The 56,189-nt window shown below is 44.4% G+C and carries 58 protein-coding genes and 1 pseudogene (2 of these 59 running past the window's edge); 24 read left to right on the forward strand and 35 right to left on the reverse strand.

The features are described from left to right. The 3 genes from AC0IYG_RS19610 to aat all read right to left on the reverse strand — a co-directional run. On the reverse strand, window positions 1-1,077 hold the 5' portion of the coding sequence (locus AC0IYG_RS19610) for a glutamate-5-semialdehyde dehydrogenase (RefSeq protein WP_471712777.1). 174 nt of this gene lie to the left of the window's left edge; 1,077 of the gene's 1,251 nt are visible here — the first part of the coding sequence; its start codon is at window positions 1,075-1,077; its stop codon lies off the left edge, out of view. After that, window positions 1,077-2,108 carry a glutamate 5-kinase gene (gene proB / locus AC0IYG_RS19615; protein ID WP_471712778.1) on the reverse strand — a complete coding sequence of 344 codons (1,032 nt, stop codon included), beginning with the start codon at window positions 2,106-2,108 and terminating at the stop codon, window positions 1,077-1,079. Before proB ends, AC0IYG_RS19610 begins: the two co-directional genes overlap by 1 nt. A gap of 113 nt (window positions 2,109-2,221) precedes the next feature. After that, entirely contained in the window at window positions 2,222-2,833 is a 612-nt protein-coding gene (aat, locus tag AC0IYG_RS19620) for a leucyl/phenylalanyl-tRNA--protein transferase (RefSeq protein ID WP_471712779.1), read from the reverse strand. A gap of 369 nt (window positions 2,834-3,202) precedes the next feature. On the opposite strand from aat, the gene AC0IYG_RS19625 reads away from it, so the two are divergent. The 10 genes from AC0IYG_RS19625 to hemH all read left to right on the forward strand — a co-directional run bounded on the left by AC0IYG_RS19625 (window position 3,203) and on the right by hemH (window position 10,740). Then, complete coding sequence (locus AC0IYG_RS19625; RefSeq protein WP_471712780.1) at window positions 3,203-3,931, forward strand: GNAT family N-acetyltransferase; 729 nt, start codon at window positions 3,203-3,205, stop codon at window positions 3,929-3,931. Window positions 3,932-4,068: 137 nt separating this feature from the next. Then, window positions 4,069-5,271 carry an argininosuccinate synthase gene (locus AC0IYG_RS19630; RefSeq protein WP_471712781.1) on the forward strand — a complete coding sequence of 401 codons (1,203 nt, stop codon included), beginning with the start codon at window positions 4,069-4,071 and terminating at the stop codon, window positions 5,269-5,271. Between the two features lie 25 nt (window positions 5,272-5,296). After that, window positions 5,297-5,533 (forward strand): DUF2281 domain-containing protein, encoded by a 237-nt coding sequence (locus AC0IYG_RS19635; protein ID WP_471712782.1) that lies wholly within the window; start codon window positions 5,297-5,299, stop codon window positions 5,531-5,533. After that, the gene (gene vapC / locus AC0IYG_RS19640; RefSeq protein WP_471712783.1) at window positions 5,530-5,934 is read left to right on the forward strand and encodes a type II toxin-antitoxin system tRNA(fMet)-specific endonuclease VapC; all 405 of its coding nucleotides are present in this window, start codon (window positions 5,530-5,532) and stop codon (window positions 5,932-5,934) included. The genes AC0IYG_RS19635 and vapC overlap by 4 nt, the downstream gene beginning before the upstream one ends. After that, window positions 5,931-6,914, forward strand: a complete 984-nt coding sequence (gene argC / locus AC0IYG_RS19645; protein WP_471712784.1) for an N-acetyl-gamma-glutamyl-phosphate reductase — start codon at window positions 5,931-5,933, stop codon at window positions 6,912-6,914. The genes vapC and argC overlap by 4 nt, the downstream gene beginning before the upstream one ends. A gap of 33 nt (window positions 6,915-6,947) precedes the next feature. Beyond that, a complete protein-coding gene (locus AC0IYG_RS19650) occupies window positions 6,948-7,175 on the forward strand; it encodes a hypothetical protein (RefSeq protein ID WP_471712785.1) in 228 nt (75 codons plus the stop codon). Then, a complete protein-coding gene (locus tag AC0IYG_RS19655) occupies window positions 7,169-7,540 on the forward strand; it encodes a type II toxin-antitoxin system VapC family toxin (protein ID WP_233795197.1) in 372 nt (123 codons plus the stop codon). Before AC0IYG_RS19650 ends, AC0IYG_RS19655 begins: the two co-directional genes overlap by 7 nt. A 15-nt stretch (window positions 7,541-7,555) precedes the next feature. Then, the gene (locus AC0IYG_RS19660; protein ID WP_471712786.1) at window positions 7,556-8,689 is read left to right on the forward strand and encodes an aspartate aminotransferase family protein; all 1,134 of its coding nucleotides are present in this window, start codon (window positions 7,556-7,558) and stop codon (window positions 8,687-8,689) included. A gap of 27 nt (window positions 8,690-8,716) precedes the next feature. Then, entirely contained in the window at window positions 8,717-9,664 is a 948-nt protein-coding gene (locus AC0IYG_RS19665) for an N-acetylornithine carbamoyltransferase (protein WP_471712787.1), read from the forward strand. Window positions 9,665-9,678: 14 nt separating this feature from the next. After that, on the forward strand, window positions 9,679-10,740 hold the full coding sequence (gene hemH, locus AC0IYG_RS19670; protein ID WP_471712886.1) for a ferrochelatase: 1,062 nt from the start codon (window positions 9,679-9,681) through the stop codon (window positions 10,738-10,740). Between the two features lie 16 nt (window positions 10,741-10,756). Here the strand turns inward: hemH and AC0IYG_RS19675 are convergent, their stop codons facing one another. The 4 genes from AC0IYG_RS19675 to AC0IYG_RS19690 all read right to left on the reverse strand — a co-directional run bounded on the left by AC0IYG_RS19675 (window position 10,757) and on the right by AC0IYG_RS19690 (window position 15,327). Further along, window positions 10,757-11,905: a cysteine desulfurase family protein gene (locus AC0IYG_RS19675; RefSeq protein ID WP_471712788.1), complete on the reverse strand. Its 1,149-nt coding sequence runs from the start codon at window positions 11,903-11,905 to the stop codon at window positions 10,757-10,759. Further along, complete coding sequence (glmM, locus tag AC0IYG_RS19680) at window positions 11,902-13,314, reverse strand: phosphoglucosamine mutase (RefSeq protein ID WP_471712789.1); 1,413 nt, start codon at window positions 13,312-13,314, stop codon at window positions 11,902-11,904. Before glmM ends, AC0IYG_RS19675 begins: the two co-directional genes overlap by 4 nt. Window positions 13,315-13,416: 102 nt before the next feature. Further along, window positions 13,417-14,265 carry a transglutaminase family protein gene (locus tag AC0IYG_RS19685; protein ID WP_471712790.1) on the reverse strand — a complete coding sequence of 283 codons (849 nt, stop codon included), beginning with the start codon at window positions 14,263-14,265 and terminating at the stop codon, window positions 13,417-13,419. Window positions 14,266-14,286: 21 nt separating this feature from the next. After that, window positions 14,287-15,327 (reverse strand): alpha-E domain-containing protein, encoded by a 1,041-nt coding sequence (locus AC0IYG_RS19690; RefSeq protein WP_471712791.1) that lies wholly within the window; start codon window positions 15,325-15,327, stop codon window positions 14,287-14,289. A gap of 220 nt (window positions 15,328-15,547) precedes the next feature. On the opposite strand from AC0IYG_RS19690, the gene AC0IYG_RS19695 reads away from it, so the two are divergent. Beyond that, the gene (locus AC0IYG_RS19695) at window positions 15,548-17,107 is read left to right on the forward strand and encodes a helicase HerA-like domain-containing protein (RefSeq protein ID WP_471712792.1); all 1,560 of its coding nucleotides are present in this window, start codon (window positions 15,548-15,550) and stop codon (window positions 17,105-17,107) included. Here the strand turns inward: AC0IYG_RS19695 and AC0IYG_RS19700 are convergent. The 5 genes from AC0IYG_RS19700 to AC0IYG_RS19720 form a co-directional block, all read right to left on the reverse strand. Further along, window positions 17,104-17,517: a DUF2141 domain-containing protein gene (locus AC0IYG_RS19700; RefSeq protein WP_471712793.1), complete on the reverse strand. Its 414-nt coding sequence runs from the start codon at window positions 17,515-17,517 to the stop codon at window positions 17,104-17,106. The two genes, AC0IYG_RS19695 and AC0IYG_RS19700, sit on opposite strands and share 4 nt — an antisense overlap. Window positions 17,518-17,522: 5 nt before the next feature. Then, on the reverse strand, window positions 17,523-18,080 hold the full coding sequence (locus tag AC0IYG_RS19705) for an acyl-CoA thioesterase (RefSeq protein ID WP_471712794.1): 558 nt from the start codon (window positions 18,078-18,080) through the stop codon (window positions 17,523-17,525). Between the two features lie 19 nt (window positions 18,081-18,099). Then, a complete protein-coding gene (locus AC0IYG_RS19710; protein WP_471712795.1) occupies window positions 18,100-19,137 on the reverse strand; it encodes a Gfo/Idh/MocA family protein in 1,038 nt (345 codons plus the stop codon). Between the two features lie 60 nt (window positions 19,138-19,197). Beyond that, window positions 19,198-20,550 (reverse strand): neutral/alkaline non-lysosomal ceramidase N-terminal domain-containing protein, encoded by a 1,353-nt coding sequence (locus AC0IYG_RS19715; protein ID WP_471712796.1) that lies wholly within the window; start codon window positions 20,548-20,550, stop codon window positions 19,198-19,200. 141 nt (window positions 20,551-20,691) lie between these two features. Next, window positions 20,692-21,225 (reverse strand): YceI family protein, encoded by a 534-nt coding sequence (locus tag AC0IYG_RS19720; RefSeq protein ID WP_471712797.1) that lies wholly within the window; start codon window positions 21,223-21,225, stop codon window positions 20,692-20,694. 196 nt (window positions 21,226-21,421) lie between these two features. Here AC0IYG_RS19720 and AC0IYG_RS19725 point away from each other — a divergent pair, with 196 nt between their 5' ends. Beyond that, on the forward strand, window positions 21,422-22,222 hold the full coding sequence (locus AC0IYG_RS19725) for a transglutaminase-like domain-containing protein (RefSeq protein ID WP_471712798.1): 801 nt from the start codon (window positions 21,422-21,424) through the stop codon (window positions 22,220-22,222). A 64-nt stretch (window positions 22,223-22,286) separates the two neighbouring features. Here AC0IYG_RS19725 and kbl read toward each other — a convergent pair whose 3' ends face one another. Together kbl and AC0IYG_RS19735 are read right to left on the reverse strand one after the other, a co-directional pair. Next, window positions 22,287-23,471, reverse strand: a complete 1,185-nt coding sequence (gene kbl / locus AC0IYG_RS19730; RefSeq protein WP_471712799.1) for a glycine C-acetyltransferase — start codon at window positions 23,469-23,471, stop codon at window positions 22,287-22,289. Between the two features lie 38 nt (window positions 23,472-23,509). Next, the gene (locus AC0IYG_RS19735) at window positions 23,510-24,463 is read right to left on the reverse strand and encodes an NAD-dependent epimerase/dehydratase family protein (protein WP_471712800.1); all 954 of its coding nucleotides are present in this window, start codon (window positions 24,461-24,463) and stop codon (window positions 23,510-23,512) included. Between the two features lie 171 nt (window positions 24,464-24,634). Here AC0IYG_RS19735 and AC0IYG_RS19740 point away from each other — a divergent pair, with 171 nt between their 5' ends. Then, the gene (locus AC0IYG_RS19740) at window positions 24,635-25,096 is read left to right on the forward strand and encodes an Lrp/AsnC family transcriptional regulator (RefSeq protein WP_471712801.1); all 462 of its coding nucleotides are present in this window, start codon (window positions 24,635-24,637) and stop codon (window positions 25,094-25,096) included. On the opposite strand, the gene AC0IYG_RS19745 is transcribed toward AC0IYG_RS19740, so the two are convergent. Genes AC0IYG_RS19745 through AC0IYG_RS19760 form a run of 4 tightly spaced genes read right to left on the reverse strand, consistent with a single transcriptional unit; the run spans window position 25,097 to window position 32,076 of the window. Beyond that, on the reverse strand, window positions 25,097-27,463 hold the full coding sequence (locus AC0IYG_RS19745) for a hypothetical protein (RefSeq protein ID WP_471712802.1): 2,367 nt from the start codon (window positions 27,461-27,463) through the stop codon (window positions 25,097-25,099). 57 nt (window positions 27,464-27,520) lie between these two features. Next, a complete protein-coding gene (locus tag AC0IYG_RS19750; RefSeq protein ID WP_471712803.1) occupies window positions 27,521-28,639 on the reverse strand; it encodes a DUF4249 domain-containing protein in 1,119 nt (372 codons plus the stop codon). Window positions 28,640-28,651: 12 nt separating this feature from the next. Continuing rightward, window positions 28,652-31,420 carry a TonB-dependent receptor domain-containing protein gene (locus AC0IYG_RS19755; protein ID WP_471712804.1) on the reverse strand — a complete coding sequence of 923 codons (2,769 nt, stop codon included), beginning with the start codon at window positions 31,418-31,420 and terminating at the stop codon, window positions 28,652-28,654. Then, complete coding sequence (locus AC0IYG_RS19760; protein WP_471712805.1) at window positions 31,417-32,076, reverse strand: hypothetical protein; 660 nt, start codon at window positions 32,074-32,076, stop codon at window positions 31,417-31,419. Before AC0IYG_RS19760 ends, AC0IYG_RS19755 begins: the two co-directional genes overlap by 4 nt. A gap of 315 nt (window positions 32,077-32,391) precedes the next feature. Here AC0IYG_RS19760 and AC0IYG_RS19765 point away from each other — a divergent pair, with 315 nt between their 5' ends. The 3 genes from AC0IYG_RS19765 to AC0IYG_RS19775 all read left to right on the forward strand — a co-directional run bounded on the left by AC0IYG_RS19765 (window position 32,392) and on the right by AC0IYG_RS19775 (window position 34,377). Further along, window positions 32,392-32,832 carry an NAD-dependent epimerase/dehydratase family protein gene (locus AC0IYG_RS19765; protein WP_471712806.1) on the forward strand — a complete coding sequence of 147 codons (441 nt, stop codon included), beginning with the start codon at window positions 32,392-32,394 and terminating at the stop codon, window positions 32,830-32,832. Continuing rightward, complete coding sequence (locus AC0IYG_RS19770; protein WP_471712807.1) at window positions 32,798-33,454, forward strand: GDP-mannose 4,6-dehydratase; 657 nt, start codon at window positions 32,798-32,800, stop codon at window positions 33,452-33,454. The genes AC0IYG_RS19765 and AC0IYG_RS19770 overlap by 35 nt, the downstream gene beginning before the upstream one ends. A 101-nt stretch (window positions 33,455-33,555) precedes the next feature. Then, on the forward strand, window positions 33,556-34,377 hold the full coding sequence (locus tag AC0IYG_RS19775) for a hydroxymethylglutaryl-CoA lyase (RefSeq protein WP_471712808.1): 822 nt from the start codon (window positions 33,556-33,558) through the stop codon (window positions 34,375-34,377). A 28-nt stretch (window positions 34,378-34,405) separates the two neighbouring features. On the opposite strand, the gene AC0IYG_RS19780 is transcribed toward AC0IYG_RS19775, so the two are convergent. Then, complete coding sequence (locus AC0IYG_RS19780; protein ID WP_471712809.1) at window positions 34,406-35,518, reverse strand: hypothetical protein; 1,113 nt, start codon at window positions 35,516-35,518, stop codon at window positions 34,406-34,408. 103 nt (window positions 35,519-35,621) lie between these two features. Here AC0IYG_RS19780 and AC0IYG_RS19785 point away from each other — a divergent pair, with 103 nt between their 5' ends. Then, window positions 35,622-36,209, forward strand: a complete 588-nt coding sequence (locus AC0IYG_RS19785) for a thymidine kinase (RefSeq protein WP_471712810.1) — start codon at window positions 35,622-35,624, stop codon at window positions 36,207-36,209. After that, window positions 36,206-36,847 (forward strand): SGNH/GDSL hydrolase family protein, encoded by a 642-nt coding sequence (locus tag AC0IYG_RS19790; RefSeq protein ID WP_471712811.1) that lies wholly within the window; start codon window positions 36,206-36,208, stop codon window positions 36,845-36,847. Before AC0IYG_RS19785 ends, AC0IYG_RS19790 begins: the two co-directional genes overlap by 4 nt. A gap of 69 nt (window positions 36,848-36,916) precedes the next feature. Here the strand turns inward: AC0IYG_RS19790 and AC0IYG_RS19795 are convergent, their stop codons facing one another. Next, a complete protein-coding gene (locus AC0IYG_RS19795) occupies window positions 36,917-38,011 on the reverse strand; it encodes a chorismate mutase (protein ID WP_471712812.1) in 1,095 nt (364 codons plus the stop codon). Between the two features lie 185 nt (window positions 38,012-38,196). Between AC0IYG_RS19795 and AC0IYG_RS19800 the strand changes: the two are divergent. Together AC0IYG_RS19800 and AC0IYG_RS19805 are read left to right on the forward strand one after the other, a co-directional pair. Beyond that, window positions 38,197-39,402, forward strand: a pseudogene (locus AC0IYG_RS19800) (proline dehydrogenase family protein). A gap of 51 nt (window positions 39,403-39,453) precedes the next feature. After that, window positions 39,454-40,245 (forward strand): lipoprotein signal peptidase, encoded by a 792-nt coding sequence (locus tag AC0IYG_RS19805; RefSeq protein WP_471712813.1) that lies wholly within the window; start codon window positions 39,454-39,456, stop codon window positions 40,243-40,245. Window positions 40,246-40,277: 32 nt separating this feature from the next. On the opposite strand, the gene AC0IYG_RS19810 is transcribed toward AC0IYG_RS19805, so the two are convergent. The 14 genes from AC0IYG_RS19810 to AC0IYG_RS19875 all read right to left on the reverse strand — a co-directional run bounded on the left by AC0IYG_RS19810 (window position 40,278) and on the right by AC0IYG_RS19875 (window position 52,995). Beyond that, window positions 40,278-41,876: a hypothetical protein gene (locus tag AC0IYG_RS19810; RefSeq protein WP_471712814.1), complete on the reverse strand. Its 1,599-nt coding sequence runs from the start codon at window positions 41,874-41,876 to the stop codon at window positions 40,278-40,280. Between the two features lie 255 nt (window positions 41,877-42,131). Beyond that, window positions 42,132-42,800, reverse strand: coding sequence for an OmpH/Skp family outer membrane protein (locus AC0IYG_RS19815; RefSeq protein ID WP_471712815.1), 669 nt, complete (start codon window positions 42,798-42,800; stop codon window positions 42,132-42,134). An 11-nt stretch (window positions 42,801-42,811) separates the two neighbouring features. Next, the gene (locus AC0IYG_RS19820; protein WP_471712816.1) at window positions 42,812-43,426 is read right to left on the reverse strand and encodes an OmpH/Skp family outer membrane protein; all 615 of its coding nucleotides are present in this window, start codon (window positions 43,424-43,426) and stop codon (window positions 42,812-42,814) included. 52 nt (window positions 43,427-43,478) lie between these two features. Beyond that, entirely contained in the window at window positions 43,479-44,315 is an 837-nt protein-coding gene (locus AC0IYG_RS19825) for a BamA/TamA family outer membrane protein (RefSeq protein WP_471712817.1), read from the reverse strand. After that, entirely contained in the window at window positions 44,300-45,523 is a 1,224-nt protein-coding gene (locus tag AC0IYG_RS19830) for a BamA/OMP85 family outer membrane protein (protein ID WP_471712818.1), read from the reverse strand. Before AC0IYG_RS19830 ends, AC0IYG_RS19825 begins: the two co-directional genes overlap by 16 nt. A 31-nt stretch (window positions 45,524-45,554) precedes the next feature. Continuing rightward, window positions 45,555-46,058, reverse strand: a complete 504-nt coding sequence (locus AC0IYG_RS19835; RefSeq protein WP_471712819.1) for a hypothetical protein — start codon at window positions 46,056-46,058, stop codon at window positions 45,555-45,557. A 15-nt stretch (window positions 46,059-46,073) separates the two neighbouring features. Further along, window positions 46,074-46,826, reverse strand: a complete 753-nt coding sequence (locus AC0IYG_RS19840) for an isoprenyl transferase (RefSeq protein ID WP_471712820.1) — start codon at window positions 46,824-46,826, stop codon at window positions 46,074-46,076. 320 nt (window positions 46,827-47,146) lie between these two features. Further along, on the reverse strand, window positions 47,147-47,929 hold the full coding sequence (locus AC0IYG_RS19845; RefSeq protein ID WP_471712821.1) for a LytR/AlgR family response regulator transcription factor: 783 nt from the start codon (window positions 47,927-47,929) through the stop codon (window positions 47,147-47,149). Next, on the reverse strand, window positions 47,913-48,761 hold the full coding sequence (locus AC0IYG_RS19850; RefSeq protein WP_471712822.1) for a sensor histidine kinase: 849 nt from the start codon (window positions 48,759-48,761) through the stop codon (window positions 47,913-47,915). The genes AC0IYG_RS19845 and AC0IYG_RS19850 overlap by 17 nt, the downstream gene beginning before the upstream one ends. Before the next feature lie 11 nt (window positions 48,762-48,772). Beyond that, window positions 48,773-49,378 carry a pentapeptide repeat-containing protein gene (locus AC0IYG_RS19855; protein ID WP_471712823.1) on the reverse strand — a complete coding sequence of 202 codons (606 nt, stop codon included), beginning with the start codon at window positions 49,376-49,378 and terminating at the stop codon, window positions 48,773-48,775. Window positions 49,379-49,380: 2 nt separating this feature from the next. Beyond that, the gene (locus AC0IYG_RS19860) at window positions 49,381-50,040 is read right to left on the reverse strand and encodes a hypothetical protein (protein ID WP_471712824.1); all 660 of its coding nucleotides are present in this window, start codon (window positions 50,038-50,040) and stop codon (window positions 49,381-49,383) included. A 31-nt stretch (window positions 50,041-50,071) separates the two neighbouring features. Next, on the reverse strand, window positions 50,072-51,985 hold the full coding sequence (locus AC0IYG_RS19865; protein ID WP_471712825.1) for a TonB-dependent receptor plug domain-containing protein: 1,914 nt from the start codon (window positions 51,983-51,985) through the stop codon (window positions 50,072-50,074). 58 nt (window positions 51,986-52,043) lie between these two features. Continuing rightward, complete coding sequence (locus AC0IYG_RS19870; protein ID WP_471712826.1) at window positions 52,044-52,232, reverse strand: carboxypeptidase-like regulatory domain-containing protein; 189 nt, start codon at window positions 52,230-52,232, stop codon at window positions 52,044-52,046. A gap of 127 nt (window positions 52,233-52,359) precedes the next feature. Further along, window positions 52,360-52,995: a 3-keto-disaccharide hydrolase gene (locus tag AC0IYG_RS19875; RefSeq protein WP_471712827.1), complete on the reverse strand. Its 636-nt coding sequence runs from the start codon at window positions 52,993-52,995 to the stop codon at window positions 52,360-52,362. Between the two features lie 95 nt (window positions 52,996-53,090). Between AC0IYG_RS19875 and AC0IYG_RS19880 the strand changes: the two genes are divergently transcribed. Next, on the forward strand, window positions 53,091-53,600 hold the full coding sequence (locus tag AC0IYG_RS19880) for a fasciclin domain-containing protein (protein WP_471712828.1): 510 nt from the start codon (window positions 53,091-53,093) through the stop codon (window positions 53,598-53,600). A gap of 68 nt (window positions 53,601-53,668) precedes the next feature. On the opposite strand, the gene AC0IYG_RS19885 is transcribed toward AC0IYG_RS19880, so the two are convergent. After that, complete coding sequence (locus tag AC0IYG_RS19885; protein WP_471712829.1) at window positions 53,669-54,088, reverse strand: nucleoside-diphosphate kinase; 420 nt, start codon at window positions 54,086-54,088, stop codon at window positions 53,669-53,671. 267 nt (window positions 54,089-54,355) lie between these two features. Here AC0IYG_RS19885 and AC0IYG_RS19890 point away from each other — a divergent pair, with 267 nt between their 5' ends. The 3 genes in view from AC0IYG_RS19890 to AC0IYG_RS19900 are tightly spaced (at most 55 nt apart) and all read left to right on the forward strand, a layout consistent with a single transcriptional unit that may run on beyond the window. Beyond that, window positions 54,356-55,327: a DHH family phosphoesterase gene (locus AC0IYG_RS19890; protein WP_471712830.1), complete on the forward strand. Its 972-nt coding sequence runs from the start codon at window positions 54,356-54,358 to the stop codon at window positions 55,325-55,327. Between the two features lie 55 nt (window positions 55,328-55,382). After that, window positions 55,383-56,120, forward strand: coding sequence for an FKBP-type peptidyl-prolyl cis-trans isomerase (locus AC0IYG_RS19895; protein ID WP_471712831.1), 738 nt, complete (start codon window positions 55,383-55,385; stop codon window positions 56,118-56,120). Continuing rightward, window positions 56,114-56,189: the 5' portion of an FKBP-type peptidyl-prolyl cis-trans isomerase gene (locus AC0IYG_RS19900; RefSeq protein WP_471712832.1), read on the forward strand. The gene runs 95 nt beyond the window's last position; only the first 76 of its 171 coding nucleotides appear in the window; it begins with the start codon at window positions 56,114-56,116; its stop codon lies beyond the right edge, outside the window. The genes AC0IYG_RS19895 and AC0IYG_RS19900 overlap by 7 nt, the downstream gene beginning before the upstream one ends.

Raw genomic sequence — 56,189 nt, forward strand, 5'->3', positions numbered from 1 at the left:
ATCCACTTCTCGCAAAAACCGCTCGATTTTGACTTCGTCTTTTGAAATGATTGCCTCGGAATGTCGTGAAGAATGTGCCCGAATGTGTTCCAAAGCTTCGTCCAAACCATCAACGACTTTTACCGAACATTTATAATCTAAAAATTCTCTGCCAAAATCTTCTTGCTGAGCATGTTGCAGCATGGGATAACCGTCTTGTTCAAAGATTGCATGAGACGTTTCATCCGCAAAGACCTCAACATTCCATTTGATAAAATCTGCTTTTAGTTTTGGTAAAAGCTCGGCGGCAACTTCCTTATCCACCAGAATCGTATCCAAAGAGTTGCAAACCGACGGCCGGGAAACCTTGGCATTTACCACAATGGCCGCTGCTTTTTCGAGATCTCCTGTTTGTTCAACATAAGTATGGCAAACGCCAGCGCCAGTTTCAATCGTTGGCACCAACGAATTTTCACGCACAAATTTGATCAGACTTTCGGATCCTCTCGGAATAATAATGTCGACAAATCGCGTTGCAGTGAGCAATTCGCTTACAAACTTCCGGTCTGTGGGCAACAACATTACTGCTTCGGAATTAATGTCAAATTCGGCCAGTGTTTTGTGGATCAATCCAACCAAAAACAAATTGGAAAAATGAGCTTCCTTGCCGCCTTTCAAAACACAAGCATTTCCTGAACGCAGACAGAGTGATGCCACATCCAATGTAACATTCGGCCTGGATTCGTAGATAACGCCTACAACACCGAGCGGAACCGCAATTTTGCGCAATGACAAACCCTGTTCAATGGTGCGTTCCAAGATCACCTGACCGCTCGGATCGGGCAATGCGGCAACATCGCGGAGACTTTGTGCCAAACCCTGAATCCTTTGTTCATTGAGCAACAAACGATCCTTTTTAGGATCGGCGTCATCCATTACATCAAGGTCTTTCTTGTTCTCGGTGATAATGTTGGCAACATTGGCCAAAACCTTATCTGCAAGGCTCAGCAAAAGGTCTGAACGCTGCTGACCGGACAAATTCCGGACAGCGGCGGCCGCCTTCTGCGTTTGTTCTAAAAGAGGTAAAATGGATTCCATTATAATAGTACGATGTCGTTGGCATGTGCCACTTCAAAATTCACTGTTTTCATATTTGCACGGATCGTAGCCGAAGTTTCCCTCGCACGTGCCACCGCGATCATTTCCTCGGAAGGAGAATATATTTCTATGATCTCACCAGCCTCAAAATCGCCGGTAACTTCCACCACGCCCACTGCCAGCAGGCTTTTTCTTTTCAACAATGCTTTGGATGCGCCTTCATCAATCTGCAAACTTCCCGAAACCAATCCGCCGCTCCCTAACCACCTGTTTCGGGCTGAAAGTGTGCTTTTTCCGGGATTAATGAGGGTTCCTGCGTTTCCTGCTAATGCTTCGAGCAACTCGTTTTCCTGCTTCATGCCAAAAATAACGACCTTAATCGCCATTCTTGCAGCCAATTTTGCAAATGTCAGCTTGGAAGCCATTCCGCCTAAACCGAGGAATGATTTATCTGTCCTTACGAATTTAAAAACCTCGTTCACATTCGATATGTTCCTCAGAATGTTGCCCTGCTCGTCCAGCAAGCCCCCAACCGAGGTGCCGAACATTAATGATTCGGCGCCAAACCCAACCGCGAGCAATGTTGCCAGCTCATCATTATCCGAAAATTTCAATTCACGGTCACTCACAACGTCGTTCTCATTCACGATGGGAATAATGTTGTTTTCCCACAATTCCTCGAACGTTTCCTTCAACTGAAGAAACTTGTTGCGATTCGCGAAATGCTGTCTTTCGCAAAGACTTTGCGCAATGTAAATTTTATTAGGTGCAAAATGAGTCGCATATAAACCTACCAAAAGTGGGTTTCCAACCGATGCAGCTGCTTTCCGCTGCGTCATCGTGCCCTTATAATCCTGAATATAAGCTTTCCCGGCGCCAACTGCCCCGGAAGAAACAATGATAATCCGATATTGCGAATGGATTGCCGAGACCTGCCGCGCTATTTCTGAAATGATCCTGATGTCAGGTTCACCGGAGGGAAGGGTGATGGAAGCGGTCCCGAACTTTATTACGAGTATTGGTTTTGACACTTTGAATTGGCTTGAAAAAGGGGGCAAACGGATTGCCGGTTCGTGGGTTTATAATTTGAGGCTAAAAATAGAAAATTATTGCGTTTGATAAGCCGCCGGTCAGAAACCAATGCTTAAAGGATATCGTCAAGAACATTGCCATTGAAGCGCCTTTTTAGTTTCAAAGCAGTCTGCAAACGATCCAGATAATCTTCCCGCGGAATTTCTATCGCCCCGTAACGGAGCACATTGTCGTTGATAAACTGCGTGTCCAGCAGCACAAACCGATTGAGTTTCAAAATTTGTATCAAATAATGAAAAGCAACTTTCGAAGCATTGCTTTCGAGCGAAAACATTGATTCCCCGAAGAAAACGCCATTAATTGATACGCCATACAAACCACCCACCAACTTATCCGACCGATAAGTTTCAACGCTGTGTGCGTATCCAAGCTCGTGCAATGCTGTATATGAAGCAATGATTTCTTCCGAAATCCATGTTCCCGATTCTTTTGCTCTCGGGCCCGAACAACCGCGCATTACGCCTTCAAAATCAGCATCGACTTTTATTTCAAAATATTTTTTGTTCAAAACAGGCCGTAGCGACTTCGACGGTTTGTAAGTATCGATGGGGATAATGGCCCTTGGATTGGGCGAATACCAGTAAATGGTGCCATCCGATTCCGCCATAGGAAATATCCCATTTATATATCCGTTAAGAATGTCGTCTGTGCTGATTTCTGTCATGAAAGCCATTATTTGTTTATAGCGCTGTTTAAGTAGTCCGGAATATTACAAATTGAGGTCGAAGAAACGAATAAAAAATCCCTGTAAACCGAACCATAAAAATATATCTTCTGTTTCTTTGGAGTGACAATTTTTTTTTCAAAATTTGCACCCTATTAGACGCATTCACAAGTCAATGAACGACAACGGCATACATACTGTTCTTCATACTACGCCTTTTCGCTTTAGGTCCCCCCGGACCGCATAATTTCTTTTTACCTACGTGGTAAAACTTTTATACCCACCAACTTTTCCAATTTTCAAAACGTCCCATCGTTTCTCTGGGTGTAATAATTATTGTTTCGAACATTTTTGTCAGCATCGTCATCAATGAAAAATACCGAAGTAGTAGGCAGTAAGTTTATAGTTCAGACTGCCAATGAAAATCATCTTCACTTTGCGGATACAATTTGCGCAGAGATGGAAGAGAGCGCTAAAAAGCGTGGTACTGGTATCGCCAAACGTTCTCCTGTATATATAATGGAAAAAATGGTGGAAGGGAAAGCGATCATCGCAACCACCGACACCGGCGAATGGGTAGGTTTTTGTTACATTGAAACGTGGGAACACGGCAAATTTGTGGCGAATTCGGGCTTAATCGTACATCCTGACTTCCGTAACAGCGGAATGGCGAAGGCTATAAAGCAGAAAGCTTTTGAATTATCGCGCCAAAAATATCCTGATGCAAAGATCATAGGCATCACAACCAGTTTGCCAGTGATGAAAATCAATTCCGATCTGGGTTATGAGCCTGTGACTTTCAGTGAGTTACCAGCTGATGATGCTTTCTGGAAAGGATGTGCGAGCTGTGTTAATTACGATGTGTTGACCCGGACTGGCAGAAAGCACTGCTTATGCACGGGAATGATGTACAATCCTGAGGATAAAAAGAAGGAAGAAGTGGCAGTTACGGCTGGTGTGGAGCCAGAAAAACATTCCTGGGATTTCCTGAAAGAATCGAGCTTGTACGAGCGCTGGATGCGCATTAAGCAACGCATTTTGTTGCGAAGGGAAGAACGCGCTAAAAAGAAAAACGCCGGCACATTGCTCGTACATTAAAGTACAGCCTTTATTTACAGATTTATATATCTCTTAAATACCTCGCCCGGCAGCCGTTTTTTGGCCCGAAGCGAGGTATTTTTTTGTTACTTTTGTACTCCAATTTAAGCATTTAGTCAGAATCAGATTTTAATATAATGTCACAACCCAAAGTAGTATTAGCGTTCAGCGGTGGATTAGACACCTCTTTTTGTGTAAAATATTTAGCCGAAGACAAAGGTTACGAAGTCCATTCGGTTTTGGTTGATACAGGCGGTTTTTTGGATGAAGAACTGAAAACAATTGAGGCCAATGCGTATGCTTTGGGTGTGAAACAGCATGCAACGATCACCAAGACAAGTGATTACTATAATGATTGTATCAAATATCTGATTTTCGGTAATATCCTTAAAAACAACACTTATCCACTTTCTGTAAGCGCAGAGCGAGTTTTTCAAGCTGTTGCCGTTGCGGAATATGCAAAGGAAATTGGGGCTAATGCGATTGCGCATGGCAGCACAGGTGCAGGAAATGACCAGGTTCGTTTTGACATGGCTTTTCGCATTATCATTCCTGAGGCTGAGATCATTACACCGATCCGCGACCTGAAACTTTCGCGTGAGGCAGAAATTGAATATTTAACAAATAAAGGTGTTGGCCGCGAATGGGCCAAGGCTGCATATAGCATTAACAAAGGCCTTTGGGGCACTTCGGTTGGTGGAAAAGAGACATTAACCTCTGATCAATATCTTCCTGAATCGGCCTGGCCAACGCAAATCACCAAAACGGAGCCTGAGACAATCACGCTTGAATTTTTGGAAGGTGAACTGAAAGGTGTTGCGGGCGAAAGTTTTGAAAATCCGGTTCAGGCTATTCAAAAATTAGCTGCCATTGCACAGCCTTTCGGAATTGGTCGTGACATTCATGTCGGTGATACGATTATTGGGATTAAAGGCCGTGTTGGTTTTGAAGCTGCGGCTCCTTTGATCATCATTAAGGCGCATCATACTTTGGAAAAACACGTGTTGAGCGAGCAGCAGCTTTATTGGAAAGAACAACTTTCTAACTGGTATGGCAGCTTGCTGCACAAAGGTCAGTTTGTAGAGCCGGTGATGCGTAACATTGAGACGTTCCTTACAGATACACAAGCGCATGTAACTGGAAAAGTGCACGTTCACCTCGCACCTTACCGCTTCCACGTGGAAGGAATTGAATCACCATTTGACTTGATGTCATCGAAATTTGGCAGCTACGGTGAAATGAACAACGCCTGGACCGGCGACGACGTAAGAGGATTTTCAAAAGTGGCTTCCAACCAGGTGATGATATATCAGAAGGTGAGTGAGTCAGCAGGAATTTAACTAGTGCATACCCAATCATTGTGTTATGACTAAAATAGAATTACAAAGTCAAATTCAGCGAAAAGCGCAGGAATTACCCTTGGATTTACTTCAAGAGGTTTACGACTATATGGAATTCATTTTAGAAAAACGCAAGAGAAAGCCGTATTCAAAAATAGAAGACTTGGAAAACTGGTGGCAGAACATCTCTAATTTTTCCGCAGATTTTATGGAAAAACGCATTCAGCCACCGCTTGACAAGAACGAAAATCTGTTTGAATGAAATATCTGCTGGACACTAACATTGTTGCTTACATCATCAAAAGAAAGCCTGCCGAGGTTTTTGACAAACTATCGACAGTGTCGTGGGATGAGATAAGCATTTCCTCAATTGTAGTGGCTGAGCTTTGGTATGGAGTTGCAAAAAGTCAGCATAAAGAACGAAATAAAGCTGCCCTGGAAAATTTTTTGGCGCCTTTTACGATTCTAGACTTTGATACGTCGGCAGCTGAACAATATGCTTTGATCAGGGCAAATTTGGAAGAAAAGGGAACAGTCATCGGAGCAAATGATTTATTGATTGCAGCCCACGCGCTTAGTCAGGACTTAGTCTTGGTTACAAACAATGTTAGGGAATTCGAGCGGGTTGAAAATTTGAGAATTGAAAATTGGGTTACGGAATGAGCAACATTAACATAGGAATAATAGGCGCGGCGGGTTATACAGGAGGAGAATTGATCAGAATATTGCTCAATCATCCGAATGTCACCATTGCTTTCGCGCATAGTAAAAGTCAGGCTGGGAAGCCGGTTTATGCAACGCATACTGATTTGCTTGGAGATACGGAATTGGCTTTTTCGGGAGATGAGATTCAGACGCTTTTGGAACAGGAAGGTCTGAATGCTATTTTTCTTTGCTCCGGTCACGGTGAGTCTCAGAAGTTTCTGAATGAGTACAATCTTCCAGAATCTGTCAAGATTATTGATTTGAGCACCGATTTCCGTGATGAGTCAAATGGCTTCGTTTATGGATTGCCAGAGTTGCAACGCGAAAAGATTAAGACAGCAACTAAGGTTGCAAATCCCGGTTGCTTTGCTACAAGTATTGAACTCGCGATTTTGCCATTGGCTGAGGCTGGATTGATTAAGGACGACATTCACGTGAGCGCGGTTACGGGCAGCACAGGCGCAGGTCAGGCATTAAGTGCAACGACGCATTTTAGCTGGAGAAGCAATAATATCTCGATCTACAAAGCTTTTACGCACCAACATTTGACCGAGATCAAGATGAGTCTGGGCAAATTACAGGCTGGTTTTGGCAATGCAATCAACTTTGTCCCTTATCGTGGCGATTACACACGCGGCATTATGGCGAATGTTTACACCGCATTTGAAGGAACATTAGAAGAAGCCAAAAGCCTTTACAAAAGCTTCTACGCCTCCCACCCATTCACGCACGTAAGCGACGCTCCGATTGATTTGAAACAAGTTGTAAACACCAACAAATGCTTCATCAATCTTGAAGTGCATGACGGACAGTTACTGATAAGCAGCATTATCGATAACCTCACAAAAGGCGCTTCTGGACAAGCAGTTCAGAATATGAATTTGCTCTTCGACTTGCCAGAAGATGTGGGGTTGAGATTGAAAGCGCCGGCGTTTTAACATTATTCTTTTGTAATCGTAAATTCCATTGACATGAACGATTTGATGCAAACATTCAATCAACTCAGCGATTCGCGGCAAAAACAGCTGTTGGCATACGCCGATGGACTTTTGCTGCAGCAAAAAGCAAAGAAGACTGATGGAGATCTTGCGATTTGGAAAGAAAAAATTCTGAATGTGTCAACTTGGAGCGAAGGTGACATTACAGCATTGGAAGAAAATATAAAAGGCATGGATAATTGGAAAGCCCCACAATGGTAATCGATACAGGCATATTCATCGAGCATTTACGGAAACCAGACAAGTCCAGAACAATCTTAGCGTCTCTACCAAATGACATTTCGATCTTTGTATCGGCTGTGACAGTTTATGAGCTAATGATGGGCGCCACAGACAATCAGAAAAAGACGGATGTCGAAACGCTATTAAATGGGTTGCCTATTTTGCCTTTCAATGAAGAGGTTTCGTTAAAAGCAGCTGAGATTTATCATAACCTGCGAAGGCGGAACTCGCTGATCGAATTTCGGGATATTTTCATAGCGGCAACGGCGCTAACATTTCAATTACCAATCAAAACATTGAACCAGGGACATTTTCAACGGATTGAAAATCTTGAACTTGCCTGATAAACTATATTTATAATGTCACACTTATTCGATGTTTACCCCATCTACGATATAGAGCCTGTCAAGGCTCAGGGAAGTTATTTGTGGGACCAGAATGGGACCAAGTATCTCGACCTTTATGGCGGGCATGCGGTGATTTCTGTCGGGCATTGCCATCCTTATTATGTGGATATGCTCACGAAGCAGCTGAATGCGATTAGTTTTTATTCCAATTCAGTGAAAATCTCTTTGCAGGAAGAGCTTGCGGAAAAGCTGGGAGCACTTTCGGGTTATCCGGATTATAAGCTGTTCTTATGCAACTCGGGCGCTGAGGCGAATGAGAATGCTCTGAAACTGGCTTCGTTTCATAATGGTCGCAAAAAGGTTATTTCCTTTACCAAATCCTTCCACGGCCGGACGGCTGGGGCGGTAGCGGCGACAGATAATGCTTCTATCGTTGCGCCGGTTAACTATAAAGAACATGTAACATTCCTGCCGTTTAATGATGTGCAGGCTGCGGAAAAGGGCATTACTGATGAAGTTTGCGCGGTGATTGTTGAGGGCATTCAGGGTGTTGGCGGGATTAATGTTAGCTCGGATAAATTCTTGCAGACATTAAGACGCAAATGTGATGAAACCGGCGCGATGCTAATTTTGGATAGCGTGCAATGTGGTTACGGACGGACGGGAAAATTCTTTTCGCACCAGTTTAGCGGCATCGATCCGGACATCATGTCAATGGCCAAAGGAATGGGCAATGGTTTCCCGATCGGTGGAATACTGATCTCGCCGAAATTCAAAGCCAGTTACGGAATGTTAGGAACCACTTTTGGTGGAAATCATCTGGCTTGTGCGGCTGGCGTTGCGGTGCTGGATATCATGAAGGATGAAAATTTACTTGACAATGCTGCCGAAACCGGTGATTACTTGTTAAAAGGAATCGAAGAAATTGGCGGATATAAAGAGTTGAGAGGCCGTGGGTTAATGATCGGAATTGAATATGATTTTCCGGTTAAGGACCTTCGGAACAAACTTTTATTTGATTATAAAATGTTCACTGGAGTGGCGGGTGCGAACACCATTCGTTTGCTGCCTTCACTTACTTTGGGCAAAGAAGAGGCGGATCAATTTTTGGAAGTATTGAAAAAAGAGACGTCCGTTACCATTTAATAAACGCCGCAGAAATTACCAACCTGAATGAAACACTTTCTTTCCATTAACGACGTAAGCGACCTGAATCAGCTGATTTCAAATGGCATCGCCGCCAAGCGTAACCCATTTGCCGACATTGAGTTGGGTAAAAATAAAACCATCGGGCTGCTATTTTTCAATTCAAGTTTGAGAACAAGGATCAGCACGCAAAAAGCAGCGCAAAATCTTGGTCTTAATGTGATTACGATGAATGTTGGCCAGGATGGATGGGGTTTGGAAATGGAAGAAGGCGTGATCATGAATGGTGACAAAGCCGAGCACGTAAAGGAAGCGGCGGCTGTTATCGGCAGTTATTGCGACATTATCGGAATCCGGTCATTTGCGGGTTTGCAGGATCGGGAGAAGGATTATGCGGAAATCGTTTTTCAGCAATTCAAAAAATACGCTGAGGTTCCGATCATTAATCTGGAATCTGCTACAAGGCACCCGTTGCAGTCACTTGCAGATTGCATTACAATTGAAGAATTTAAGATAAAACAGCGCCCCAAGGTCGTTTTGACGTGGTTACCGCATTTCAAAGCATTGCCGCAGGCCGTTGCAAATTCCTTTTGCGAATGGATGAATCCGATGGATGTGGAGCTTGTTATCACGCATCCTGAGGGTTACGATCTTGCGCCTGAATTTGTTGGAAAAGGTCAGGTCATTTATGATCAGGATAAGGCTTTGGAAGGCGCGGATTTTGTTTATGGAAAGAACTGGTCGTCTTACCAGCATTATGGACAGGTTTTGACGAGCGATCCTTCCTGGATGATCACGGAAGCGAAAATGTCTTTGACCGATAATGGTAAATTCATGCATTGCCTGCCGTTACGCCGGAATATGAAAGTGGCAGACGAGGTTTTGGATGGGCCGAGATCACTTGTAATTGAACAGGCTGCCAATCGTGAATGGTCTGCGCAGGCAGCATTGCGTGAGGTTTTGCTAAATATTTGAACAAAAAAGAATGAATACGGAAACGCTGGCTCAGCCACATATTTCAACAACTTTCAGTTCGTAAAACGGGCGTTCTCATTGTGAACCTGGGAACACCGGACAGTCCGTCTGTTCCGGATGTGCGCAAATATCTGCGTGAGTTTCTGATGGACGAGCGTGTGATCGATATCCCCTATCTGAACCGCTGGATGCTGATTAACCTCATCATTGCACCATTCAGAGCGCCTAAATCGGCGAAGATTTACAAGCAACTTTGGAGACCTGACGGATCACCTTTGAAGATTTACGGTTATTCAGTCAAAGAAAAATTGCAGCGTGTGCTGGGCGATGATTATGTTGTTGAACTTGCCATGCGTTACCAAAGTCCGAGCATTGAAAATGGATTGAAAGAACTGAGAAAACAAACGCTTTCAGAAATCATCGTCGTTCCGTTTTTCCCGCAATACGCCTCTGCGTCAACAGGTTCTGTTTATAAAGAAGTGATGCGTGTCGTGCAGGATTGGGAAGTTTTGCCTGAAATCAAATTCATTAACCGCTTTCTGGACCATCCCAAATTCATCGAAGGTTTTGTAAATCTTGGTAAAAAATACATGGCGCAACAGCATTATGACCATGTTGTGTTCAGTTACCACGGACTTCCTGAGCGGCAGATCACAAAAGGCGATGTTACCGGAAATTTCTGCAAATTTGGCTCTTGCTGTGATCATTTAGATGCCCGAAACCAGCATTGCTATCGCGCTCAATGTTTCGAAACGACGCGTTTACTGGTAAAAGGATTGGGTTTAAAAGAAGGCACTTACACAACTTGCTTTCAATCAAGATTAGGAAAAAATCCTTGGATTAAGCCTTACACGGATGAAGTAATTCCGGAATTGACCAAAAAAGGCGTGAAAAGTGTGTTGGCGTTTTCTCCTGCATTCGTTGCCGATTGTTTGGAAACAGAAATTGAAGTTGGTGAAGAATATAAAGAGATCTTTGAAAAAGAAGGCGGCGTTCACTGGCAGTTGGTCGAAAGTTTGAACGACAGTGAAATCTGGATTGAGACGTTGGAAGACATTATAAAAAAAGCGGTTTAACAACCGCTTTTTGCTTTTATAAGATCACACTTTCCTTTTTATACAATTCCGCCAGGGTGTGGGCGGCGTAGTCAATGTCTTCTTCCGTATTATATTTTCCAAAAGAAAAACGAACATTCGCCCGGTTCTCATCGATTTTAAGCTCATTTAAGACGTGTGAGCCGATCTCCGTTCCACTTGCACAGGCACTTCCTCCCGAGACTGCTATGCCGGCGATATCCAGGTTAAACAGCAACATATCGCTAATATCCGAGGGCGGCAAGCTTACATTCAAAACTGTGTAAAGGCTTTTGTCTAAATCAGCTGAATTTCCATTAAATGTGATGCCTTCAATGCTGCTCGTCAATCTGTCGATCATGCGTAATTTCAGGCCTTCGATGTGAGTGCGATGTGCGTCCATGTCGCGGTAAGCAATTTCCAATGCTTTGGCTAAGCCTACAATTCCATAGATATTTTCCGTTCCGCCACGCATGTTACGTTCTTGCGCGCCTCCGTGTACGAAGGGTGCGATTTTAATTCCCGGACGCATATAAAGGAATCCAACACCTTTCGGACCATTGAATTTGTGCGCCGCGCCTACGATGAAGTTGGTTTTCAGCTTTTGCAGATCATGTTTATAGTGACCCATCGTTTGCACGGTGTCACTATGAAAAACGGCATTATATTTTTCGCAAATGTCGCCTACTGCTTCCAGATCCAGCAAATTCCCGATCTCATTGTTGCCGTGCATTAATGAAACCAGTGAGCGTGAATTGGACTGCAATAAAACTTCTAAATGTTCGAGATCAACTTCGCCTTTTTCATTGAGATTAACAAAACTCAACTGAATGTGACCCGACTTTTGAAGATGTTCGAGCGTGTGCAAAACTGCGTGATGCTCGATGCGGGAAGTGATGGCGTGTTTTAGACCAAGTGTTTCGATGCTTGATCTGATGGCTGTATTATCAGCTTCGGTGCCGCCGGATGTGAAGAATATTTCAGCAGGAGCGGCATTCAGGATTCCGGCGATTGTTTTTCTTGCTCTTTCGATGGACGACCGGACTGCCCGGCCGTACGAATGTATGGAAGAAGGGTTACCAAATTGCTCGGTCATAAGCGGCAACATCACTTCCAACACTTCCGGATCAAGACGCGTAGTCGCGGCGTTGTCCAAATAAACTTTCATTGTTGCCTGTTTTTTGGCTCAGAGATGATTTCCTTAATGTCCGAAATAATCTTATTCGCCAGATTGATTGCTGTAGTCTGCGTTTCTGATTCAGAATAAATACGGATAATCGGTTCTGTATTCGATTTGCGCAAATGCACCCATTCCCTGTCAAACTCAATCCGCACGCCGTCAATGGTGTTCAAAGGCTGTTTGGAATATCTTGTCTGAATGCGGCTTAGAATGTTATCAACATTAATATCCGGCGTCAGCTCAATCTTATTTTTTGAAATATAATAACCTGGATATGAGCGGCGCAGCACAGAAGCTGTTTTGCCAAATTTCGCCAAATGTGTTAAAAACAATGCGATTCCAACCAAAGCGTCGCGTCCGTAATGGCTTTCAGGATAAATAACCCCGCCATTGCCTTCACCGCCAATTACCGCCTGATTTTCTTTCATCATATTAACGACATTGACTTCGCCGACAGCGGATGCAAAATATTTTCCGCCGGCCTTAACCGTCACGTCGCGCAATGCAGCTGTGGACGAAAGATTGGAAACTGTGTTCCCAGGCGTGTTTTTCAACACATAATCCGCAACGGCAACCAATGTATATTCCTCACCGAACGGCGTTCCGTCTTCGCACATCAGCGCAAGACGATCCACATCCGGATCAACAACAATTCCTAAATTAAATGAGCCATCATTCAATGCTTTACTGATTTCACGCAAATGCTCAGGAAGCGGCTCGGGATTGTGCGCGAAATTGCCCGTAGGCTCGCAGTTCAATTTCTTTATATTTTTAGTGGAAACGCCTAATGCTTCAAGTAACATTGGAACGACGATTCCGCCCGTAGAATTAACCGCATCTACAACAATCCTGAAATTCGCATTTGTAATAGCCTCCACATCCACCAATGGCAATGCAAGGACTTGATCTATATGCTTTTGTAAATATGAATCATCTGCAACGTAGCTCCCCAGTTTTTTAACATCAACAAAAACGAAATCCTCTTCATCTGCGATTCTCAGCACTTCTGCGCCTTCCGCTTCCGAAATAAATTCCCCATTGTGATTCAGCAATTTCAGGGCGTTCCATTGAATCGGGTTATGGCTGGCCGTGAGAATGATCCCACCTGCTGCATTTTCAGCTGTAACGGCTATCTCAACAGTGGGTGTAGTGGAAAGTCCAAGATCTGTTACGTGAAGTCCTACTCCCTGCAATGTTCCGGCCACAAGGCGACTTACCATCTCACCCGAAAGACGTGCATCCCTGCCAATAATTACTTTTAAATTTTGTGGATTTGTCCGCCTCAACCAAGTTCCGTATGCCGCTGCAAATTTGACAACATCAATTGGAGTCAGCGCCTCTCCCGATTTCCCACCCACAATACCTCTGATTCCTGAGATAGATTTAATTAACGTCACGATCTAGAATTCCTCTTTTTGTTTGGTTGCAAAAATACTAAATTTCCCTCTCTACTGTCCGATTTTTCTTGAAACAAAAGTAACATTTGACTTAGCGTCCGGCTATGCTTCGAGTAACTGAATGTCTACATTGGTGGTTAGCAACGAGCTTGTAAAACCCAGAAACGAACCCATTACGGGCGCTAATTGATCAAAATCAGCAGAAGTTCCCATGCTGATATGGTTGTTAATCACCGCATTACCCTCTGTCGGATCAAAACCTCTCCAACCGGCGCCGGGAAGAAAAACCTCAGCCCATGCATGCAATTCATGGGCCTGCTGCGGATTTCCATATAAGTAACCGCTTACGAATCGAGCGGCTATTCCGAGGCTCCTGCATGCACCGATAAACAGCCTTGCAAACTCGCGACACGAGCCACTCCGGTCTCTTAATGTGTCATCCGGCGGATAGGCATTGCCATATTCACGGTGTTGATAAACGAAGTTTTTACTGATATATTGACTCATTTCGACCAAAAACGGAATCGTAGCATAGTTGACATGCGCGGCCAATTTCCTGGCAAACTGTTCCACCTGATTGGTCGCATCGGTTTTGTCCAGATATGGAATGAGATATTTGTAAATCCGATTGTCGTACAAAAAAGGAATCTTGCTCGCTTCAAACGGATAAAATACAAAGTCGAACACATTCACTGGATCTGAGCTCACCGACATTTCCGCTTCTACAAAAAGCCGCTGATATTGCTGATTATAGAAATAGATCAAATGCTGGACATTGCCTTCTACATCCACATTTTTGACAATTTTGGAAGGCTGCGGATCAATCGTGAGCTTATAATCAAGCAGTCGCTGATGCGGATATGACCTGGGATACAGATATAATGTATGCGTTTCAAGTCTAACCGGCGAGTTATACTGATAATCGAGCGAATGCCGCACTTTAAGCTTCATGGAGATTTTGCATTTAAATGCTTAATTCATCCACTGGCTTTTGAATTGCCCTGATGACTGGCTCTGCGACTGACTTTGGGAATGTCCCTGTGACTGACTTTGCGATTGCCCCGTTTCTAAACCAAAATACATATCAAATATTGCATTATCCACCTCATTATTTAAGGTCTGGAATCTGTCAAGATATTGATGCAAGCCCATTTTAAAGACGTCTTCCACGTCCGTAAATTCGAGTTCCGTGCGAATCTTGCTCAATGCACGTTCGGCTGGATTGGTGTGTCCGCGCTCCGGAATGGATCCCGCAATGGCGTAAAGGGAAAGCTCAGCTTGTCTTACGCAATATGCAATCGACCTTGGAAACAGTTTATCAAGGATTAGAAACGCCACAATGTTCATGGGCGTAAGCGCACGATGCGTCTGCCTGTACATATTATATGCGCTAACAGACTTCAAAACCGCAGTCCACAACATCAAATCGAGCGTTGAACCGGAAGGTCCGGAATCTTGCAGCAGCGTAAAATATTTCACGTCCAAAAAGCGCGAACATTTATCTGCACGCTCAATGTGCCTTCCCAGCCGGCCAAAATGCCACGCCTCATTCCGCGTAATGGAAGCATCCACTACGCCGTGAAAAAGCTGGCAGCTTTTACGGATTTCGGTGAAATAGGACTGCATATGGTCCATATTCCGGAAGTTATCCGGATTAGTGCTCTTAATGGAAAGGTAAAATGTATTGATACTCTCCCACATTTCCTTCGAAATCGTTTCCCGGATCGTCCGCGCATTTTCACGTGCTTCGTACAGACAACTAATGATCGAATTAGGGTTCCGTTTATCAAAAGTCATGAAATGGATCACGTCTTCCTTCGTCGGCTTTTCATAATATTTATAAAACAAATAATGATCAGCGGTCGCGATCAGAAGCGGTTCCCATTGCTCGTCCACGTCGGGCGGCAGATCCAATGCCAGATTAAAATTAACTCCCACAAACCGGGCGTAATTTTCTACCCGTTCTATGTAACGATTCATCCAGTAAATTGAATTGGCAACTCGACTAAGCATAAATTGAAAGTGTTGTCCTTAAATTGTTTAATCAGAATAATTATTAAGCGATCTTACCAAAATACCTAATAAAATTTTGCAAATACAAGCACCTACGAAAAGTAATATAAGTTCTCGAAAGAATGTTATTAGCGCAAATCAGGCACCGGGTTGCTGAAAAAAGCTGTAAATGACTAATTTTTGTAAATTAACACGTCATAAACTATAACCCTTGATTCCTGTGTCAAAAAAAGAACAATTTATAGCAGCCATTCAAAAATCTTATAAAACGGACAAGCCTGTCATACATTTAGGGTCTGCAATATTGGATGGTGAAATTATCGGTGAAGCAAGAGTTAATCTGCCATTGCGCATGATGAACCGCCACGGACTGGTGGCCGGCGCAACCGGATCGGGCAAGACGCGTACATTGCAAGTGCTTGCTGAACAACTTTCTGCGGCCGGTGTCCCCGTTTTTATGTCTGATATCAAAGGCGATTTATCCGGCATTGCACAGCCCGGACAAACCAATGCTGCCTTACAGGAACGTTCATTGGCGCTTGGAACCGTTTTCGAACCGAAAGGTTATCCCGTAGAACTTTATTCGCTAAGCGGACAAAAAGGCGCGCAGATGCGCGCGACCATTCTTGAATTCGGGCCGATATTGCTTTCCAAAATTTTTGAATTAAATGATACGCAATCTGGCGTTTTAGCAATCCTTTTTAAATACGCAGACGACAAAGATCTGCCAATGGTGGATTTGAATGACCTGAAAAAAGTACTTAACTATCTTTCGGAAGGCCCGGGAGCAGCAGAAATAAAGGCCGATTACGGCAGCATTTCAACTTCGACTGCGGGCACAATTTTGCGTAAAATCGTTGCATTGGAGCAGCAGGGCGTTGGGACTATTTTCGGTGAGAAATCTTTTGACATTACCGATCTCATCAACCGTGTTGACGGCCAGGGCGTGATCAGTCTGCTCAATATTTCAGACGTTCAGGATAAGCCTGCATTGTTCTCCACATTCATGCTTAGCCTGCTTGCTGAGCTTTACACAAAATTGCCGGAAGCCGGCGATCTGGATAAACCTAAGCTCGTTTTCTTCCTGGATGAAGCACATTTGCTTTTCAAAGATGCGCCAAAGGCATTTCTGGACCAGATTGAGCAGGTTGTCAGACTGATCCGTTCCAAAGGCGTCGGGATTTTCTTTTGCACACAAATGGCTCAGGACGTGCCAGTATCCGTGCTTTCACAATTGGGAAATCGTGTGCAGCACGTGCTGAGAGCATTCACTCCTCAGGATGCAGATGCTTTGAAACAGACGGTTAAGACTTACCCGAGATCAGAGTTTTACGCCATTGATCAAATCCTGACCACCTTAGGGATCGGACAGGCATTAATCACCGTTTTGAACGAAAAAGGAATTCCCACGGAAGTGGCGGCCACGCATTTACTTCCTCCCAATTCGGTGATGGGCCCGATGGTGCAGGCGGATTATGATAATCACGTGCGGCAATCGGATGTTTACATGAAATATAAGGACCCGATGGATCCGGAAAGTGCTTATGAAATTCTTACCAAACGCATGGAAGCGCACGCGCAGGTTGAAGCCAAAGCGCAGGAAGAAGTGGCGGAAGTGAAGAAGGGAAAAGAAGAAAAAGGCATGTTCTCGGAAGTGCTGGCTTCTCCGCTCGCCAAGCAGATTGGCCGCGAAGTGGTCAGGGGCGTTTTTGGGATGCTTTTTGGTAAAAAAACATCCACTACAAGAAAAAAAACCGGCGGCGGCTTGTTCGGATTTTAGTCCGTCAGCTTCACACTGATTTTCTGTCCCGCATCGTTGAGCTCAAAAGCACAATCATCGAATGTCGGGGCAGAAAACTTTGGCCGGAAATTCTTGCTGAAACCATATGGCTCCTTTGGAATTCCGATGAAATTCTTGTCTAGCTCATCGTTATTATTCAAATCGTGGTAAACAGCCAGGGCATAGCGACCCGGAGCGAGATCGAACTGCACATTTTGAGGTGCGGCTGCTTTTACTTCAATGATTTTAGTAATGGACGGCTTTTCTTTCCCGCCAAACTTTTCACCAGGCTTGTAAACTGCAATCCAAAGCTTCCCTTTGGCCTTTTTTACATTTGTAAACTCCACTTCCAGCGTCATCGCCGGCTCTGCGTTCCATAGCATCAGAGCGCCCAATATCAATGCATACATATTCCCTATTTTTCAGTTTCCCATCCTATAACGCATCGTTGTTGTGATAACTTGTGCAAATTGTCGACCACGTCAAGCTTCGTTTTAGCATTATCAAAAGCATCGCGGTAATTTTCTTTCAGCTCCCGACGCTTGATCGCTTCTAAAAACCTTCTTGCATCATCTTCACTTTCCAATAAGAGCTCCGGAACCACAGTCGGCTTGTCATCGTCTCCTTTCGCGACCATTGTCACGTAAGAAGTGTTCGTATGCCGCTGTGAACCATTCCGGACATTTTCTGCTATCACCCTTATCCCGATCACCAGTGACGTGCGGCCCACATAATTGACCGACGCATGCAGCGACACAAGATCTCCAACTTCCACGGGCGCTAAAAAATCCACGCCATCGACCGAAACCGTCACGCAATATGTTCCGGCGTGCCGTGCTGCACAAGCATAAGCGACTTTATCAATTAATGATAACAGGATGCCTCCGTGAATTTTCCCACCGAAATTGGCGTAGGACGGGATCATTAATTCGGTGAGGGTGGTTTGGGAAAATTTAACGGAGCGCGGTTCCATGAGTAAATAGAATGATTGCTTATTGTTTCAAAAAAATGGTTTTACCTGATTTCGCAGATGCTTTGGCCGTTTCCAATATTTCCACGACCGTAACATTGACGGGCAATCCGTAAAGATCATTTTTTTCCAATTTCAAACGGCCTTGAATTACATCAGCCAAAACTGAGAACGGATCTGTAAATGGTGCCGGACGAGGGTCTAATTTGATCGTTTCTTCGGGTGTTTTTTCGTCAAGCCGCTGCCTTACAACGGTTGGATTTACCGCAACAGCATAACCTTTATTACCGAACACTTCCATGTCTTTTCTGGCAAACGACCAGTTCCAGGAGCCTTGAATGATGCATTGTGCTTTGGGATATTGCAAAATTATGGACGCTTCATCATCCACTTCTTTGTAAATATCGGGCTTATTCTGGTGCGTAACGGCTGTTACAGAAAGTGGGCGCTCGCCTTTCAGCAACCACGTCATCAGGTTAGCTCCATAGCAACCAAAATCGACCAAAGCGCCCGCTCCATTCTTTACAGGATCATTCAGAATTTCAAGGAATTCCTTACTCACGCCAATCTCTTTCGGGCCCTGATGCCCGTCGTTAACCATTACTTTCCTGATTTCACCAAGCTTGCCTTTCTCCACGAGGTCGCGCACATACTGATTGCTCGCATACCAGGAGGTTTCGTAATTCGTAAGCACTTGAACGCCATTCTGTTCTGCCAACTTTTGAATTTCCTTCGCATCGGCAAAAGTTGTAGCCAGAGGCTTTTCCACCATAACGTGGATTTTCCTGGGCGCACATGCACGCACGATCACGATATGTTCATTTATTGCCCCAAAAGCGGAAACGGCTTCTGGCTTCGCCTCGTCAAGCATTTTGTTCAAATCCGAGAAAAACAGCTTTTTGTCGAGCTTATATCTGCTGGAAAACTCAGCGACGAGCGAGGGATTTGTTTCATAAATTCCAACCAGCTCGATATCCTTCTTATCCGAACGATTGAAAATCCAGCCGACGTGACCGTGGGTAAGGCCGGCAACTGCCACACGAACAGGTTTTTGTGCCATAGTTTGTATGCTTAAAAAGCCAATTAATACAAGCAGCAGTGTTTTCATATTTTCGGTTGTTTAGGATAATTTATCAATAATGTCTTTGATCACTTCCTGTAAATAAGCGCCGTTGTAGGGGCCATACCAGCTCATTGTTTTGGTTTCATACAGGTCTCTGTCAAAATGCTTGTCGTGCGTAATGTAGCCAATGTAGCCGCCGTTAAAGCTGGTTACCAGCAAGTTGAGCCCTTTTGTTTTGGCATAAGCATCCAGTCCGGCTACAAGTTCGCCCGAAAAATCGCACGGCATGCCCACCATCAGCATATTGCCGATCCTTAATGCTTTTACAAAAACAGGATAGTCGCCGAAAGCCTTTTTAAACGCCCATGGGCGCAGGTTAATGTTCATGGTCAGCCGCGGCGTGGGCTCGCGCAACGGCAACGGAATGGTGATGGCCTGCAACATGGCGCCTTTCGAAACTTCTTTCACTGCTGAATCGGAAAGCAATGCACGCTGCACGCCGTATGCCTGGTTTTTTAACTCATCAAAATCATCAGAACCTTTCTCGATAGGACCCATGCTGCCCACTGCGCCAGCCATATACATGGCAAAGTCATATCTTCCTTTTTCCAAAGAATCCACCAAAATGCCCGGATAATCTCGTGACAAAACAATGTTCGACGAATTCAGAATGGTTGAATGTGCCGCATAGGAGCTCAAAATGGCCTTATGCCCGGTTCTTGTGACAAATGCGGCAGATCGGATCTCGGGATCAATGCTCCCCTCCTCGCCTACCAGCCGGTTGCGGATATCAACGCTGTCAATGGATTCCATGTAAGTCATTTCCACAGGTTCGAGCTTGGCTTTTGCCTGGACAATTGCCTGAAAAATGGCATCAGCAATGTTTTCTACAGTTTCAGGATTATATTTTCCCGAAAAAAACAAAGAAGAAATGCCAGTCCCCCAACCGCCCACACTGTTATGGCTATGTGTAGCGCCGAAATAAACCTGATCAAAAGGAATTTCCTTTTCTGTAAGCCGCGATTGAAGCAATTTGATAACCGTAGGGGGGACAATAAGCAGGTCGCAAGCGACGATCGCCGCTTTGGTAACGCCATTGTCAATCACCAATGCGCGTACATAAACGGAGTCATGCACGGCCGTGTATAATTTCCCCTTTCGCTTTCCATAACCGGCTGTCGGAGTGGGAGATGCGGGTGTAATATTCACTTTTGACCAGCCTGCCTGCAACTGTGCTGGTGCCCCGGAAGTCTCTTTTTTAACCGTGCTGATCAACTTTTTCCATTGCGCGTAATAAGGCATTTGCTTATAAGGCGTCTTGTCCATGGTGGTGATCATTGTAGCGATTACAAGCACCAGAAGCAGCAAAATGGCTCCGATTGTACGCAGGAATATTCGAAGAAATCTCATTAAAACTAACTTTATGGGAGGTGATAATGCTAACATGCAAAGGAACAAACCTCGGTTTTATCCTCATTATAAAAAGCCCGACGCTCCATTCATGGCTGCTGTCGGGCTTTAAACCGGAAAACCGGATGGAAATTAATATGTTCAAGACTGCTTAACCAATTGAATGTTCGCGATCAGCTTCACGTCTTCGCCAATCACCAAACCGCCTGAATCGGTCAATTGCATATAATTGAGGCCGAATTCCTGTCGGCTGATCCTGCCTTCCACTTCAAAACCAATTCGGACATTTCCCTGTGCGTCGCGCTCGCTTCCGCCGTATTCCGCATCGAGCTCGATGGGTTTGGTAATGCCTTTTAATGTCAGCAAACCCGAAAGTTTGTAATTATCACCTTTTACTTTATGAAAATAATTGGATTGGAAGGTGATATGCGGAAATTGTTCGGCATCAAAGAAGTCAGCAGACCGCAAATGCGCATCTCGCACTTCTATGTTTGTATCAATACTATTTACGTCCAGAGAGAAGTGAATCTCCGCATTCTCGAAGTTATTCAGATCAGAGGTTGCGCCTCCTTCAAAATTATTGAACGAACCTGTGATCGTTGATATAACCAAATGTTTGATTTTAAACTGCACTTCTGAATGGGCTGGGTCTACGATCCATTTTGTAACTGACATAGGCGATATATTTTAGATTCTGCAAAAAGTGGCCGTTCCGGTGGCCCTAAAATTAATATTCTTGCATTACAAACGTCCATTAAAATGTTTTAATTCAGAGGCTATTGTATGTTTTGACCAAAATAATGGCACGTAATTTTTAACTAACTCGTTGTCATAACATTCACCAAATAAATAAATCGACTCATACATGAAAATGAAGGGAAGAAGCATATTCACGTATGACGTGTATGCACCCACCACAGTAACGACCATGTTACGCCCTCGCCGCCAGGAAGGCCAGTCTATCATTCAGGAAGGCTTTAACATTGAGCCATCCGTTCCATTTTCAGAATACATTGATATATACGGAAATCCCTGCCAGCGCACCATTTTGCCGGTAGGAAAAGTGACCATTACAACGGAAGTGCAGGCGCAGGTCAATGCGACCAAAGCCATTCCAAATCCACCGCCATCCTATATACTGGTGGGTGATTTGCCGGATGATGTCATGCATTACATTCTGCCAAGCCGTTACTGCGAGTCTGATTTGCATGAGATCAATATGCTTGCTATGAACATTGCAGGCAACCTTACGCCCGGCTATGCGCAGGTGGAGGCGATCCGGACGTGGATCCATCAGAACATTAAATATCAATACGGCGTAACGGATTCCAGCACAACGGCATTGGACGTTGCGCGCAACCGAATAGGCGTTTGCCGCGACTTTACACATTTGGCCATTGCATTATGCCGCAACCTTTGCATTCCGGCTCGGATGACAGTGGGTTATCTTGACAGGCTGAAAGTAATGGACCTGCACGCCTGGTTTGACGTTTACATCGGCAACGAATGGTATACATTTGACGCCGTTCAGGAAAAAACGGATGGTTACCGGATTGAAATCGCGCACGGAAGAGATGCTGCGGACGTGGCCATGGTGACGCAATATGGCAATGCAACATTGCAGTCGTTGCATGTAGAAGCTGAACTTTTGGAGCCAGAACCGGCTAATTAGCCTGAAAAGGCTGATTGATAAAAAAAGAACCTTCCAGATATGAAAACTGGAGGGTCTTTTGGTTTTAAATAACGCCGAGTTCTTTTCCTACTTTGGTGAAAGCAGCAACGGCTTTCTCTAAATGTTCCTGCTCGTGGCCTGCGGAGATTTGAACCCGGATTCGAGCCTTGCCCTGTGGCACCACCGGATAAAAGAAGCCGATCACGTAAATTCCTTCGTCCAGCAATTTTGCTGCGAATTCCTGCGCAAGTTTCGCTTCGTAAAGCATTATGGGCACAATCGGGTGTTCGCCAGGCAAAATATCAAATCCTGCCTCGGTCATTGCTTTGCGGAAATAGGCTGTGTTTTTTTCCAGCTTATCGCGCAATAAAGTGGATGATGACAGCAGATCAAGCACTTTAATGGATGCGCCTACAATGGATGGAGCCAGTGTATTCGAGAATAAATAAGGCCGTGAGCGCTGGCGCAATATTTCGACAATTTCCTTTTTTGCAGCCGTAAAACCGCCGGATGCACCGCCTAATGCTTTCCCATAAGTGCCGGTGATAATGTCAATGCGGCCCATTACATTGCGGAATTCGTGTGAACCACGACCTGTTTTTCCCATAAAGCCGGTTGCGTGGCATTCATCGATCATCACCATTGCATTATAGGCGTCGGCCAGATCGCAGATTTTATCCAGCTGGGCAATGGTGCCGTCCATTGAAAATACGCCGTCGGTTACAATGAGAATCCGGCGACTTCCGGCTGCATCTTTCAGCTGTTGTTCCAAATCGGCCATATCGTTGTGCTTGTAACGAAAACGCTTCGCTTTACACAACCTGATTCCGTCTATTAATGATGCGTGATTCAGCTCATCAGAGATAATCGCGTCTTTTTCATTTAGTAATGGCTCAAAAACGCCTCCGTTTGCATCAAAAGCAGCAGCATATAAAATGCAGTCTTCCATTCCCAGAAAGGCAGCTGTTTTACTTTCCAGTTCTTTGTGAATGTCCTGTGTTCCGCAAATAAAACGAACCGATGACATACCAAATCCATGCGTGTTAATGGCCTCAATCCCAGCTGCAATTACGTCAGGATGGGACGATAATCCGAGGTAATTATTAGCGCAAAAATTAAGCACGTTTTTACCGTCCGTGGCAATGTTTGCGGATTGCGGCGTGGTAATTACGCGCTCTGTTTTATATAAGCCTGCTGCCTTAATGGCTTCTAATTCTTCGCGAAGTTCTTCCTGGATACTAACATTCATAAGCTTTCGATTTTAATATTGATAAAGTGTAACGCTTTTTAGCTTTTCACTGACTGATATTTCTTCTTCAATGCACCGATCATTTCCTCTGTCATCTTGTCCAGCGAGTAAGCCGGACGCCAGCCCCAATCCTTTCTGGCCTGTGCATCGTCAATCTGCTGCGGCCACGAATCTGCAATTTCCTGTCTGAAATCGGGCTTGTAGGTGATCTTGAAATCGGGAATGAATTTACGGATGCTGGTTGCAACTTCTTCCGGCGAAAAGCTGATTCCTGCCAGATTATAACTCGTTCGAACCGTGATTTTATCACTTGGAGCTTCCATTAAGCGGACTGTCGCGTCCATGGCGTCACTGATGTAGATCATCGGAAGCGTTGTATCGGCTTTCAAAAAACATTCAAATGGCTCTCCTTTTACAGCTTTATGGTAAATGTCGACTGCATAGTCGGTCGTTCCGCCGCCGGGCATGGACTGGTAACCAATGATGCCCGGATAACGCAATGAGCGGATATCCAAGCCATATCTTTTGAAATAATAATTTGACCAATTCTCCCCTGCCGCCTTGCTGATTCCGTAAACCGTTGCCGGATCCAGATAAGACCATTGTTCGGCTTGCGTGTCCACATGATCCCCAAAAACGGCGATCGAGCTGGGGTAAAAAACTTTTGAAACCTGATTTTCACGCGCCGCTTCCAGCACATTAAAATAGGTTTGCATGTTGATATGCCACGTTTTCAGCGGCTCCTGCTCCCCTTTTGCTGAAAGGATCGCGGCGAGATGATAAATCTGTGTGACCTTATATTTTTTTACCAAAGCTGCCAGAGCATTGGCATCTGTGGCGTCCAGTTTTTCAAAAAGGCCGGTTTCGTGATCAGGCAAACGAATGTCCGATGCCACCACCTGACCAACGCCATATATTTCTCTCAAATATTCGACAAGAACAGATCCGATCTGCCCGTTTGCCCCTATCACCAATATGCATTCTGATTTCATGACGCGCTCGTTTTTGTAAAGCATTAATCACTTGCAATTTCCCGCATTTGGATAATATTTTCAATATTTACGCCGATTGGCAGGAAATGTTCCTGCACTATGCTAATTTCCCAGTATACATTACTTTCTAACTGAATTTGTAACAGCCCTTACAGTAAATATTATTGCCTCATGGAACAGTTGGACAAAATTGATACCAAAATCCTGCGCATTCTGCAAAAGGACGCTAAGAAAACGACGAAAGAAATCGCTACAATGCTTAACCTCACCGTGTCACCGATTTACGAGCGGATCAGGCGACTGGAAAGCCTGGGTTATATTAAGCAATATGTGGCGATTCTGGATAAGAAGCTCATTAACAGACAAGTTACGACGATCTGCCAGGTTTCAATGCGTTATCACAATGAAGCATTCATCGAAAAGTTTGAGCAGGAAATCCAGAATTTAGAGGAAGTGCAGGAATGTTATCATATGGCGGGGCAGGTTGATTTTTTGCTAAAAATCAATGTCGCCAGCCTCGACGATTATCATGATTTTGTCAAATACAAGCTTTCCAAGATCGACAACATTGGCGTGCTCAACAGCACTTTCGTTCTGAAAGAGATCAAGCACACATCCGAATTTTATATCTGATCAAAGACTGCTTTTACCCACAGAAAACAAAAGTGTTTTGCTTCCCGAAACTCCGGATGGCGTAATGCCCTGAATAACAACCTGATAATTGCCGGTTTGGTCGGAAGTGTAAAAATCAAGCTTGGCTTTACCGGATGCGTCGGTTGTAATGTTCGGAGACCAGTGCAGCAGATTACGAAAATCGGGGATTCTGCTCTCAGCATTGCCATTATCATATCGCGGTGCATAAAATTCGCGCTCCGCCTGGACGCCTTCGTACGGCAAAACGGTCACTTTTGAATCGAGCTCGTAACCGGCCAGATCACCGCGGTAACTGAGGAAACTGACGATTCCTGTGAATGTCATGGGCCCAAGAAAATAGCGGGAACTGAGCACTTCGATTTTCTTGACTTTCAATGGATCCAGCTCCATAAATTTATCGGTGTTGAAAATCGGAATGCCGTCGAGCAAGACGAGCGGATCCGTTTGATAAAATGTGTTGGGAAGCAGTTTATCGATCATCCGAAAATGAAATTCCTTTTGTCTTTTTCTCACGATCACACCACGCACATATTCTCGCAAAACCTCTTCCATAGTCGGGAAACGCGTAAAATCATCGAGAAAATACTTTTCATCAGGCACGCCGAAAAATGCGATGGAGTCCGTTAATGTAGGTGCTTTCTGAACCGCAACGGCGGGCATGAACACATTGGCAGTCTGCATATTGATGGCGCGGGTCAACAGCGAATTTTCCCAGGTTTTACTGAACGTAAATGGCGGGATCGGCTTAACGGCAAATTGCTTGGAAAACGGACTGGCAATTTCGAAGCGATAAACTGTGTCCTGGTTCAGGTTGGTCTGCAATGTGATTTCTTTTGGGCCAACGAACTTCCTGACTTCGTACATTACATTTCCCTGCTGATCGCTTTGTGACACATATAAGCGCGCCTGCACGTCCAGCGGTGCCAGGTAAGTATCGATTCCTTTTCCAGGCGTTCCGTCAATTTTGTTAATGACCTTGCCATTGATAAAATGTCCGTCGTATTCCGGAAGAAACTCAAATGGCTTGACCTGACTTACGAACACATTTTCCCATTTAAAACGGCGCCAGCCGTGCGTCAGCATCAGGTTATCCAGCTGCCGGTCTGTTTCCGGGTTAATGTTTGTAAAATAATATTCAGGAGATTCCACATTGCCTTTCAGATCGGACGAAAGCCATAAATAACTTGAAATGTCCGCGGCTGACTGCGCTTGAATGGAATCAGCAAGATAAATGGCGACAGACATGTTGGCCAGATCAGTTGCATTTGGAACCGCCGCAGAAATGTCCATAGTCGCCTTTTCACGTGTTACAAAAGACTTTTTAATGGTCGCTTCAATCGCAAGCTCCTTGGTTGGGCGCTTGAAATAAAGCCTTTCACAAATGGGTTTCAATTTTTCATTGAAGATCGTAATGTGCGAAATGCCCTCGCCCAGTTGGGACTTATCAAGCACAAACACTGCCTTTTTACTTTTCAGATATTTCCGGTCTGCAACCGAATTGAGCTGCCGCGTATGGCTCATTAAATAAACCGGAACGGGCTCATCGCTCACGACTTCACCGGTGACCGTGATTTTTAACAGGTTATTGGTTGAATCCTTTAATTGCATTGCATAACCTTGCTCCTCGGTTTTTGGCAAAGAAAAAGTGTAGGACTGCCCTTTCGCGTCTTTAATAACCGCCTTGTATTCCTTGCCCGACTCTGGCTTTATCGTAAAAAAGCCAATGCCATTTTTTTCAGGCTGAAACTTTTGAATGGTGTCATTTTGCGCGTCAATGATGGCTCCGGCGAAACCAATTCCGTTTCCGTCTTTTCCAATGGCGCGGAATGCAACTTTACTTTCAATGTTTTTGACCAGATAACCCCCTTCCGGAAAGAATTGCACGTCATATTTCTCAGGCTCCTTTGCCAAGCGGTCGGGATCGAAGCGAACGAAGGGATTAACGATCGAAATGGACGACTCGAAATAATATTCGGGACTGAAATTCTTCATCCAGTTCGTGTAACAGCGCACTTTATACTTTCCGCTGCCAATCGTGGACGGAATGAGCAACGACCCATTTCCTTTTCCTTCTGCCATTGAAAATTTTGTCTGAACCAATGCATTGTTATCTGCGTCCAGCACTTCCAGATACGCGACTTTGCTTAAATCCAGGAACTGATGCGAGGCAGCATTGAGGTTATAGGCTTTGAACCAAATCGTTTCGCCAATCAAATACATGGGGCGATCCAAATGAACGTACATCTTTTCCTGAACAGCCCTTTCCGCATATAATCCGAAGCGCTGCTGAATCGATTTTACCATAGCATCATCCTGTCCATAACCGGAAAAACCGGCACAGAGCATCAGACAGCAAATAATTAAAGCCCTTGGTTTCATAAAATTTTTATCATCAATGAAATATCATTTCCAAAATGCCGGCCGCTTTGTTGTCCCGCCCTGCACACGGCAATCTGCGCAGAGTTCGGAGGAACTGAGGATCCAGTTGACGCCTTTTGCGTCTAGAAAGCCATTAAGCAAGAGGCCATAAGACTCTAATGCTTCTTTTGGCGTGAGCGTATCCGGTGCATTGCAAACAGGATATCGTCCAAGCAATGGCGAAAGAAATATCCGCTGCTTTTCTTCCGTTGAAGCGCTGAAATAGCCAAAAACAAGTTCTTTTGCATCGGCCACATTCCGGATATTGCCTGTAACCTGTGAAGGCTGCGGATCAAAAAGACTTCCCGTTGCCTGCGTCGTTTTGGCCAGATCGGTCCAGTATTCAAATGCTTCCTGCGACAATGCATATTGCCTTACCAGAATACTGTATTTGAAAAAAAGCTTGTTGGTCGAAATGTCAATCACATTAATCGGCAAGTCCTTGATCACATCCTGATTCAGCTTAATGGTCGAGCCAAGCTTAATGTCCTTCGATTCCAGCGTGGTCCAGCATGTGTTAATATCGTCTCTTCTTGCAATGATGGTTTCTCTGTCGGCATCGCGCTCCAGTCCGGAGAAAAAGGCCGATTTATACTCATATGTTTCTTCAAACCGCCAGCGATAAAACCTCGTATTATTGCTCGGATCATGCGTATTGACATAAATCAGCATTGCGTCCCTGTTCCGGTCGAGCTTGTAAGTGAGGCTGTCGATCGGCGGTGTTTTGCTCACAGCAACGTAACCAGACATATATTCCCGGCCATTGGACCGTTTGATACGCAAGCGATATTTGGTTGACATATTGAAGTTAACAGGCGGCAAAAAATATTCGCCACGTGTGCCTTCTTCAAAATTGTACGTTTCCCCACTTTCAGACTCGGCCACAATCGCCGCATTTCCTTCTGTAATGGCAATGTTTTCGGCATTCGTATTTTGGGTGTTTCTTAATATGATCTTACTCGTATCGCCACCCACATTCAGGAATCCGTCCACGACCAAAAAACTTTCCGGGTTGTTCACTTCGGGCGGATCAAACGGTTCGATACAACTATAAACCACCCAAACAGGCGCCAGCAAAAGCATTGCATACAAGTATTTCTTCATGTGATGCTTTTGTTAAAATCTGAAATTGTATGTGATCGTGGGAATCGGCTGTCCGAAAATCGAGAGCTGATAACCATTTACCCTGCCGCCCACGGTCTGGAAATAAACCGAAGTCGGATTTTTTCTTCCCAAGACATTATAAACTGCCAGCGTCCACGAACTATGCGCCAGTTTTTTGATCCTGTGATTGCCCTCAATGTTCAGCGAAAGGTCCGTGCGATAATAATCCGGGATCCGGAACTGGTTCCTGTCCGCATAATACACACGTTGCGCGCCGTCGATAATGTATTTCCCGATTGGCGGCGTGTAAGGCCGACCGGTGCTGTAAGTAAAGTTAAATGATAAACTAAGCCGGTGCGAAAAGCGGTAATTCGAAATCATCGTGAAATCGTGCGGCTTATCGTAATTGCTTGGATAAAAATTACCGTCATTAGGCGCATCAGGCGATTCGCGGTCAATGGCCCTGAGCAATGTGCGCGCATAAGTGTAACCGATCCAGCCATTCAGTTTGCCTGTCATTTTCTTGATCATGAACTCAATTCCGTATGCTTTGGCTTTCGTATTCAGCACGGCTGCTTCAATATTGTGGTTCATTATAAGTGAGTCGCCGCCTTTGTAATCGAGGAAGTTCTGAATGTTTTTGTAATAACCTTCCAACGAAACCTCCACCTTGTTGCCTCTGAAATTGCGATATAAGCCAACCGAAATCTGGTCGCCGATCTGTGGCTTAATGTAATTGTCGCTGAGCTTCCAAATGTCCGTCGGTGAAACAGTCATGGTGTTGGTTAGCAAGTGAATATACTGGCGCAATGTGTTGTAACTCACTTTCAATGACAGGTTATCAAACACGCTGTAACGCACCGATGCACGATATTCCGGGCCACCATAAGATTTGATTTTCTTACCCGAACCGTATTCTTTTACCCCATTCTGATAAATGTATTCGATGGGCAGGCCGGGCACATAGGTGTTCACATTTCTTGGCCCAAGATATTGGTAAAATGAGTAGCGAATGCCTGCCGTAATGGATAAACGCGGGCTAACTTCAAACTTATCCTCAATGTACAATGCGCTTTCCGAAGCTTGTTCAGGTTCGAGCTCGTCAGGGATAATCAGCGATTCGGGACCTTTCGGCTGGAATGAACCCGGGCGCAGTTTGTAATAAATGGTGCTCAAACCGAAATCCAATGTATGTTTTGGATGCAGCACGTAACTCAGGTCGGCTTTGAAATTGGATTGGTTAATGTCAAATTTCAAATCAAACGAGTTAAGCGGCAAGCCCGCAGCTCCCATCGAATATTGATATTTGGTGTGCGCCGCAGTGAAAACACTGTAAAGCCTGTTGTTGAATGTATGCTTCCATTTCAGCGAACCGAGCTGGTTTTGATATGTGTAAAGTGTGTCGCCGTACAAACGGAAGCGGTCGTCGCTGATGTAGCCGGTCAAAAACAAGCTGTTTTTCTCATTAATCTCGTGGCTGATGTGCAGGTTAACATCATAAAATGACGCTGAGCTTTTGTTATAATTCTCATTGTCCAATGTTTTGATCAGCCAGCTCGAATAAGTGGAACGACCTCCAAGCAAAAAGGACGTTTTGTCTTTTACCAAAGGCCCTTCCAATGTAAGCCTTCCGGTTATCAAGCCAATCCCGCCGGAAGCGACGAACTTTTTCTTATTGCCGTCCCGGCTGTTAATGTCAAGCACAGAAGCCAATCTTCCGCCGAATTTAGCTGGAATAGTGCTTTTATAAAGTTCTACATCTTTTAAAACATCCGGATTGAATGCCGAGAAAAAGCCAAAAAGGTGGGATGGATTATAGATAACGGCATCATTATATTGAATTAAATTCTGATCCGTCGAACCGCCGCGCACATTCAATCCCGTGCTGTTTTCACCCACGGATTTTATGCCCGGCAATGTAAGCACAGTCCGCAGAAGATCGGTTTCGCCAAATACGGTCGGCACTTGTTTCAGGTTTTTAATGGTTAGCTTAACCGTTCCCATCTGCGTGCCGACAACGTTTTTATCCATGCCTGCTTTCACCGAAACTTCCTTCAAAGCGATGACACTTTCCCGCATTTCCACATCCAGCTTGCCGTCGGAATAAAGCATAACCTGGCGCTGCGTTTCCCGCATTCCCGTGCTTTTGAACCTTACAATCTGCTTACCGCGGGGAATCGTGAGCGCATACAAGCCCAGTGCATCCGTAGTGACGCCAATGGAGGGCGAAGTGATGAAAACCGCGGCGCCGATAACCGGCTCGCCCGTTATGGCATTTCTTACATAACCTGTAATGGTCGAATTTCCGGGCGTTATGCGGTGCTTTTTAATCCCTATTTCGTGGAGCTTACTTTCAGCTGTGGAAAGAAGTTTTTCCTTTGCATCATCTTCCGGACCGGCATAGGCAATGGTGCCGTTATCGCCTGCAAGATCGGGTTCAAAGAGGTTTGGAGTGAGCTGGGTAATTATTCTTTGTCCCTGCGTAATGTAAATTCTCTTTTGTGCATCAATGGCGTATTCAAATTCGGAGCCTTTGAAAACCTGATCCAGCACTTCGCGGATGGTGAGATCCTGCACATTCAGATCGAGCGTAAGGCTGTCAAAACGGGAAGCGTCGTAATAAAAATAGTAGCCGGTCTGGCTTTCCACTTGCTTGACAAAATCGCCAAACCTGGCAGAATCCAGGCGCATGGTCAGCTTTTTCTCGGGCGCATTTTGAGCGTAAGTTTTCCCGGAAAATAGCAGCAGACAGAATAAAAGAAGGGGTAAAAATATTTTCATAGCTTGGCTAGTTTGTCATAAGCTTCAACCATTTTAACAATGGCCACTTCTTTATTTTTCCGGAATTTGATCCGTTCGTCTTTCAGCACTTTCCGCAGCTCACGCTTGTATTCGGGGAATAAATTGAACGCTGATTTCTTGCTGCTGACATTGTAATATTGATCGCCTTTTTTAACGAAATAGGTGTTTTTTTGAGGAAAAAGCGCAATTACACGCTTATCGACGATCTTTTCCTGACGTTGCTTAATCCGGCGAACGATTGTCCTGGACTTACCATTATAGATCAAATCATAAAAGCCGGTTCGCATTCGCGGATTAATGTCCTTTCCTGCCTCCTGCCTTACAAAAGTGTGGTTATCCACATAGAAATAATCGATTTTTTCTGATTGAAGCAACAAATGGTCGCCATTGAAATGCTTGATGATCAGCTCATCTTTGAAAATGTCGTAAAGCATGGGAATGCTGTCAAAGCGCTGGTCGTCGTACACGAGCACGCCATTGTGCCATTTCCGGAATTCATAAAACTGATGTTCTTCTGACCTGTTGTCGTAAACGTAATACTGGCGCCCGTTATACAGGTTCTGCGATTGGCTTGTTGCCTCCTTATATGCAGCAACCGCGGATGCAATTTCCTTATTTCGGTCGTTTGCAGCCACTATTTGCCCAAAAGACCTGAAATTGAGAAAATAAAGTGCAAAAAATAGCAATAGTAAAAATGCGCATGCAGTGCGAAGTTTTTTTTGGTAAATATATGATTACGGAGCTATTGCAGTAGGGGCTATGTATTTAAAGAAGTGAACATTAGTTACATACTTCATTTCCCTAACATTTAATTTGTTACAATATAGTTTATTGAAACATAACAAGTTTTAAATATAAATATTCTTCTCATCCTAAACCGTTCTTCGGGAAACTTCTAACTTTGGAACGTTTATACATCCGCACTTCCTGATTACATATCAAATCAATTTATGAAAATATTAATTACCGGAGGAGCCGGTTTGGTTGGTTCAGCATTAGCCATTTCTTTAAAGATCAATTACCCTGATTATCAGGTTTATGCATTAGATAATCTTAAACGCAGAGGTTCGGAGCTGAACCTGAGCAGACTGAAAACCCACGGTGTTGAGTTTGTGCACGGCGATATCCGAAATAAGGAGGATTTTGATTCTGTTCCTGCTGTGGATGTGGTGATTGAAGCGTCTGCTGAGCCGTCGGTTCTTGCCGGTCTTGATGGAACGCCTGATTATTTGATTAATACCAATCTCGTTGGGACCATTAACTGTCTCAATTATGCATTGAAACACAAAGCGGGCTTTATATTTCTTTCTACAAGCCGCGTGTATCCGATCAAAACGATTGAAACGCTCAATTTTATTGAAGAGCCAACGCGTTTTGGGCTTTGCCGATGAGCAACCCGTTGCCGGTGTTTCTTCAAAAGGGATCGCTGAGGATTTCCCATTAAATGGCGCTCGTTCTTTGTATGGAACCACAAAGCTGGCTTCCGAGCTGATTATTCAGGAATATAATGAGTTTTATAATCTCAAAACGGTCATCAACCGTTGCGGCGTGATCACCGGTCCCTGGCAAATGGGGAAAGTGGATCAGGGCGTCATGGTGCTTTGGATCGCTAAGCATTACTTTGAGCAGCAGTTGGGCTATTTTGGTTACGGCGGCACCGGAAAACAAATCCGCGATATGCTGCACGTGGCAGACCTTTATCGCTTGATCGACTGGCAGCTTCATAACCTTGATAAAGTGAATGGCGAGATCCTTAATGCAGGCGGCGGGCTTGAAAGCAGCGCTTCATTGCAGGAATTGACCAAGATCTGTCAGGAAGTTACGGGCAAAACCATTCCGATTAAAGTGGTTCCAGAAAACAGAACTGCCGATATCAGACTGTATGTAACAGACAATACGAAAGTGACCGCGCTCACAGGCTGGAAACCAGAAATCGGCATCCGCCAGATTGTTGAAGACATTACTGCGTGGCTGGCAGAAAATGAAAAAGACCTGGCTCCTATATTGAAATAATGTTGAATGATTGAATGACTGAATGACTGAATATTTTTAATGAGACATTCGATCATTCAGTCATTCGTTCATTCAATCATTGACCAATTCATTCATTGAAGATGAAAATCATCGAATGTCCGCGGGATGCCTGGCAAGGATTTCACCCTTTTATTCCGACCGAAAAAAAAGCGGCTTACATTAATCAGCTGCTGAAAGTCGGTTTTGATACGATTGATTTTGGGAGTTTTGTCTCGCCAAAAGCAATGCCGCAGGTCAGCGATACGGCTGATTTAATTGCTCAATTGAATGTTTCAGACACGGCCACCAAACTCCTGGCGATCGTTGCCAATGAGCGTGGTGCGAATGAAGCTTGCCAGTTTCCACAAATCACCGACATTGGTTACCCATTTTCCATTTCTGAAACTTTTCAGATCCGCAATGCCAATTCCACGGTTGCGGAATCATTGGAAAGAGTAAAACGAATTGCCGCACTAGCAGGAGAAAACGATAAGGAGCTCGTCATTTACATTTCGATGGGTTTCGGAAATCCATACGGCGATCCTTGGAATGCAGACATTGTTTTTGAAAATGTCGAAAAACTGGCGGCGTTTGGGATTAAGACCTTTTCACTTGCTGACACCGTAGGCGTCGCGAAAGAAGAAGACATTCGTTCTGTGTTTTCACATTTGCTTCACCTCCGGCCAGACCTTGAATTCGGCGCGCATTTTCACACGACGCCACATAACTGGCTGGGCAAAATTTCAGCTGCTTATGAAGCAGGCTGCCGCAAGTTTGACGGCGCATTATTTGGTTACGGAGGCTGTCCTATGGCGCAGGATGAGCTTGTCGGCAATATGGCGACGGAGAATTTGGTGACTTTTGGACAACAAAAAAAGGAACTTCTGAAGCTCGATCCTGCATGCTTTGCAAACCGCCCGTGAGATGTTCCTTCAATTGATATAATGCCGTCTATTGCGACGAGAACTTCCTTTTTACAATTGCTAGCAAGGCTTTTACTGCCTCTCCATTCACATCCCACGCATATTTGGATGCATAGCGATGCCAAATCAGGTTTTGCGCATCTTCAAAGCTTTTGACCATGTCCAGCTCATAAATGGCTTTATCGAAATGCTCACTGTTTTTGTCGAAAAGCTGATTAACAAACATAAAACGCTGTCCTAACGGGATAGAACCTGCAATGCTCTCCACGCGCACGGGAACGCTTCCGTATGATTTATCATCGTCATGTTTGGGAAGTTCTACTTTGAAACGACTGTTGAGCGAATCCTTTTCAGTCGAGCTTGTTTTGGCTATAATTTCACCAATAACAGCCGATGCAGGCTCCGCGCGAGGCGGTGTGGGCTTGGCTGGCGTTTCAAGCTCATTGAATGCAGAATCGAAGAACGATTTAGATTCATTTCTGCCGCTTGTAGAAGTAGTCCGGCCACTTTCCGAAATCATCAGATCTGACAAGTTGAGCGGAAAAACGTCGGAGAACTGAACGAGATAAGTTTCTACATCGTCAACCAGATCCGGATTCCCCTTCAATTCATAAAGCCAGCTTACGGCTTGTGTCTGATAAACTGAACTCGATCCGCTATCTGTAAGGCGTCCCAGCATTGCTTCCGCTATTCCGCGATGGATATGCGTGTATTTTACAAGATGTTCGGCTTTTTCATGCGTAAATTCTGCATCCTGTTTTTCCCTGATCCTTTCTTCAAAATAACTTTCGGGCGCCAGGAGTAATTTGAGGGCATCCTTTACAGAATCGGAAAGCAATGGTTCCAGATCGGAGCGTTTCACAGAAATATGCTGCGACGCAGTATTCATAAAATCGTCGAGTGCTTGCCTTACCTCATCATTGGTAAAATCAAAATAAGGACTGCGGAACTGCTGCGCGTTACTTCTCCACGCATCGAAAAGCCTGTTCAAAATACCCAGGTTAACTTGCCTGATGGGCGTAAGTTTGAGTAATCCGGCTCCGGAGATCGTATCCTGGCCCTTGTAAACCTCATTCAGAATTGTAGTGGTAAACCGGGCAGCGTATTGGTTGAGTGCAATTGAATTCAAATTATCCGGCATAACGAATAAGAGCTTTTGATAACGGCTGTGTTTAAAAAAAATGTGCTTGATTTGTAAAGATAAAGAAATTTGCCTTTTCAGCAGTCCAGTATTAAGTCAAAACATGTTCATAGAACCGTCTCACAGAAAAGAAAATCAGGGTCCGAGAACCGGCTGGATCGAGGTGATCTGCGGATCCATGTTTTCCGGAAAAACGGAAGAACTGATTCGCAGGCTCAACCGCGCAAAAATCGCCCGACAGCGGATACAAATCTTCAAACCTGCGTTGGATAAACGCTATCACGACGAGAACATTGTTTCCCACAACGACAATTCGATCCGCTCCGTGCCTGTGCAATTGTCCATCGAAATCCTGGATCTGGCTGAAAACTGCGAAGTCGTTGGCCTGGATGAAGCTCAGTTTTTTGATGAAAAGATCGTTGAAGTCTGCACGATTCTGGCTGATTCAGGCAAGCGTGTGATTGTTGCGGGACTGGATATGGACTATGCGGGCAAGCCGTTTGGCTGCATGCCGCAACTCATGGCCATCGCTGAATTCGTCACCAAAGTGCACGCCATTTGTATGGTTTGCGGGGAAGTGGCTTCGCATTCCTACCGGCTCTCTGCATCCAATGAAAGGGTTCTTTTGGGTGAAACTGATCTTTACGAAGCGAGATGCCGCCGCTGTTTCAATTTGGGTGAAAACGCATGAAAACCCGGAGACTGCTTACGGCTTCCCTTATCCTTAATGCTTTGCTGATTGCCTCAATCGGTGTTTTTGCTTATATATATCGGGATAAAATCATGCAAAGATTTGTGTCGATGAAAGGCAGCCCGACCATTATCATGTATGGCAATTCCATCACGGCACAAGGCAAATGGACTTCCTTACTCGACCGGACCGATGTGATGAATAATGGCTTACCCGGTCTGAGCACTTATCATTTCCTTCAATTGCTTCAATCACATGTGATTGATCTGCGTCCGAAGATCTGCTTTGTGAAAGGCGGAATTAACGACATTACAATCGGCGTGTCGCAGGAAAGAATGCAGGGTTATTACAAAGCGATTCTCGACAAAATACTGGCCAATAAAATCATCCCGGTTGTCACATTAACTGTTTACGAACAAAATGATCCAGTCAGCAAAAAAGAAGTGGATATTTTAAATACATTTCTGATAAAATATTGCCGCGAACATCACGTGACATACATTGATCTCAATCACTTTATCTCCGACTCAACGGGACTGAAAGCGGAATTTGCGGTGGACAAAACACATTTAAATGAAAAGGCATATGCAGTTTGGGCGCGGGAGATCGGGAAAGTGCTGGTAGAGAGAGGAATTTGATTTTTATTGATAAAACAAAACGGCTGCTTCTCGCGAGGCAGCCGTTTTTGTTGAAATGTGTTTTGTCAATTAAGCATTCACCTGGTTCATCACCTCAGTTTGCTTGCGGATTGACTCCATGTGAACAAGCTTGAAAAGCTCGTCTACAAGGTTTGGATACAAATTCATGCTTTTGCCCCATCCTGCGCGTGTTTCCAAAACTTCACGGAAACGGTCAACCTGGTAAGCAGCAACATTGTTATCGCGTTTGTATTCGGCCAATTTTTCAACCAAAGCCATGCGGTTTGCCAATGTTTCAAGCATTTCGCGGTCCAGGTTGTCAATTTTGCCACGGATCAATTCCAATTGTGATTGGTAATCGCTTCCGTAAGATTCTTTACGAACGTGCAGATCGTGCAACATTTGGCTAAGTGCTGCCGGCGTCAACTGCTGTGCAGCATCAGACCAAGCCTTGTCTGGCTCGCGGTGTGATTCAATAATCAGACCTTCGTAGTTCAAGTCAAGCGCACGTTGTGCCAATTCATATAAGTAAGCACGTTTTCCTGCCATGTGGCTTGGGTCACCGATTACAGGCAACTCAGGGAAAAGTGTTTTCAATTCAATAGCAATGTTCCACATAGGTGAATTACGGAACTTTGTTTCCTGCGCGTTAGAAAATCCACGGTGGATCGCACCTAATTTTCTCACGCCCGCCTGGTTCAAACGCTCCAAAGCACCGATCCACAATTGCAGATCCGGGTTAACAGGGTTTTTAACCAAAACAGGAACATCGATTCCTTTCAATGCGTCGGCAAGTTCCTGAACATTGAACGGGTTAACGGTTGTACGCGCACCAATCCAAAGAATATCAACACCATATTTCAATGCTAGCTCGATATGCTGTGGATTTGCAACTTCAACTGCAACCGGCAAACCGGTTTGTTTCTTTACTTCCTGTAACCAGGGTAAAGCAGCTTCTCCCATTCCTTCAAAGCTTCCTGGACGAGTCCGCGGCTTCCAAATTCCAGCACGGATAACATGCGCAAATCCTTCTTCTTTGATCTGGGTTGCGGTTTCTAACATTTGTTCCTCGGTCTCAGCACTGCAAGGCCCGGCGATAACCAAAGGCTTACCTTCGGTGTTGATCCAACTGCTTAGTGGAAGGATATCTAAAAGAGCATTCATATTCAAAAACTGTCCTTATTAAATAATGATAATTGTAATATTTTGATCTGGTATTATGCGTATTTCTGGGATTGACGTACATTTGATATAACAAAAGTCAATCAACTTCTTAATGCGTATTACTTTCTTCCAGTGATTTTTAACAAACAGATTAACTTCACTTAGGGAAAACGTAAAATTAAAAAATGGCATATTCTTCCCCAAAAGACGAAATACCTGTATTTTTTGAAGATACTTCCGTAGCATTTGCATCTAAATCTGACGCTAAACTGCGGAAAACTTACTGGTTATTTAGCCTCATGAATCAGGCTCGAGTTGGTAAATTTAGGCACTTTTTTTATAAAGCTTGCACTAAAACTTAACTTACCCATAAAAAATCTCATCCGTGCCGACCATTTTTGAACAATTCTGTGGCGGTGAGACGATTAACGATTGCAATGCTACGATTTCCTTACTTGGGCAGTCGGGCATCGGCACCATTCTGGATTACTCCGTAGAAGGTGAGGACAATGAGGCGAGCTTCGATGCGACTACGGCCGAAATCCTTAAAGACGATCGATAAAGCTGCAAGTTCAAAGACAATTCCCTTCTCCGTATTTAAGGTGACCGGCGTCGCTTCTGCTGATTTGCTTGAAAAAATCCAGCGTAACGAGCCGCTTTCTGAGGATGAGGAAAAGGCTTTTGAGCGTGTGCAGGCGCGTGTTGAGCATTTGTGTCAGCAAGCTTATGATAAAGATGTGCGCATATTCGTTGATGCTGAGGAAAGTTGGATTCAGGGCGTTATCGATAGCCTGACTTACCAGATGATGCAGAAATTCAATAGGGAACGGGCTATCGTTTACAACACTTATCAGCTTTACCGCCACGAAACGCTGGATGCTTTTAAAACCGCTTATCTGGTCGCGAGGCAAAAAGGATATTTCCTCGGAGGGAAGCTTGTGCGCGGTGCATATATGGAGAAGGAGCGCTTACGGGCACGTGAGAACGAGTATTTTAATCCAATCCACGTGTCAAAAGATGCGACGGATACGGACTATAATCTGGCTATCGATTTCAGCATTGAGCACATTGAACACATTTCGATTTGCCTGGGAACACACAACGAGTTCAGCTCGCAATATTGTGCCTGCAAAATGAAAAAGCAAGGCATCAGCCGTGATGACGACCGCATCTGGTTCGCGCAGTTGCTTGGCATGAGCGACAATATTTCTTTCAACCTCGCCAAAGCAGGATATAATGTTGCGAAATATGTTCCTTATGGGCCAATTGACGCTGTGCTCCCATATTTGATCCGTCGGGCAGAGGAAAATACTTCTATTGCGGGGCAGAGCAGCCGGGAGTTTTTGCTGGTAAGCAGCGAATTGAAAAGAAGGGGAATCGGTTCTTTATAACTAACTTATTACTTTCGCAGTCTTAAAATTTGTCAATTGCTTTAAATACGAATGAATCAATCTCGAAATCCAACCCCATATTTAGTTTTCAGCTTACTCCTTATCATTGTTGACCAGGTGTCCAAACTGCTGGTTTACAATTATATGGAGCCCGGCTTTTCCGGCCAGATCGCGCTGATCGGGAATTGGCTGAAACTACATTATGTGCTCAATCCGGGAATGGCGTTTGGCATGCAGCTTGGACATGAATATGGAAAGCTGTTCCTGACATTGTTCCGCCTCGTTGCTATGGGCGCAATTGGCTGGTATTTAATTCATTTGGCAAGAGCTGGCGCTTCGAAAGGACTTCTGTGGGCATTGGCAATGATCCTGGCGGGCGCAGTAGGAAACGTTATTGACAGTACATTTTACGGCGTTTTCCTGAAAAACGCTCCTTACGGATCGCCTACGCCTTGGTTTCACGGCCAGGTGATCGATATGATTTTTGTTGACTTCTGGGAAGGATTTATTCCTGATTGGGTGCCTGTCTGGGGTGGACAATATTATTCAACACCGATTTTCAACATTGCCGATTCTTGCATTTTCATAGGCGTTTGCAGCATTCTGATCTTCCAGGGGAGTTTCCATGCTTCGGAACATTCAGAGGACCATACAGAAAGGAATGATCGGGATGGGCTGACAAGTGAGCACATTGAAACAACTGAGCATTTAACTGAAAGCGAACATGTAATGGTTGTTGAACATCCAACAGAACCGCCACTAATCGACCCGGTGGATGAGCCTCGGCCTGCTCCATCCAGCTCCCCTGAGCTGAGTGATGACGAAACAAAAAAAGAGAGCTAAGCTCTCTTTTTTTGTTTAATATGTTTCATGATTTAGTTCTCGTCCTTGGTAAGCGGCACGAAATCCTTGAATGCCTTTTTCAATGCTGAATCTGTCGCTTCCTTCTTGTTCTCCCAGTTAGCATCCAGCTCCAATGCAACCAAACCACTTAGGTTCATTAACGCTTTAAATTCATCCAGTTTGCGGATAAAGTCCGGTGTTCTGCGCGCTGACTTCTGTGCATATTCCCTTGCGAAAACGTCTCCTTTATTTTGTAATTCGTTTTTCTTCTGCAAAACGTAATTAAAGCGATCCAGCAATCCATTGGTTGATTTCCCGATAACCTCCGTCGCTTCTAATGTTCCGACTGTCGCAACGGTCGTCCCACCGATTGTTGTAATGTAGCCGCGTGTTTTGGGGTCGCTTTGGGTAAACTGCGGCGCAAGGCCTGTCGTTGCTCCTAGCGATGCATTCAGCAGTGACCTGCTCCGCTTTCCGCGCTTAGCCTTTGAATATGCTTTTTTGAGGTAAATTTCTTTTTCCTGCATTTGTTCAAGAAGCCCCCAGGCATTCACCAATGCACCCTTGTATAATCCGTAAACATACACGTCGCGAAGACTTTCGTCCACTGTATTTTTGATAACAAACCGAACCGTTTTCTCCTTTTTATTCTGCGCCTTGTCCATCACGTAAAAAATGATGTTGAAAGCAAGCGTGTCGAAAGGATCTTTCACAAACTCATATCCGGGCTCCCAGATAAATTCATAGCTGGTTGGCGCATTCTTCACCAGCGCCTCCTTAGGAACATTCTTGTTCTCCGATATGAAGGCAAAAGTTGAAATATCATCCTCTCCATTTGGATCAGACAACGCGAAACGGAGGTTAATGCGGTTGTTTTCTGCACTTCTTATGGTTGACACCTGAGGCACAATCGTGAAATCCGGAGCAAGGTCCATTTGCGTAATGTTAAGCCTTAACCGGCCTTTTGTACGCTCCTTCGACGGCTGATCTTCCACATAGAACTCCACGTATTTAGGGGAATCTTTAAGAATGTTGAATTGCTTTGTAGAAGGTTCCCAAACAATTTCACCTGCCGACGACAGCTTCATCCCTTCCGGCATTTCCTCCAAAATCGGAACAAATACAACCGGGTCACCATCCGGGTCACGGACAGCATTCATATCAATTTGATAAGTATTCTGAGTTCTGTATTGAATGTAGAAAGGCTTCAATTCATCAACTTGTGGTGGGCGGTTGACGTGAATAACCTTAAATACAACCTCCCTAGAAGCGCTTTCACCCGTTTTTGTCACGGCTTCGAAAACAACCGGAAACGATTTAGAAGTGTTAATCCGGTCTGCAATATCGTAGCTGGGCGTCCAAATAAAATGCCCCAGCGAGTCAAACTTCATATCTTTAACCAACCCTGCTGACACATTATATCGAACAGAGTCGCTTCTTCCACCCTTCGTTTGCAAGTGGAAATTTATTTCTTTCCCTTCCATCAACACATTCCATTCTGATTCATTAGGGAAAACAATCTGCAATGGGCCTGTTGCAGTACTCTTCATATTATCCTGTCCCTGCGCCTTATTAATAAGAAAAACGGCTATCAGAAGTATCAGTATTTTATGAATATGTTTTGTAATCATAACTTCTAAAATATAATTAATTCCATGTGTTGAGAAAACCTTTGAGTCTAACGCAAAACTAGCAAATAGTGTATAGAAAAGCGATTTGAATAATTTTAAAATTGACAAGCCTAAATTAACGGCTTCAATTTCAGTGCGTATTTGTACATTTCAAATACGAGCGCAGTGTGCGTGTTCCGGCCTATTAAATACAAATACCGGAGGGAGTCATTTGAAAGACCTCCCTCCGGTATTTTAAGTTCAATAACGTGCTTACTATTTTTTCTTAGGCGTTGCTGCTGGTGTAGTAGCAGGTGTTGCTGGTTTAGCCGCTGGCGTTGTTACCGGTGCCGCTGTTCCTGGTTTCGCTGCCGCAGGAGCTGCTGCCTCGATTTTGTCAGGATCTACACCCAATTTTCTAAGAATTAGATTTGTTGCGTTGTTATCCTCAGATGCTGCGAACAAAATGATAGGTGTTGTTCCTGCACCTGCATCCATGTTCAGAATGTAAAGGAAGCCGCTTTCTTTACCCACTTCCTGAATCGCGTTGTTCACTTTCGTCAAGATTGGTTCAAGCAATTGTTGTTGCTTAGTTTGCAAAGAAGTCTGTGCATTGTTTTGCATTTCCTGAATTCTTGTTTGCAGGTTTTGCAATTCTTTTTCTTTATCCGCACGAATCACATCTGTCATGTTCGCACCGTTCTTCTGGTAAGCTTCGTACTTCTCCTGTGCTTCCTTGTAAGTTTCTCCCAATGCTTTGTCCAACTGTGCTTTGGTAACTTCAAGCTGGTTTTGCATTACTTTGCTTTCAGGTAATTTGCCAATTATATAATCAACATTGGTATAACCTATTTTGGTAAGTCCGCTTGCAGGGGTTGTTTGTGCTAACAGAGGGGATGTAATGATGGTCATTACGACCAAAAAAGCTATCAATTTTTGTTTCATTGCTTTGTTACTTAAAGTTTACTGTTTGTACTTTTTTGTTTTGGTGAGTTCTCTGTCGGAGCCTGTGCGGGCGGATCTACTTTGCCAACTTTTTCGCCGGCCTTTACTGATTTAAGATCAATTCCCAGTTCCTCCATCACGTAATCCGAATAATCGTGCTTGGGATTTGTATAAAGCATGCCGACGTCGCTGGACTTATCAAACATAAAATCTAATCTGCGCTGACTGCAAACTTTGGTAACTGCTCTCTGGACTTTTTCCAGAACCGGTTTCATCAGTTCCTTCTTTTTCTGAAAAAGCAGCCCTTCCATTCCGAAGATCTTGCTGTTATACTCTCCCGCTTCAAGCTCTTTCTCCTTGATCTCGTTTTGTCGCTTTCTTTTCAGGTCTTCTGTCAGAAGTATTTCCTCAGCCATATATGCACGTTGCATGCGGTCTATTTCTGAGAACTTGTCCTGAATCTCTTTGGCCCATTTTTCGGAAAACTTCTTCATTTCCGTTTGCGCCAACTGGTATTCAGGCATTTTACTGGTAATGAATTCCATGTCCGTGTAACCAATCTTCTGCGCCCATGACGCTGATCCACATAGAATTGACAAAACTAGTAAAATAAAAAACTTCTTCATGCCAGGGAGCTAATAATTTGCAAACTTCTTAACGAAACATCAGCCTATTATATTATCTGATTTGCTGACCAATCGTAAAATGGAATTGTGGTCCGCTGCGTTTCGATTCTCCCTGAATTTTATCAAATCCATATCCCCAGTCAATCCCGAGAAGTCCGAAAGCTGGCATAAATATACGTGCACCAACTCCCGCAGAACGTTTCAGGTCAAATGGGTTGAATTCTTTATATGTGCCCCAGTTGTTACCGCCTTCTGCAAAACCAAGAATAAAAATGGTCGCCTGCGGATTAAGCGAAACCGGATAGCGAAGCTCCATAACGTATTTGTTATAAACGATACCGCCTCCTGATGCCGGATAACCCTGTTCGTTCTGCGGTCCTACTTTCTGATCCTGGTAACCACGCAAACCGATAATGTCCTGATCTGCTAAGGAGAATGAGCCTTGTCCTGCCAATCCCGAACCACCCACAATGAAGCGGCCAAACGGACTGTAACCCACTTTGTCACCATATGCACCCAGGAAACCCATGTGTGTACGCGCACTCAGAACCAGTTTTCCAGTAATGGTCGCATAGTAACTTGCGTCAAACATCCATTTGTGATATTCAACCCAGCGGTAAGTGTCTGTCTTGTCTGTGAACTCTTTCTTACGCAAAAGAGAATACGGAGGCGTAAATGTTCCGCTTAATGAAATGTTGCTTCCGCTTCTAGGGAATTGGAAATCACTCAGCGTGTTTCTTGAAATCGTCGTGTTGAATGATATGTTGTTAGAAGCTCCCGTGCTGTAACCGATCCGGAAAATGTCCAGACTGTCCAGACGATAACGCTGGTAAGACAGCGAGTGCGTCATAACAAGGTTACGATCCGGCTCTTTCAAACGACGTCCCAATGAAACCGTGATTCCATTGTTGAAGTAACCTCCGCGGTAATCAATGTTTCCTGTTCCCCGTAGATCGAACGATAATCTGTCATACGGTAAACTGTGCGCTGCAATGAAACACCGAAGTTAATCGGCTTTTTACCGCCTAACCAAGGCTCACTGAACGAAAGTGAATAGGTTTGATATTGCTTTCCGTTGGCTTGGAAACGCAGTGACAATTTTTGTCCGTCACCAGATGGCAATGGTCTCCATGTTTCGCGGTTTGGAATGTTCTTTAATGAGAAGTTATTGAAAACCAATCCAAGTGTTCCTACAAAACCGATGTAACCGCCCCATCCACCAGAAAGCTCGATCTGATCAGAAGGTTTTTCTTCAACTGTATACTCGATGTCTACCGTTCCGTCCTGTTGATTTGGAATCGGATTGATCTGGATTTTCTCAGGGTCAAAATAGCCCATTTGGGATAACTGACGCTGCGTGTTGATAATTTCTGTTTTGCTGAACTTTTGTCCCGGCAATGTAAAAAGCTCTCTTAATACAACGCGGTCGCTGGTTTTTGTGTTTCCGTTTAGCAAAATCCGATTAATCGTTGCCTGCTTACCTTCGAACATTCTTAATTCAACGTCGATAGAATCGCCTTCTACTGCTTTTTCAGTAGGCTCAATGCGGAAATAAAGATACCCGTCGTCCATATAAATGGAACTTACGTCAGCTCCTGGAATCCCGTTTATCTTCTTATCAAGTTCTTCAGGATTGTAAACGTCACCTTTTTTCACACCCAGGCGGTCGCTCAGATATTGTGATGTATAAAGATAGTTTCCTGACCAGGTGATGTCGCGATAGAAATACTTGGTTCCCTCATCGATTTTCATCACAATGCTGATCGTTTCGTCGCCATTTTTGATGGAGTCAAATTCGATCGTGGCATCGCGGTAACCGTTTTTACGATAGTATGCGATGAGTTTTTCCTTATCCTCGTCGTATTTTTTCGGAATGTATTTTGATGGATTGAAAAGACGGCCGATTCTCTTTTGCTTGGTGCCTTTCATTTTGCGTTTGAGGATTTTGTCGCTCACCGCAGTATTTCCCTCAATGTCTATTTTCTCGATCTTAACTTTCTTGCCTTTTGTAATGGTGAAGTTAAGCGTTGCCTGTCCACGCGTTGAATCAGGGATTTGCAACACCTTTACTTTGGTGTTGTAGAACCCTTTATCCATATAATATTTCTTGATAACAAGCTGTGTGTTCTTAATTACAGTCGGCGTGATTACTACGGCCTTTGATCAGTTTTACTTTATCATTCAATGTCTCACGCTCTCCTTTACGAATGCCGGAGAAGGAAACCTTATAAAGTCTTGGACGCTCTTTAATGTGAATGTTAAGCCAGATTTTTTCACCTTCAACCTTGGTGGCCATGATCTCGACATCGTTCAATGTTCCAAAATCCATCATTTTACGGATAGAAGAAGGGATTGCAGGCCCGGGAACGCGTATTTTATCTCCCGGCTTCAAACCCGAAATAGAAATCATGGAGTTTGGGTCCAGAAACTGCGTTCCTGAAACGGTCACTTCTGCAATAGTAAATTCTTTGGGATTAGCCGGATCAATGCCCAGACCCGCTGCTGCCGAAGACGGCGCTGCTCCTGGCGCACCCAGTCCAACACGCTGTGCTTCTGCCGAAAAACACCAGCAAAGCAGTATTAAAGCAAAAATACTTTTCAGATGTGCTAATGATTTATTCAAATTTTTCACAAGGTTCATATTATTCTACTTAGCACTATTGGCTTTAATTTGTTCACCGGTTTTGCCAAAGCGGCGTTCCCTGTTTTGAAAGGCAATGATCGCCTCATATAAATGCTGCCGTCTGAAATCGGGCCAGAAAAGGTCTTCATAAAAATATAACTCGGCATAGGCAAGTTGCCACAAAAGGAAATTACTAATCCTGTGATCTCCTCCTGTCCTGAGCATTAAATCAACTTCGGGACGTTGTTTTGTTGCAAGATTTGCAGCCAACAATTCTTCATTAATGTCTGCGGGCGTCAGCAATCCGTTCCTTACATCCTCTGCCATTTTCCTTGCTGCCTGGGTAATGTCCCATTTTCCGCTGTAACCCAATGCCAGGATCAGGTTCAGTCCTGTGTTCTGGCTGGTTGCCTGGATCGCCTCTGCCAATGTGTTGCGGCAACTGCGTGGCAAACTCTCCGTGTCGCCTATCGTGTCCAGTTTTACATTGTTTTTGAGCATTGTAGGAAGCTCATTACTAATGGACTGAACCAATAATTCCATCAAAGCCCTCACCTCAAACTCAGGACGAGCCCAGTTTTCGGTGGAAAACGCGTAAAGTGTCAAATATCCGACACCCAGTTCTGCACAACCTTCCGTCACCTCTCTAACGGCCTTAATCGCATTGCGATGGCCGAAAATGCGCGCTGCTCCCTGGTTTTGGGCCCACCTTCCGTTACCGTCCATGATAACGGCGATGTGCTTTGGCAGATTGCCCGTATCAATGAGCTCCTTCATTATTCCTGACCCCTTTAACCTTTTTTAACAAAACAAATAAACTACAAACGAGGATCTTATCGATTCAGACCGAATTTTAAATCACCCCGCTTTTTTTAAAAGGGATCACTTTGTACATCACGATACGCAGCATTGAAGGATTCTGTGTCGAAAACTGAAAAATATTTCGTCCTGGAACTCCTTAAAAAGCCTTCAAACCGCCTGATGAACAGCTGATTAACCTCAAAAATGGTAATGGAATTTAAAATCAGGGCGCAATTTAGGAATAAGTATGGCCTCTTCAAAATCATTATTTTGGGTCATTGGGCGAAGTAACCCGATTAATTATCAAGAAGATGGCGGATGACATCGCCGTAAGTGCTGCCGCTGGTTAGCTGGGAAGCTTTGCGGTCACGCATGATAATGACATACTTGCTGTTGAAATGCTTTTGGATTTCTTTGATGTGATGAGAATTGACAATCCCGGCACGGCTGACGCGTAAATATTGGTTGGGAAGTTTTTCTTCGAGGGACGTCAAGGTGTAATTGAGCAGATATTTTTGTCCATCCAGTGTATTTAGAAACACATATTTTTCTTCTGCTTCAAAATGGGTGATCTCAGTCAGCGGAATGAGGAGAATGCGGTCGCCGGATTTGACTGACAGTGAGAAAATTTCCTTCTTCGGCTTCATCTCTTCCAACAATTTCAGCAGATTTTCTGAATAAGGATTCACGCCAATGGGCGCACTGGAACCGGCTTTAATAATGTTGCGGATCTTCTCAATGGTCTTTACTAACCGCTCGTTTTCAACAGGCTTTAGCAGATAATCAACGGAATTTTCTTCAAAAGCACGGATCGCATATTGGTCATAAGCCGTTGAAAAAATCACAAGCGGCATCCGGGTTAGTTTTGAAAGCATTTCAAAACCATTTAAAAGCGGCATTTCAATGTCGAGGAAAATGACATCGGGATTGAACTTGTCAATTTCAACCAGTCCTTCGGCTCCGTTTTTCGCCTCGGAAACAACAGAAAATACATCACTGTGCTTCTCCAAAAGTCTGCGTAGGCGGCTCAGGGCGAGTGGTTCGTCGTCAATAAGGATCGTTTTAAGCGGAAACTGCATGGCTCGTTTGGTTATTTTGTTCAATGGCTGTTCTTCGAATGGAAATATTTACCGACTTGCGCGGCTCGTTATGCAGTTCCAGGCGGGCATCATCTCCATATAATAGTTTCAACTTGTCCTGAATGCTCCGAATTCCGTAACCTGCGCCCATCGTGTCCGGGAACCCGGGCCCGTTGTCATGCACACACAAATGCAGCCAGCTTTCCTGTTCATAAATCTTCACCACAATTTCCCCTTGTTCTGCCATTCTGGAAATCCCGTGTTTGATCGCATTTTCGACAATAGGCTGCAAAATAAACTTAGGAACGTGTAATTCTTTCAATGCCGGATCGGTGACTTCGACAGTAAATTTTAACCGGTCACCAAACCTGACTTTTTCCACCTGAAGATAAGTCGCGACCATTTCAAGCTCATTTTCTATTGTATCAAAATAATCATTGGTTTTCCTACCCGTCGTGTAACGAAACAGCTTGGAAAGTAAAAGCGTCATTTCCTCGGCCTTATCCGGATCTTCATGCACGAGGCTGGCAATGCTGTTCAGGGAATTATATAAAAAATGGGGGTTAATGCGTGCCTGCAATGCGTCGAGTTCAGCGCGGGTTTTTAGTTTTTCAAGATTCAGCAACTGAAATTCCTGATCAGACATTTTTCTCGAAATCTGCTTACCAGCACGGCTGAGAAAGTAAAAAAGATTGGCAACAATGATCGGCCCCCACATATACCAATACCAAGGCGCGTTCTGAGCAGCTTCCTTCGGATAAAGATCTCTGTAATTATCGACCAGCGTCACCCCGAAGAGAAAATAGACCGCAATGCTCATTAAGTTATTCATAATAAGCACGATCACCGATAAATAAGGTGCTTGATAAATGTGCGGGCGATGAAGACATCGAGCCACAATGTGAGGCCCTGCGTGAGCAAGATCGTGAAGATGCCGGCAATAATGTTCTGAGAAATCAGATATTGATAAAGCTTAATGCGGACCGGCTCATCGGTAAAATAAATTTCAGCGGTAAAATAAGAGATGGCATTGATCCCGTATAAAACGGTTGCTCCCATAATAACAGCAACCAATGTGCCCATCCAGCCCTGATTTTGAATGATGCCGATCAGATTAAACTCCCGCCAGCTGAATGATTTTTCCTGGGAAGTGAAACTGAAATTGGAACCTTCAACCTTTGCATCGGTCAGATCTACGTCGGTTAAGCTGCTAAAACTAAGATCTGCATTGCGCAGGTCTGAATTCCTGAATGTCGTCCGGTCTAAGGCGCAGAAACGAAGCTTTGCGTTCCTGAGATTGGCTCCATCAAAATTGATGTCTTTGAGGCTGGAAAAGCTAAAATCAGCATTTTCAAGGTCCATATTACTGAAATCCCTTCCATCCAGCGATGAAGCCGTCATGCGCAAACGCTTCGTTCCTTTGTCGTTCATATGCTTGATACAATGCATTGTTACTGATTACTTTGAGCGAGCATCCATTCAGTTTCCATTTTTCCCCAATCAGGATGTATGCTGCTTTCAGGTTTGAACGATGCGAATTTTTGTGCCGCTTTTTCCAGCATTGGTTTGGCAGCTTTCTTGCCGCCTCCGTATTCTTCCGGTGTAAAAAACAGGCTGGAAGCTTCCAAATAATAGATTCTCGGGTTTTCAGCATTCACTGTTTTGGCTGACGAAATGTATCCGGCAAATTTCTCTCCGTCCGTTTGCCATCTGTTCATCGCATCTGCGGCAAGATGAATTTGTGACTGAAAAGCACGCATTACCAAAATCTCATCATTAGGCTTGCCAGCCAATGTCTCCGCTTCTTTTAATAAGGCGTCTGCTTTATCCAGATACTTGTCTTTTTCTTCCAGACTTGGCACAACAAATCCCAGGGTAACATTGCTATATGCCGCATAATATTTTGGAAGCCATTCTTTGGGCTCAGCCGCGGCAATCCGCTCGAATTGATTGGCGATTTCGATAAGGGCTTTGGCATCCGGTTTTGCTTTGTCCAGGTTTTTCAGTGCGTCAATGTTGGCCGTCATGGCCTTTGTGTACTTTTCATTTTGTGCCAAAACCATGCATATGGAGAAGAGACTGGCGAAAACAGTCAGAATTGTCTTTTTCATGATTGATCGAGATTTGAATTGATATGATTGATTAAATGTCATCTTTTGTCACCTTCGCTTTTTTTGAAAGCATGATCTGCATGCCGACGAAAAAGCTCCTGTAACTCTGCGGACCGACCGCATAGCGCGATTTTCCGTCGGGAGTGTAGCGGTAAGTGAAAACATTTTTGGTGTTTAGCACGTTGTCCACTGAAGCGTAGAAGATCACCAGATTGCCCAGAATATTTTGAAGCTTGCTCGCCTGCAAATTCACATTATGCGTAGGCGCAGTCCGGTCTGCAAGAAATTTTTCGTTGTTTGGATTGTAATAAGGCCTGCCGCTGGTGAAAGCGTAGGTCATGCTGACATTCGTCGTGATCTTTTCAAACCACTTTTTGGTGATCAGGCTAATGTTGTGATTGGAAATAAAGGTCGGAGTCGCGGACTTTTCGAATTGCTGAAAAAGCCTTTTAGAATCAACAAAGCTATATGTGACCCAGTAATCGAGGTTTTTAATGGTTTTTTGGTCACGCCAGAAAAAATCAAAACCGCTTGCATAACCCTTTCCAGCATTGTTTGTCGCGCCCCACGGAAAGCGATACGGATCTGCGTCATAACGCTGTCCCGTGTATTCGCGGACAAGCTGCGCGTAGTTTTTGTAAAATGTCTCAATCCGGAATGTGCGCTGATTTTTAATGATCTGATAGTTCAATATCAAATGATCTGCACGCTCGAAGCCCAGGTTTTTGTTGGTATAAAGATATTTGTAATCAGGATTTTGGTAAAACTGCCCTGCCGCCAACGAAACCTGGCTGTATTTTCCAGTTTTGTACGCAAATGAAAGCCGCGGGGCAACATTAGCGTCTTTTAGCAAACAAGAATGTTCGGCCCTGAGCCCTATGCGACCAGCCAGTTGCCGCGTAATGTAGATTTCAGATTCGACAAATGCTGCTGTATAACGGTCGTGCAGATCATAAACTTTTCCGTCAAATCCATTTTTCAGCCGGATTGCGTGTGCCTCAGCTCCGAATAAGATTGTGTTATTCCCTGAAAGCAAACGACTTAACACGATCCGGGCTTGCGTTCTTTCATCAAAACGGTCGAAGTTGAAGCGTTCCAGCGTGGTGTTATCATTGTTACGGCTGTAAGAAAAGCCGGAGTTGAGCGACCAGCGCCCGTCCTGCCACGAGTCCGTGTAAGTGCTGGTAATAAATGAATTTCTATTTTCAAGCGTCAGTTTCATTTTGCCGGTTTCGCTTAACGGATCTTTGGAATTCATACTCAAATGACTATCTGAATACATTCCGTAAATTTTGAGGACACCGTTTTTCGTTGGCCTAAGGCGATAGGTTAAGGACGAACCTTTGAATTCAGGCGCCTGTAACCAATCCACATTTTGCTTAACCATTGCAAAAAGCGGTTTTAGATTGCCATAATAAGCAACTGCGGAAATGGATTGATTTTTGGTTGCATAATCATAGTTAAGCCCCGCATTCGCAAGATTCAAACTGATTCCCAAACCATTGTTACTTACCTTGTCTGTTGTGTTAAGCAGCAAAACGGACGACAATGCCTGCCCATACTGTGCAGAATAACCGCCGGTGCTGAACGAAGTGCCTTTGAACATGAATGGATTGAACCTGCCGCGAGACTGGACATCGGGCAATGAGCTGAAAAATGGATTTTGAACGATCATTCCGTCAATCACAACCTTGGTTTCAAGTCCTGATCCACCCCTTACAAAAAGACCTTCCTGCTCGCCTACGCGCTGAGCGCCGGGTAAAAATTGCATGGCGCCGGTAATGTCGGCAGCGGCGCCGGCGGTTGTAACAATGTCGAGCGGTTTTAACATGGCCATCCGCTTTTCATCGGACGCCTCAAATGCACCGGCCGTGATGACGACGGTGTTCAGCTCATTGGCGAGCTCTTCCAACCTGATCGAGAGATCGGTTGCATTGTCTTTCACCCCGAGTTTTCGCTCAAAAACTTCGTAGCCTACATAAGTTGCGGCAAGCGTTGCAGTGTCATTCTCGGAAGTTTGAAACGTGAATGTGCCGTTTTGCGTCCGTGGTGGTGCCGTCGTAAGTGCCCTTTAAAAATACATTGGCACCCGGCAAAGCATTTCCTTTTTTGTCGGTGACTTTGCCGCTCACCGTCTTTTGCGCATAGGCGAAAGACGAAGTGAAAAAGATAAGAAAGTAAAAAAGCTTCATGGCTAATAGCATTTGTGTTCTTGTTGACACAAATCTATCGGCCATGAAGCCCCGTGTTAAGCTATTTCCGACGAACTGCTCATTTATAATGTATGAACTTCGTCAGAGCGGGAATGAAGAACTCTGCTTAAAGCTCTTCAACCATGATGTTTTTCCAGCGAACTTTGATTCCGCCGCCGTCGTGGATTTGCAGCGCGATTGAGCCATTTCCAGCTCCGATCTTCGCGTCAGTAAAATCGACCATTTCGTTTCCGTTCAGCCAGGTTTTAACATTATCGCCTTCTGCGCGGATCCTTAATGTATTCCATTCACCCATTTTCAGGAAACCTTCTTTTTCGTCGGGAATCTGAACGAGCCAGTTGCGGCCGTAAGATTCGTAAATGCCGCCTGTATCATGGTTTGGCGGTGCAACTTCCACTTGCCAACCCGAAACTTTGGTGCCGTCCACGGTGGAGCGGAAAAACACGCCGCTGTTGCCATTGGCCTCTTGCTTGAATTGAAGCGACAGGTCAAAATTCTTATAAAACTTGTTGGTCGTCAGGTAACCATATTGCTTGTCCGGGCCGCTTTCGCAGATGAGTTCACCGTTTTCTACAAACCATTTTTCGGTTCCGTTGACTTTCCAGCCGGTCAGATCTTTTCCGTTAAATAATTTTACGGGCTTTTTTAAAGGGCTGGGAACGGGTGCTTTAAAAACAAAAAATGCTGAGTTCAACAGCAGAACGGCCGCAGCAAGCACTGCCAGTTGTCTAAATTTTAACATAAGGAATTGGGGGTTAGGATTAAAAAAATATTGGTTTGCATTCCGTCAAAATACATTTTCCATTAGTTTTACGAAAATTAACCAATGGGAAAGCTATGAAAAAAAACCGTTTTGTAAGGCGTTGTCTACCATTTTTTTTGCTTGCAGTCCTGCCATCCGGGCTCATCATTTCTTGCAAGGAAGACGATGATGACATAGTAAAGCGCAAAACGATTACAGAAGTCATCATAGAAAATGATCGTTTCAGTATTTTAGAAGAAATTATAGCAGAGGCCCGAATGACCGATGCCCTCAGAACGGGTGACATTACATTTTTCGCGCCTGATAACGCGGCTTTCGGAAGAGCCAATATTTTCAGTGCAGCAGAAGTTACACGCTCCTCGGCTGATTCTTCCAGGAAATTCCTTCAAAACCACATCATTCCAAAAAAGAGGATTGACTATAACAAGTTTATTGCCGGAAAGGAGAAATCGCTTACTGGTAAGGAGATTACATTCACCAAAACGGACAGCGTAGTGATTGTTAATCAGAACAACATTGTTGTTCCGGACATTGGCGCTGCAAATGGCGTGATCCACATCATTGACAGTCTGCTGGTAAAATAAGAGTTGATATAAAAAGAATCGGCCAGGTTGAATGTCAACCGGGCCGATTCTTTTTATGTTTTTAGTGCTTATAACTGCTCGGTTTGAGCGAAGAAAAAGCTGCCTTCGATTGCTGCGTTTTCGTCAGAATCAGAACCGTGGATCGCGTTCTGTTCGATTGATTTTGCGAACAATTTACGGATTGTGCCTTCGTCTGCATTTGCAGGATTAGTTGCGCCAATCAATGTGCGGAAGTCAGCAACGGCGTTTTCTTTTTCCAAAATCATCGGAACGATCGCTCCTGAGGACATATATTTGCAAAGGTCATTGTAGAATGGACGCTCTTTGTGCACTGCATAAAACGCTCCGGCGTTAGCAGGCGTAAGCTGCGTTTTTTTCAAGGCTACAATCCTAAATCCTGCCTCTTCAATCATTTTAATAATTGCTCCGGAATTGCCGTCCTGAACTGCGTCCGGCTTAATCATTGTGAATGTTCTATTTGTTGGCATACGACTGGCTGAAATTTAATTTGGAGCAAAACTACAATTTTTCGTTTTATATCCTTGATCCTTCGCCGCGATCGTGTCGTACATGTTAAATCACAGCCTGATAACCAGCCTTTCGGGTGCAACATTGAGCAAATCCCAACAGTTTTATTAATTTTGTGGGCTCAATGAAAACCAAATATTCTTCTTTTCGAATTAAGTAGACTGTGAATCAAACCGTTGAAGAGTTAAGCTCTTTCCTCTCCCATCCCCCAAAAAATCATCATTACGATGCACCGTGACCCGGACGCTGACGCGCTTGGATCATCGCTTGGCTGGGCTAGTTATTTAATCAAAAAAGGCCACGAAGTTACCGTCATCAGTCCGACAGAATATACTGCAAATCTGCGCTGGCTGTCTGGAATTGAGCATGTTTTGGTTTATGAAAAACCAGGCGACCATTCCAAATGCAAGAAAAAAATCGAGCAGGCAACGTTGATCTGCTGTCTGGATTTTTCAGCGCTTTCCCGCCTTAAAGATCTGGGAAAAGTGGTTGAAGAGGCTGCTGCGCCGAAATTAATGGTTGACCATCACCTGGAACCTGAACATTTCGCGAAATGGATGATCTGGGATACGAATGCTGCTGCCACTGCGCAACTGATTTACGCGCTGATTAAGGAATTGGAAGCAGGTTTACCGACAAACGAGGTTTTTGACATTCCAATGGCAGAATGTCTTTATGCCGGAATCATGACCGACACCGGATCTTTCAGACATGCTAATGTGACTCCCGAAGTGCATTTGGCCGTTGCTGACTTAATGTTGACTGGATTCGATTCCAGCCGCGTGCACCGGTTGATTTACGATAATGCTCCCCTATCCCGCCTGCAATTTCTGGGATATGTTCTTTCGCAAAAACTGGTGGTTTTACCGCAATACAGAACTGCATACATGGTTTTGACCGAAGCTGAATTACAGAAATTCAATTCCAGCACGGGTGAAACCGAGGGAATTGTAAACTATGGATTGCAGGTTGAGAATGTGGTGATGTCGGCTATGTTTATTGAAAGAAAAGGCGAGGTCAAAATCTCTTTCCGCTCTGTGGGAACATTCTCGGTGAGGGATTTGGCAAGTGCACATTTCAATGGTGGCGGGCACAAAAATGCATCAGGCGGAAGATCAGAACAAACAGTGGATGAAACAGTTGCTACATTTTTAAGTATCCTGCCTTCATACCAACAAGCACTTTCGAACGTTGACTAATCTTAAATTTTAACTTCAAAATTCACCAAATATTTTTTTCAATTAACACAATCCAATGAACTTTAAAACAATCGGTTATGCGATGGGCATAACTATTCTCGCAGCCGCTTGCAACCAATATAAGACGCAGGTTACTGACTCAGGTCTGAAATATCAAATCTTTGAACACGAAGACGACGCAAGAAAAGCGAAATTGGGAGACATTATGACTTTCCACTTTGTTTTGAAAAACGGAAGCGACTCTACACTTCGTGACACATACAAAGAAGGCACACCGCAAAAAATGGTTTTGCAAGCTCCACAATACAAAGGCAGCTTTGAAGAAGGACTTGCTTTGCTTGCGACAGGCGATAGCGCAAAAATTATGATCAATGCAGACACAATGTTTGCGAAAATCGGACAGCCAATGCCTCCGATGATCAAAAAAGGATCTGATCTTAATTTCACAGTGAAAGTGGTTAGCGTATTGACTTCTGAGGAGTTCCAAAAGCAACTTTCAGAAGCTGGAACAAAGCAAAAAACAATCGACGCAAAAGTGATCGAGGATTATCTTGCTAAAAACAATCTTAAAGCAAAAGCACAGAAAACTGCATCAGGATTGACTTATGTTGACGAAGTGGTTGGAACGGGTGACAGCCCAAAAGCGGGTGACAATGTGAAAGTGCATTACACAGGAAAGCTTTTGGACGGAAAAGTATTTGACAGCTCGAAAAATGGTGGAAGACCTCCAATCGATTTTCAGGTTGGTGTTGGAATGGTCATTCCAGGCTGCGGGAAGAAGGCATTATGCTGATGAAAAAAGGCGGCAAACGCACTTTGATCATTCCATCCGGACTGGCTTATGGAGCCGAAGGATCGCCAG

The sequence above is a fragment of the Dyadobacter sp. AC419 genome, assembly GCF_979253085.1.

Excerpts from the sequence above, each read along its gene's own strand:
- AC0IYG_RS19685 (WP_471712790.1), bottom strand. The coding sequence starts at position 14,265 with ATGAAGCTTAAAGTGCGGCATTCGCTCGATTATCAGTATAACTCGCCG.
- AC0IYG_RS19650 (WP_471712785.1), top strand. The coding sequence starts at position 6,948 with ATGAACGATTTGATGCAAACATTCAATCAACTCAGCGATTCGCGGCAA.
- AC0IYG_RS19735 (WP_471712800.1), bottom strand. The coding sequence starts at position 24,463 with ATGAAATCAGAATGCATATTGGTGATAGGGGCAAACGGGCAGATCGGA.
- AC0IYG_RS19845 (WP_471712821.1), bottom strand. The coding sequence starts at position 47,929 with ATGCAGTTTCCGCTTAAAACGATCCTTATTGACGACGAACCACTCGCC.
- AC0IYG_RS19690 (WP_471712791.1), bottom strand. The coding sequence starts at position 15,327 with ATGCTTAGTCGAGTTGCCAATTCAATTTACTGGATGAATCGTTACATA.
- AC0IYG_RS19715 (WP_471712796.1), bottom strand. The coding sequence starts at position 20,550 with ATGAGATTTCTTCGAATATTCCTGCGTACAATCGGAGCCATTTTGCTG.
- AC0IYG_RS19785 (WP_471712810.1), top strand. The coding sequence starts at position 35,622 with ATGTTCATAGAACCGTCTCACAGAAAAGAAAATCAGGGTCCGAGAACC.
- AC0IYG_RS19705 (WP_471712794.1), bottom strand. The coding sequence starts at position 18,080 with ATGGAACCGCGCTCCGTTAAATTTTCCCAAACCACCCTCACCGAATTA.
- AC0IYG_RS19850 (WP_471712822.1), bottom strand. The coding sequence starts at position 48,761 with ATGAATAACTTAATGAGCATTGCGGTCTATTTTCTCTTCGGGGTGACG.
- AC0IYG_RS19890 (WP_471712830.1), top strand. The coding sequence starts at position 54,356 with ATGCACCGTGACCCGGACGCTGACGCGCTTGGATCATCGCTTGGCTGG.
- kbl (WP_471712799.1), bottom strand. The coding sequence starts at position 23,471 with ATGAATGTTAGTATCCAGGAAGAACTTCGCGAAGAATTAGAAGCCATT.
- AC0IYG_RS19875 (WP_471712827.1), bottom strand. The coding sequence starts at position 52,995 with ATGTTAAAATTTAGACAACTGGCAGTGCTTGCTGCGGCCGTTCTGCTG.
- AC0IYG_RS19630 (WP_471712781.1), top strand. The coding sequence starts at position 4,069 with ATGTCACAACCCAAAGTAGTATTAGCGTTCAGCGGTGGATTAGACACC.
- AC0IYG_RS19625 (WP_471712780.1), top strand. The coding sequence starts at position 3,203 with ATGAAAAATACCGAAGTAGTAGGCAGTAAGTTTATAGTTCAGACTGCC.
- AC0IYG_RS19805 (WP_471712813.1), top strand. The coding sequence starts at position 39,454 with ATGAATCAATCTCGAAATCCAACCCCATATTTAGTTTTCAGCTTACTC.
- AC0IYG_RS19870 (WP_471712826.1), bottom strand. The coding sequence starts at position 52,232 with ATGAAGCTTTTTTACTTTCTTATCTTTTTCACTTCGTCTTTCGCCTAT.
- AC0IYG_RS19755 (WP_471712804.1), bottom strand. The coding sequence starts at position 31,420 with ATGAAAATATTTTTACCCCTTCTTTTATTCTGTCTGCTGCTATTTTCC.
- AC0IYG_RS19750 (WP_471712803.1), bottom strand. The coding sequence starts at position 28,639 with ATGAAGAAATACTTGTATGCAATGCTTTTGCTGGCGCCTGTTTGGGTG.
- AC0IYG_RS19775 (WP_471712808.1), top strand. The coding sequence starts at position 33,556 with ATGAAAATCATCGAATGTCCGCGGGATGCCTGGCAAGGATTTCACCCT.
- AC0IYG_RS19725 (WP_471712798.1), top strand. The coding sequence starts at position 21,422 with ATGAAGGGAAGAAGCATATTCACGTATGACGTGTATGCACCCACCACA.
- AC0IYG_RS19740 (WP_471712801.1), top strand. The coding sequence starts at position 24,635 with ATGGAACAGTTGGACAAAATTGATACCAAAATCCTGCGCATTCTGCAA.
- AC0IYG_RS19780 (WP_471712809.1), bottom strand. The coding sequence starts at position 35,518 with ATGCCGGATAATTTGAATTCAATTGCACTCAACCAATACGCTGCCCGG.
- AC0IYG_RS19860 (WP_471712824.1), bottom strand. The coding sequence starts at position 50,040 with ATGAAAAAGACAATTCTGACTGTTTTCGCCAGTCTCTTCTCCATATGC.
- AC0IYG_RS19635 (WP_471712782.1), top strand. The coding sequence starts at position 5,297 with ATGACTAAAATAGAATTACAAAGTCAAATTCAGCGAAAAGCGCAGGAA.
- AC0IYG_RS19820 (WP_471712816.1), bottom strand. The coding sequence starts at position 43,426 with ATGAAGAAGTTTTTTATTTTACTAGTTTTGTCAATTCTATGTGGATCA.
- AC0IYG_RS19815 (WP_471712815.1), bottom strand. The coding sequence starts at position 42,800 with ATGAAACAAAAATTGATAGCTTTTTTGGTCGTAATGACCATCATTACA.
- AC0IYG_RS19675 (WP_471712788.1), bottom strand. The coding sequence starts at position 11,905 with ATGAAAGTTTATTTGGACAACGCCGCGACTACGCGTCTTGATCCGGAA.
- AC0IYG_RS19790 (WP_471712811.1), top strand. The coding sequence starts at position 36,206 with ATGAAAACCCGGAGACTGCTTACGGCTTCCCTTATCCTTAATGCTTTG.
- AC0IYG_RS19895 (WP_471712831.1), top strand. The coding sequence starts at position 55,383 with ATGAACTTTAAAACAATCGGTTATGCGATGGGCATAACTATTCTCGCA.
- AC0IYG_RS19855 (WP_471712823.1), bottom strand. The coding sequence starts at position 49,378 with ATGCATTGTATCAAGCATATGAACGACAAAGGAACGAAGCGTTTGCGC.
- AC0IYG_RS19840 (WP_471712820.1), bottom strand. The coding sequence starts at position 46,826 with ATGAAGGAGCTCATTGATACGGGCAATCTGCCAAAGCACATCGCCGTT.
- vapC (WP_471712783.1), top strand. The coding sequence starts at position 5,530 with ATGAAATATCTGCTGGACACTAACATTGTTGCTTACATCATCAAAAGA.
- aat (WP_471712779.1), bottom strand. The coding sequence starts at position 2,833 with ATGACAGAAATCAGCACAGACGACATTCTTAACGGATATATAAATGGG.
- AC0IYG_RS19720 (WP_471712797.1), bottom strand. The coding sequence starts at position 21,225 with ATGTCAGTTACAAAATGGATCGTAGACCCAGCCCATTCAGAAGTGCAG.
- AC0IYG_RS19745 (WP_471712802.1), bottom strand. The coding sequence starts at position 27,463 with ATGCTCTGTGCCGGTTTTTCCGGTTATGGACAGGATGATGCTATGGTA.
- AC0IYG_RS19765 (WP_471712806.1), top strand. The coding sequence starts at position 32,392 with ATGAAAATATTAATTACCGGAGGAGCCGGTTTGGTTGGTTCAGCATTA.
- AC0IYG_RS19885 (WP_471712829.1), bottom strand. The coding sequence starts at position 54,088 with ATGCCAACAAATAGAACATTCACAATGATTAAGCCGGACGCAGTTCAG.
- AC0IYG_RS19660 (WP_471712786.1), top strand. The coding sequence starts at position 7,556 with ATGTCACACTTATTCGATGTTTACCCCATCTACGATATAGAGCCTGTC.
- AC0IYG_RS19810 (WP_471712814.1), bottom strand. The coding sequence starts at position 41,876 with ATGATTACAAAACATATTCATAAAATACTGATACTTCTGATAGCCGTT.
- AC0IYG_RS19710 (WP_471712795.1), bottom strand. The coding sequence starts at position 19,137 with ATGGCACAAAAACCTGTTCGTGTGGCAGTTGCCGGCCTTACCCACGGT.
- AC0IYG_RS19665 (WP_471712787.1), top strand. The coding sequence starts at position 8,717 with ATGAAACACTTTCTTTCCATTAACGACGTAAGCGACCTGAATCAGCTG.
- AC0IYG_RS19655 (WP_233795197.1), top strand. The coding sequence starts at position 7,169 with ATGGTAATCGATACAGGCATATTCATCGAGCATTTACGGAAACCAGAC.
- argC (WP_471712784.1), top strand. The coding sequence starts at position 5,931 with ATGAGCAACATTAACATAGGAATAATAGGCGCGGCGGGTTATACAGGA.
- AC0IYG_RS19795 (WP_471712812.1), bottom strand. The coding sequence starts at position 38,011 with ATGAATGCTCTTTTAGATATCCTTCCACTAAGCAGTTGGATCAACACC.
- AC0IYG_RS19700 (WP_471712793.1), bottom strand. The coding sequence starts at position 17,517 with ATGTATGCATTGATATTGGGCGCTCTGATGCTATGGAACGCAGAGCCG.
- AC0IYG_RS19880 (WP_471712828.1), top strand. The coding sequence starts at position 53,091 with ATGAAAAAAAACCGTTTTGTAAGGCGTTGTCTACCATTTTTTTTGCTT.
- AC0IYG_RS19830 (WP_471712818.1), bottom strand. The coding sequence starts at position 45,523 with ATGGATAAAGGGTTCTACAACACCAAAGTAAAGGTGTTGCAAATCCCT.